Raw genomic sequence first — 55,264 nt, forward strand, 5'->3', positions numbered from 1 at the left:
TCGTCGATCAGGGCTTCCTGGGCGGCGAAGCCTGGGTAGATTTCCACGCCCAGGTTCTCGGCCTGCTGGGCCAGCCAGCGGCACAGGTTGCCCAGGGAGATGATGTAGTTGCCTTCGTTGTGCATGGTCTTGGGCACAAAGAAGTCGGGAACCTTGGTGGCGGCTTCGCCGTTGCGCAGGACATAGATGTCGTCGCGGGTGACCGGGGTGTTGAGCGGGGCGCCCAGTTCCTTCCAGTCAGGGAAGAGTTCGTTCAGGGCCCGTGGTTCGAACACGGCGCCGGAAAGGATGTGGGCGCCGACTTCGGAGCCTTTTTCAACGACGCAGACGCTGATTTCCTTGCCTGCTTCTGCAGCCTTCTGCTTCAGGCGGCAAGCGGCGGACAAGCCTGCGGGGCCGGCACCGACGATGACTACGTCGAATTCCATGTATTCGCGTTCCACTAGGCTATCTCCTACTCAAGGCTCAACGGTTTTTCTAATTGGAGGTTTGGCATTGTGTCCCGCTTTCTCCCATCGCCGATGGGGGAGAGGGGACGGACGACCGACCTTTCTCTTTGGGCGGCGCATTATATCTACACCACTCCTAGCGTCCAATACAAACGTTTGTTTGAAATTGCCGCAGGCCAGGTAAATCAAAGAAGCGCGGCTTATGAACGGCCATTTTGCCGTATTGACCGGAAAAGGTGTTCCGGTCAAGATACGGTCGGTTTTGCGCTCGCCGTAGGCTGACTGTTGGTCTCAAGAGCACCTCTAAAGACAGGGCAAAGGCAGTGAAGGTGATGCGCCGCGCAGCTTGGAAGTGCGCAGTTTACACGCCGCGATAATGAATGACTCGCCGGTCACCAATGACGAGCGGTCATCGCCCCCCGCGAGCAAGGTCAACCTTGGTGTGCCGGCGTTTTTGGAGGTGCCCTTGTGCCGATGAGCATCAACCGCCAGGTTCTCGCCTAGGCGACTTTCTTTTCACCGGAGAGTAACGAGGAATCCATGAAGGTTCTTGTAGCTGTCAAACGAGTGGTCGACTATAACGTCAAGGTTCGCGTCAAGGCGGACAACTCCGGCGTCGACCTCGCCAACGTCAAGATGTCGATGAACCCTTTCTGCGAAATCGCAGTGGAAGAAGCCGTACGCCTGAAAGAGAAAGGCGTGGCGACTGAAATCGTCGTCGTCTCCATCGGTCCCGCTACTGCCCAAGAGCAACTGCGTACCGCCCTGGCACTGGGTGCCGATCGCGCGATCCTCGTCGAGTCCGCTGAAGAGTTGAACTCCCTGGCCGTGGCCAAGCTGCTCAAGGCCGTGGTCGACAAGGAACAGCCACAGCTGGTGATCCTGGGTAAACAGGCCATCGACAGCGACAACAACCAGACCGGCCAGATGCTGGCGGCCCTGAGCGGCTACGCCCAAGGCACCTTCGCCTCCAAGGTCGAAGTGGCTGGCGACAAGGTCAACGTCACCCGTGAAATCGATGGCGGCCTGCAGACCGTTGCGCTGAACCTGCCCGCGATCGTCACCACCGACCTGCGCCTGAACGAGCCACGCTACGCGTCGCTGCCGAACATCATGAAAGCCAAGAAGAAGCCGCTCGAGACCCTGACTCCTGATGCTTTGGGCGTTTCCACCGCCTCCACCAACAAGACCCTGAAAGTCGAAGCGCCGGCTGCACGCAGCGCGGGCATCAAGGTCAAGTCGGTGGCTGAACTGGTCGAGAAACTGAAAAACGAAGCGAAGGTAATCTGATCATGACTATCTTGGTAATCGCCGAACACGATAACAAGGCGCTGGTCCAGGCCACCCTGAACACCGTCGCCGCTGCTGCCAAAATCGGTGGCGACATTCACGTGCTGGTGGCCGGTCAAGGCGTTGGCGCCGTGGCCGAGGCTGCTGCCAAAGTCGCTGGCGTGGCCAAGGTGCTGGTAGCCGACAACGCTGCCTATGCGCACCAACTGCCGGAAAACGTCGCACCGTTGGTCGCCGAGCTGGGTGCTGGCTACAGCCACATCCTGGCTGCCGCCACTTCCAACGGCAAGAACATCCTGCCGCGGGTCGCTGCCCAGCTGGATGTCGACCAGATCTCCGAGATCATCTCGGTAGAAAGCGCCGACACCTTCAAGCGTCCGATCTACGCCGGTAACGCCATTGCCACCGTGCAGTCCACTGCTGCGGTCAAGGTCATCACCGTGCGCGCCACCGGTTTCGATGCCGTTGCCGCCGAAGGCGGTTCGGCTGCGGTGGAAGCCGTCGGCGCGGCCCACGATGCCGGCAAGTCGAGCTTCGTCGGCGAAGAGCTGGCCAAGTCCGATCGTCCTGAACTGACCGCGGCCAAGATCGTCGTTTCCGGCGGCCGTGGCATGCAGAACGGTGATAACTTCAAGCACCTGTACGCCCTGGCCGACAAGCTGGGCGCTGCGGTCGGCGCTTCCCGAGCGGCCGTGGACGCAGGCTTCGTGCCCAACGACATGCAGGTCGGCCAGACCGGCAAGATCGTCGCGCCACAGCTGTACATCGCCGTCGGTATCTCCGGCGCGATCCAGCACCTGGCGGGCATGAAGGATTCCAAGGTGATCGTCGCGATCAACAAGGACGAAGAGGCGCCGATCTTCCAGGTGGCTGACTACGGCCTGGTGGCTGACCTGTTCGAGGCCGTACCTGAGCTGGAGAAGCTGGTCTAATCCAGCCGCTTCACTTATAAAGAGCCCGGCCTTTTGGCCGGGTTTTTTTTGTCTGTCGTTTATCGAGGGAGTGATGTCATGGATTTGCGCCGCATGAGTGGCTGGCCCGTGTTGCTGGGGCTGGCGCTGTTGCCCTCGCTGGCGATGGCAGTGGGCAAGTGCGAGCGGCTGGTGGTGACCGGCAGCCCCGATGCGCCACCCTACCTGTGGCGTGATCCACAGGATCCCAGGCACCTGATCGGTGCCAGCGCCGACTTGCTGCAGCAGGTGGCCGGGGAACTGGGGCTCAAGGTCGAGCTGCTGTATGCCGGCAAGCGCTCCGAGGCGCTCGAGGAGGTGCGTACCGGGCGCATGGACATGCTCGCCGATGCCCCGTTGACCCTCGACGAGCTGGAGTCCCTGGACTATATCCACCCGGCCCTGGTGCAGAACGACTATCTGGTCTGGACGCGCAAGGAAACGACCCTGGATTACCGCCAGTTGTCTGACTTGCAGGGCCACTCCGGCGCCGTTTCGGAAAAGGCCCGCCTGACCCAGCCATTCCAGGCCCTGGCCAAGGAGCAATTGCAGCTCAAGCGCCTGCCGAACCTGACCCAGGTTTTCCAGAAGCTGCTGCTGGGGGAGTTCGACTATGTGCTGGCGCCTCGCTACGCCGGCATGGTCATGGCCCAGTCCCTGGGAATGGCAGGCGACCTGGCGGCGTTTCCCCAGCCCATCGACAAGCCCGGATTGTTCCTGGCGCTGTCCCACAACTCGGCTTGCAATGATCCATGGTTGCGCGGACAGCTGGCAAAAAAGATGACAGAATTGCCCGCGTCCGGTCTGACGCAGGCCCTGTTGCAGCGCAATCTGGAGCGCTGGAAAGTCCAGTTGCAGCAACCCGTCAGCAGCCCCAAACCGTAGGAATCTTGTGTGACTATTCGACCTCTTTTTGCTGCCTTGGCCTTTCTGTCCATGGCCGGTTGTGCAACCGATCCGGCCCCCAACGAGCAGATGCGTCTGACTGCCCGGGCCCTGGAGCAGGCCAAGGCCGTGGGGGCTACGGCCGAGCAGGTGCCGGAATTGAAACTGGCCGAAGAAAAGTTTTCCCGGGCCCAGGGCAATATGCAGGATGAGTCCTACAAGAAAGCCCGGGTTCGAGCCGAGCAGGCCGAGCTGGATGCGCGCCTGGCCGAAGCCAAGGTGCTGACCCAGAAGAGCCAGGAGCAGGTGAACCTACTCAATACCCGCATCACTCGCCTGCGCAAGCAACTGGGGGATGCCCAATGAAGATTTCCAAACCGGTAGTTGGCAGTGCCCTGCTGTGGGTCTGCGCCAGCCTGGTGGGTTGTGCCGGCCAGCAGAGCGAGGAAGCCCTGCAACAGGCCTACAATGACTTCCAGAAGGTCAAGGAGGACTCCAATGTCCTGCGCAGCGCGCCCAAGGATGTGATCCGCGCCGGTGAGTCACTGGCCCGTGCCGATCGTCTTTCAAGCTATTGGGGCAGTGGTAGCGACGTGGAGCATTACGCCTATCTCAGCCGCCGCTACAGTGAGATTGCCCGGGAACACACCGAGCAGATGCTCAACCAGGAGCGCGCAGCCAAGCTCGAGCTGGAGCGCCAGCGCCTGCAACTGGCGTTGCGCGAGGCCAAGCTGAGCAGCGTGCAGCAGCAAGGCAAGTGGCTGGAGGAGCAGATCCTCAGCATGGCCACTACCCATACCGACCGTGGGCTGGTGATGACATTGGGCGACGTGTTGTTCGATACCGGCGAGGCGGAGCTCAATAACTCGGCCAACCGCATCGTGCTCAAGGTGGCCCAGTTCCTCCAGCTCAATCCCAAGCGCGTGGTGCGGATCGAGGGGTACACCGACAATACCGGGGAGCATCAGGGCAACCTGCAGCTGTCCCGCGACCGGGCCCAGGCAGTGGCGGATGTGCTGGTGGACCTGGGCGTCGACGAAAAGCGCATCCAGGTCGAGGGTTATGGCGACGACTATCCGGTGGAGGCCAACGCTTCCGAGCGCGGCCGGGCGCAGAACCGTCGGGTAGAGATCGTTTTCTCCGACGAGAAGGGCCAGCTCGGCGCCGCTCGCTGAGGTTCTGCCAGCTTTCATGAAAAACCCGATGCCTGACCGCATCGGGTTTTTTTATGCCTGCCCAACGGCTGGAAAAAAATTGCCGTGGTGCTTTTCACTGCCTGGTGTCCTCGACTATTGTGGAAACTGTCCCAGTACACTTCTAAACTGTGCCGGTATTGTTTCATACAAGAATAAAACACCGTGAAATCGGGTGCTGCGCCATGACCAATCTCTTGCTCTATCAACGTATCGCTCAGCAGTTGGCTGAGGATATTCGCCGTGGTGTCTACCAGCCGGGGGAGCGCGTGCCGTCGGTGCGCAAGATGAGCTCGCAGCTCAATGTCAGCCACGCCACGGTGCTGCAGGCCTACGCCAACCTGGAAGACCAGGGGCTGATCCGCGCGCGACCGCAGTCGGGCTACTACGTGCACCAGACGCCCGCGCTGACCGCGCCGACGCCGGATATCGCCCGGGTCGAGCGTCCGGGGCTGGTCACCCGCAGCAGCATCATCCAGCAGGTGCTGGTGGAGTCGCGCCGGGAAGGGGTGTTTCCCCTGGGGGCCGCGGTGCCCAGCGTCGACTACCTGCCCGTGCGCGCACTGCACCAGCAATTGGCCAAGGTCACGCGCTTCCATAGCCCTCGCGCCTTCAGCTACATGTTCAGCCCGGGATTCGAGCCGCTGCGGCGCCAAGTGGCAATCCGCATGCGCGATGCCGGCGTGGTGGTCGACCCGTCCGAAGTGGTGATCACCCACGGTTGCGTCGACGCGCTGCAGATGTCGCTGCGGGTCCTGACGCGACCCGGTGACCTGATCGCCGCCGAATCGCCGACCTATTACGGGTTGCTGCAACTGGCCGACCTGCTGGGGCTCAAGGTCATCGAGATCCCCAGCGATCCCTCCACTGGCATGAGCCTGGAGGCCTTGCAACTGGCGGCTAACCAGTGGTCGATCAAGGCCCTGGTGTTGACCACGCGCCTGAGCAATCCCTTGGGCGGCACCATGCCCGAAGAGCGGCAGAAGCAGCTGTTGCGCCTGGCGTCGGACTTCGATATCCAGGTGGTCGAGGACGATATCTACGGCGAGCTGATGTTCGAGGTCGGCCGGACCAAGTCCCTGAAGGCCTATGACCGCCTGGACCGGGTGATCTACTGTTCCAGCTTCTCCAAGACCTTGTCGCCCGGCGTACGCATCGGTTGGATGATCGCCGGCAAGTACCAGCAGGAAATCCAGCGCCTGCAGACCTTCAGCACCCATTCGGCCTGCAGCGTGACCCAGATGGCCGTCGCGGCTTACCTCGAGAACGGCGGCTACGATCGGCACCTGCGCTACATCCGCCAGGAGTATCGCAAGAACCTCAGCGCCTTCCAGCTGGCGGTCCAGCAGTACTTCCCGGAGGGCACGCAGATCACCCGGCCCACTGGCGGCTTTATCCTCTGGGTCAGCTTGCCGGGGCGGGTCAACACCCAGGAATTGCATGTCCGGGCCCTGCAACAGGGCATCAGCATCGCCCCCGGATTGATCTTCAGCAATACCGAGCAGTTCAACCACTGCGTACGCCTCAACTGCGGTACCCCGTGGAATCGCGAGGCCGAACGGGCGCTGATGACCTTAGGGATGCTCGCCAGCCAGCTGTGCCAGGAAGCGGCAGGCGGATTCTAAGCCCCATGCTTGTCATGGGGCGTGCAACGAGCGAGCATAGAGGCACCTTGTTCTCGATCTGCCTGTTTTTATGAAAGCCTTTCTTCCTACCATCTGGTTATGCACCTGCCTGTTGGGAGCGGCTGTTGCCATGCCCGTCCAGGCCGCTGCGCCTGTGGACAAGCCCGCTGCCGGTAGTGCTCGTTCGAGCCAGCCAATGGCCTCTGGCAAAGATCCGGCAAAGAAGGCTCCGGCCAGCAAAACCAAGTCCGGGGCCAATGCCGGCAAGACCCAGCCGGCGAGCAAGAAATCTGCTCCCGTCAAACAGTCCAAGTGGGCTTACCAGGACATCAAGACCCCGTTGGTCAGCCCCAAGCTGGACTTGAACCTGCCAACCGAAATGGTCAAGCACCTGCAACCCCTGGGTGCCGCGCCATTGCCCAAGCGCGCGCCGTTGCTGCCGCCGATGTTTGGCGAGAAGCCCAAGGAAAGTACGCCGTTCCAGCTCAATGGCCGTCTACTCACCAACGAGATGCAGCTGCAATTGCGCCGGGAAGAGCGCCGGGACATCGAGGGCGCCGCCCTGGATTTCGAGTTCAAGCAGTAAATTCTTTACCGCCCTTGTGACTGTCGTGGCCGACACTTTGTCGGAGACTGATCGGTCACGCACGGTTGTGCGTCAAATCCGTTCTTCGAGTAATTTTAAACGGCTGTTTTAGCGGTTACTCTTGGGCGGCGTCATCCCACTCTTTGCTTGTCGCGAGGAAATCTTCGTCATGAACTGCCGTGAAGGTTGTGGCGCTTGCTGCATCGCCCCTTCCATCAGCACCCCGATTCCCGGAATGCCCCAGGGCAAGCCGGCTGGAGAACGTTGCGTGCATCTTTCGGTCGAACACCTGTGTGGGCTGTTCGGCCTGCCTGAGCGGCCGGCGGTGTGTGGGGCCTTCCAGGCGGATGCCGAGATCTGTGGCGAGAGTCGTGAAGAAGCCATCCGCCTGATCGGTTGGTGGGAGCAAGTGACGGCGGCTTAGGGTGTTCTCAATGAACGGAACTTCAACAATAAGGAATAAGACAATGGGTTCGCTGCATCGAATTGCTGTGCTCTGTGGTTTAACCGTGCTGTTGTCGGCAACGGCCCAGGCCGAAGACTGGCAGACGGCCAAGGACGAAGACGGCATCAAGGTCTCCTTGAGCGAAGTGGCCGGTTCCAAGTACAAGGCCTATCGTGGTGTCACCACCATGAAGACCTCCATCGCCAAGCTCCGCGCGCTGCAAGAGGATGTAACCGGGGCTTGCGCCTGGATCCACGAATGCAAGGCCCAGAAGCTGCTCAAGCATGAGGGTGACCAGAGCTGGACCTACACCCAGTTCAACACTCCGTGGCCGGTCACCGCCCGTGACTCGGTCCTGCACATCACCACCAGCCAGGGCGCCGACGGCAGCCTGACCCGCAAGCTGGAGGGCGTGCCGACCTATATCCCCGAGGAAAAAGGCTTCGTGCGCGTGGCCCAGGTCGAGGGCTATTGGAAATTCGTGCCCAAGGGCGCCGACCAGGTGGAAGTGACCTATCAGGTCCATACCGAGCCAGGTGGCAGTGTCCCTTCCTGGCTGGCCAACAAGTTTGTGGTCGATGCTCCGTTCAACACCCTGAAGGCACTCAAGGCTCGTGCCGAGAAGCCTTGAGCGCAGTGCTCCATCCGTCATGCCAAAGGCCGCCTTCGGGCGGCTTTTTTCATGGCTTCGGGCCATGACACAGCGGAACGTTTGCCAGGGCCTCAAGGTCCAGATTATATAGGCCCATACAGGGGCCATCGAGGAGGTATTGATGCAAAAGTGGCAAGTCACTTTCGTTGATGATCATGGTGTCCAGGCCGTCGAGCATTTCGCTTGCGAACAGCCTCCGACCCTGGAGCGCGCCGCGCAGCTGGTGCGGGCCAGGCTACTGCCGGTGAGTGCCGAGCTGGATCTCAACGACCTGGAGGGGCGCACCGACATGCCCACTCTCAAGAGCCTGAAAGAGCAGAACAGCATTCAGATTCTGAGCATCACGCCGATTCAGTAAGTAACAGAGATGGTATCGGCCATGATTTCTGGCAGCGTCCAGAGGCAGGCGCTAATCTGCAAGCAAGGTCAGCGAATTCTTCACCAAGGCCTGATCTTGCCAGCTCCATGCTTGTTTCCTGGCGACCTCCCCCGGGTCGTGACACGGGCCTTTTGGGCCTCATTCGGGAAGCACGGAAAGTCTATCCATCGGTTTGAGGAGGACGTTTCATGAGCACAGCCTTTCAAGAAGACATCAGCAGCAGCGTGCTGCGCCGCATGAAAGAGGGCGGCTTCGATTTTTCACGTTTTCATCCCATCGAGTTCTACGCCATTTTTCCGGATGAGGAGCGGGCGCGCAGGGCGGCGGGACACTTTCGCGGCGAATCCCTGAATGCCCAGGTCAGCCCGCGTGACGATGGTGCCTGGTATTTGGAGCTGAGCAAGGTGATGTATGCCACCCATGGCGGCATCGGTGACTTCGAACAGGACTTCGAAGCGGTGGTCGAGCCCTTGGGGGGCATCATCGAGGGCTGGGGAGTGAAGCATGAGATTCGTGGGCGGCTGATATAGCCGGATAAGCGCATCGAGAATGACGATTGGCCAACCCACGGGTTGGCCAATTGCATTCCAGGGCCCGCAAAGACAAAAAAAGCCACCCGGGAGGGTGGCTAAAAGGGAAGACCGGTCTTGAGCGGGAGCCGGTCAGGAGAGTCCGGATCCGTTGGTCGTCGGCGTCATCAGGTTTGCAGCAGCGGTTTCATCAGGCAGGTGAAGTGCTGCTCGATAGGGGCGATTATCCGCCGGCATGCGCAGTGGGTGAAATCGACTCTGGCTATGCCAGTGATAGCCAGGGTCTTTACTCGATCCGGGCAGGGACTCAGGGCTGCTTGCGCCCGGCCATGTGGCGCAGGTAACCCAGTAGCAGCTCCAGTTCGGTATCGGGCAGGACGCTGTTGCTGAAGCCCGGCATCTTCGCCTGTGGCCAGCGTCGCAGGCTCTGTGGGTCGCGGATGTAGCGCTTGAGGAAGTCGCCGCCGAAGTACTCGGTGGGATTGTAGGGGACGTTCAGGTCGGGACCGAATTGCGAATCCCCGGCGCCGTTGAGCCGATGGCAAGCCAGGCAGTTTTTCTGGAACAGGGCAAAACCCTGGTTCACCGGATCATCGGCGGCTAGCGCGGGGTCCGGCCGCAGGGCCGGGAAACGTTCGGCCACCGGCGCCAGGCGCTGGATCCGTGCCACCTGGAACGGCCACTGCTCGGGGCTGATATGCCCGGCCACAGGGTTGCTCCATACCAGGTAGAAAGGGCCGGCGCTGGGTTTGCCGGCTGCCAGTGCAGGCCAGGGTCGACGTGGATCCTCGATGGCCAGCCAAGCCCGGGCCCCCTGGCGCTCAAGCAGTGGTGCCGCGCTCAGTTCGGCGGCGAAGCCGTCCAGGGCCACGGCTTGCAAGTGGTCCTCGGGCTGGAGGCCCGGGAGCAGGTCGGCCAGGGGGACCGCGCGGTAGTGCATTTCACGCTTGTAGGAGACATCGTCCCGGATGCTGATATCCCGGGCCTCGGGGTGGCGCAGCAGCTCTTCGGTCTGCCAGGCTCGGCGGTCGGAGCCCAGGTCGATCAGCAGTTGTGCGGCGTGCAGGGGCATGCTCAGCAACAGGGCGGTGTACAGGAACAGGGTTTTCAATTGATGGCCGTCGGATCGTCGTCAGTGGGTTCGTTGCCGGGCAGCACGTCGTCCGGTCGCGACACGTGATCGAACAAGGCGTCCCGGAGTTCTTCGTAGTTGCCGCCGTTCACGATACCGAAATAACCGCGCTGGATCAGCGTTTCCTCGGCTTCCAGGGCGTGCTGGTTGGTGTCGCTGTAGATCACCACCGTGGCGTTGGGGTCCAGCACCACCTTGCGCAACTGGTAGGCCAGGCCCTCGGCGCTGATGCCGGTGCCGTCCTCCAGTTCGAGGTTGACCTGCAGCGAGTTGTGCAGGTTGCCGGCGGCGAAGTCGCTGTCGTTGCGCAGATCCAGGATCAGGGCACCGTCGTTGATTTCATCCACGGCGCGATTGACGTCGATGATTCCGGCGTGGGCGTTGAAGGCGCTCAAGAGCGCGGCAAGTGCAATCCAATGGCGCATGAATCTTCCCCGTGATGTTCCCCAGGAAGACTGGCACACAAGTGCGTGCCCCGGTAGGAACCGGGGACAATTTTATGACTCGTTGATCGAGCCGCCATGAATCAACCGATCACCTTGGTGAGGTTCGGCAAGATCAATAGCAAGGTGGTTGCGAAGAGGATGAGTCCTGCCTGGCGAACTTTCGAGTGTTTGAACATGGCTGAATGCCTTTTGTTGTTATTCCTGAGCATCAATGCAAGCCGGTTCCTGTTCTTCACTATGGGCCGGCCATGTTTCCATTTTCTTACCTGTCCCGGTGCAAAGACCCTCCGGGACTTCCTACAGTTTCTACCTTAGGGGCCTTGAATCCCTTGGCTTAGATCCAATTCGTATGAACTTATCGCGGGATTCGATAAAAACCTTATAAGTTCCTCCCGGTCCCCCATGGCCGCCCTTTGGCTAGACAGCTCGCGACCCTTTGTCGGGCTATCCATTAGCTGCCTACCGTTCGTCTGAGCATCACCGTCAAGGCGGCTGAGCGCATCGGTCATTGAATCCGATGCTGGCGCGCCTAAGGTGGGAACTCGACATTTTCTCCCTGCACAAACGGTTCGAGGACGTCATGACCCAAGCTTTGATATTCGATGCGTTACGCACGCCCCGTGGCAAAGGCAAGGCCGATGGCGCCTTGCACAGTGTGAAGCCGGTGAACCTGGTGGCGGGGCTGATGCGGGCCCTGCGCCAGCGTTGCGAGCTGGACACCAGCCAGGTGGACGATGTGGTCCTGGGCTGCGTGACGCCCATCGGCGACCAGGGCGCCGACATCGCCAAGACCGCGGTGCAGGTCGCGGACTGGGATGTCAGCGTGGCCGGGGTGCAGATCAACCGCTTCTGCGCCTCGGGCCTCGAGGCGGTGAACCTGGGGGCGATGAAGGTGCGCTCCGGCTTCGAGGAACTGGTGGTGGTCGGTGGCGTGGAGTCCATGTCGCGGGTGCCCATGGGCAGCGACGGTGGCGCCTGGGTGCTGGACCCCGAGACCAATCTGCACAGCCACTTCACGCCCCAGGGCATAGGGGCCGACCTGATCGCCACCCTCGAAGGCTTCTCCCGCCAGGATGTCGACCGGTTCGCCCTGCAATCCCAGCACAAGGCGGCTCGCGCCCGGGCTGGCGGTGCCTTCGCCAAGTCCCTGGTGCCGGTGCGCGACCAGAACGGCCTCCTGCTGCTGGACCATGACGAATTCATCCGTGCCGACTCGACCCTCGAGGGCCTGGGCAATCTCAAGCCGAGCTTCGAGATGATGGGGCAGATGGGGTTCGACGCCACGGCCTTGCGGGTCTACAGCCACGTCGAGCGGATCGATCATGTGCACACCCCGGGCAACAGTTCCGGGATCGTCGACGGCGCGGCGCTGATGCTCATCGGCTCCGAGGCCAAGGGGCGTGAACTGGGCCTCAAGCCCCGGGCGCGGATCGTCGCCACTGCGGTCACCAGCACCGACCCGACCATCATGCTCACCGGCCCGGCACCGGCCACCCGCAAGGCCCTGGCCAAGGCCGGGCTGCGGGTCGAGGACATCGACCTGTTCGAGGTCAACGAAGCCTTCGCCTCGGTGGTGCTCAAGTTCATCAAGGACATGGCCATCGACCCCGACAGGGTCAACGTCAACGGTGGTTCCATCGCCATGGGCCACCCCCTGGGCGCCACGGGCTGCGCGATCCTCGGCACCCTGCTCGACGAACTGGAAGCCCGCGGCCAGCGCTATGGCCTGGCCACCCTGTGTGTCGGCGGCGGCATGGGCATCGCCACCATCATCGAACGCCTCTGAGCCCCGCTATCAAGGAATCCTTTCATGACCGATGCCATCCGTTACGAAAAAGGGCAGGACCAGATCGTGGTCCTGACCATCGACATGCCGGGCCAGAGCGCCAACACCATGAATGCGGCCTACCGCGACGCCATGGCCGCCACCCTGGCCCGGCTGCAGGCCGAGCAAGCCGACATCGCCGGGGTGATCGTCACGTCGGCGAAGAAAACCTTCTTCGCCGGCGGCGATCTCAACGAGCTGATCAAGGTCGGAAAACCCCAGGCCCAGGCCTTCTATGACATGGTTCTGGCCCTCAAGGCCCAACTGCGGGCGCTGGAGACCCTGGGCAAGCCGGTGGTGGCGGCAATCAACGGCGCGGCCCTGGGCGGCGGTTGGGAAATCTGCCTGGCTTGCCATTACCGCGTGGCCCTGGACGACAAGTCGCTGCAGGTCGGCCTGCCGGAAGTCACCCTGGGCCTGTTGCCCGGTGGCGGCGGGATCGTGCGCATGGTGCGCATGCTGGGCCTGGAGAAGGCCTTGCCGTACCTGCTCGAGGGCAAGAAGGTCCGGGCGCGGCAGGCGCTGCAGGCGGGCCTGGTGAATGAGCTGGCTGGCGACCGCGACGAGCTGCTGGCCAAGGCCCGGGCCTGGATCGCCAGCAACCCGACGGCCAGGCAGCCCTGGGATGTGAAGGGCTACCAGATTCCCGGCGGCACCCCTTCGAACCCGAAAGTGGCGCAGATGCTGGCCATCGCTCCTTCGATCCTGCGTACCAAGACCCAGGGCTGCTTCCCGGCGCCGGAGAAGATCCTCTGTGCCGCGGTGGAGGGCGCCCAGGTGGACTTCGAGACCGCGCAGTTGATCGAGGCTCGCTACTTCACCGAGCTGACCACCGGCCAGGTGGCGAAGAACATGATCGGCACCTTCTGGTTCCAGCTCAATGAAATCAACGCCGGCGGCTCGCGGCCCCAGGGCGTGGCGCCCCAGGCGACCCGCAAGGTCGGGGTGCTGGGCGCCGGGATGATGGGCGCGGGCATCGCCTATGTCAGTGCCGTGGCGGGCATCGAGGTGGTGCTCAAGGACGTCAGCCGCGATGCGGCGGAGAAGGGCAAGGCCCATTCCGCGGCCCTGCTGGAGAAGAAGGTCGGCCGTGGGCAACTCAGTGCCGAACAGCGCGACGCGACCCTGGCACGCATCCTCACCACCGCCGAAGATGCCGACCTGGCCGGTTGCGACCTGATCATCGAGGCGGTCTACGAGGATCGCGAGCTCAAGGCCAAGGTCTCCAAGGCGGCGCAGCAGGTGGTCGGCGCGCAGGCGGTGATCGCCTCCAATACCTCGACCCTGCCCATTACCGGGCTGGCCAGCGCGGTGCCCAATCCGGAAAAGTTCATCGGCCTGCATTTCTTCAGCCCCGTGGAAAAGATGCCGCTGGTGGAAATCATCAAGGGCGCCAAGACCAGCGACGAGACCCTGGCCCGGGGGTTCGATTTCGTCCAGCAGATCAAGAAGACCCCGATCGTGGTCAACGATAGCCGCGGCTTTTTCACCTCCCGGGTATTCGGCACCTTCACCAACGAAGGCATCGCCATGCTCGGCGAAGGCATCGCCGCGCCGATGATCGAGACCGAGGCCCGCAAGGCCGGGATGCCCGTGGGCCCGCTGGCGATCTCCGACGAAGTCTCCCTGAGCCTGATGAGCCACATTCGCCTGCAGACCACCAAGGACCTGCAAGCCGAAGGCAAGCCTGCCATCGAACACCCGGCATTCGCCGTGATCGACCTGCTGCTCAACGAGTACAAGCGTGCGGGCAAGGCGGCCGGTGGCGGTTTCTACGACTACCCGGCCGGTGGCCAGAAACATCTGTGGCCGCAGTTGCGTACGCGCTTCTACAAGGCCGACGGGCAGATCTCGCCCCAGGACGTGCGCGACCGGCTGTTGTTCATCCAGGCCATCGAGACCGTGCGCTGCGTGGAAGAGGGTGTGTTGCAGTCCACGGCCGACGCCAACGTCGGTTCGATCTTCGGCATCGGTTTCGCGGCCTGGAGCGGGGGCGCGCTGCAGTTCATCAACCAGTACGGGGTAGAGGATTTCATCGCCCGCGCCCAGTACCTGGCACGCCAATACGGCGAGCGCTTCAACCCGCCGAATCTGCTCCTGGAGAAGGCGCGCCAGGGCCAGTTATTCTGAGCCTGGCGGGCGGGAAATGACGGGTCCCGGGGCTTGCCTTGCCGTGGTATTTCAAGGCAGGCTCTGGGGTGTTCGTTATTGCCATCGCCTTGTCAGGAATATTTTATGTCGCTACGCATCTGCATTCTTGAAACCGATATCCTGCGTCCCGAACTGATCGACCAGTACCAGGGCTACGGGCAGATGTTCCAGCGCCTGTTTTCCCAACAGCCCATCGCCGCGCAGTTCAGTGTCTACAACGTGGTGCAGGGCCAGTATCCGGCTGACGACCTGAAGTTCGATGCCTACCTGGTGACGGGCAGCAAGGCCGATTCCTTCGGTACCGATCCGTGGATCCAGACCCTCAAGACCTACCTGCTGGAGCGCTACGAGCGTGGCGACAAGCTGCTGGGCATCTGCTTCGGCCATCAGTTGCTGGCGCTATTGCTGGGGGGCAAGAGCGAGCGGGCGAACCAGGGCTGGGGCGTGGGCATCCACAACTACAAGCTTGCGGCCAAGGCGCCGTGGATGAGCCCGGTGGTGGAGGAGCTGACCCTGCTGATCAGCCACCAGGACCAGGTCACCGCCTTGCCGGAGAACGCCACGGTGATCGCCTCCAGTGATTTCTGCCCGTACGCGGCTTACCACATCAATGACCAGGTGCTGTGCTTCCAGGGGCACCCGGAGTTCATCCACGACTACTCCCGCGCCTTGCTCGACCTGCGCCAGGAGTTCCTCGGCGAGCAGGTCTACCAGAAGGGCGTGGCCAGTCTCGAGCACGATCATCACGGCACTACCGTGGCCGAATGGATGATGCGCTTCGTCGCCCACAAGCCCGCGGCGGCCTGAGGCAAGCCGTGGCTCCGCCTGGCGTGGGGCCACGTCGTTTCACAGCCAGCCTGAACGCTTGAAGCTGGCCCACAGGGCCACGCAGCCCACGCCGATGCAACCCAGTACGCCAAAGTAGCCGTAGTGCCAGCTCAGCTCCGGCATGTTCTGGAAGTTCATCCCGTAGATCCCCGCCACCGCCGTGGGAAACGCCAGGATCGCCGCCCAGGCGGCGAATTTGCGCTGCACGATGCTTTGCCGCGAGGCCTCCAGCAGCACCCCGATCTCGATGGTCTGGCTGGCGATGTCGCGTAGCGTCGAAAGGTCTTCCATCTGCCGTGTGACATGGATCTGCACATCGCGGAAATACGGCCGCATGTTCTTGTCGATGAAGGGGAAGCTGAGCTTCTGCAGGTCCTCGCTGATCTCCACCATCGGCGCCACGTGGCGGCGCAGGCGCAGCACATCGCGACGCAGGCTGTGCAGGCTGAGGATGTCGCGCTCGTTCATCGACTGGCACAACACGTTGCTCTCCAGTTCCTCGATCTCGGCGTGGATGGCTTCGCTGACGGGCTGGTAGTTCTCGGTGACGAAATCCAGCAGGGCATAGAGCACGAAGTCCTCGCCATGGTCGAGCAGCAGCGGGCGCGCCTCGCAACGCTGGCGCACATGGCCGTAGGAGGCCGAGTGGCCATTGCGGGCGGTAATGATGTAGCCATTGCCGGCGAAGATATGGGTTTCGATGAACTCCAGCTTGCCCTCGGTGCGCACCGGCGAGTAGGTGACGATGAACAGGGCGTCGCCGAAGGTTTCCAGCTTGGGCCGGCTGTGCTTCTCCAGGGCGTCCTCGATGGCCAGTTCATGCAGGTTGAATTGGCGTTGCAGGTTGGCCAGTTCGTGGGCGTTGGGTTCTTCCAGGCCGATCCAGACGAAATGCCCGGGCTTGGCCGCCCAGGCCGCGCCCTCGTCGAGGCTGATGTCCGTGACTTTCTTTCCGCCGCTGTAGACGGCGGCAGCAACAACTCTACCCATGGTTCAGGTTCACTTCTTCTTATCAAGGGAGCGGTGGCAAATCAGCAGCTTAGCCTGCATTGCAGCATCAGAGTCCCGGATAGAAGCCGAGTTCGCGCAAATAAAAGCCCGCACGGGGCGGGCTGGCGTGGAGGCAGGCGGTTCAGGCCGATTGCAGTTGACGATCCATGCTGGCGATGCACTCGAGCATCTGCTGGCGACACTGGGCCATCAGGTGCGGGATATCGTCCATGCCCAGGCCGGCGGTGGGGATCGCCGGCAGCGAGCGGATCAGGATCTGGCCGCTGTTCCAGCGGTTCAGGCGCATGTGCCGGGTGTAAGTGCTGGCGCACACCGGCACTATCGGTACCCCGGCGGCGATGGCCATCTGGAACGCACCGCGCTTGAAAGGCAGCAACTCCTTGCCGCTATTGCGCGTGCCCTCGGGAAACACCCAGATCGAGGTGTCCTTGTGCTGCAGGGTATGGGTGGTGGTGACGATGGAGCGCCGGGCCTTGTGCGGGTTGCCGCGATCGATCAGCACATTGCCGGCCAGCCAGAACAGCTGGCCGAAAAACGGGACCCATTTCAGGCTCTTCTTGCCGATGCACACGGTGCGTCGTGGCACCACATTGCCGAACACGAACAGGTCGTAGTTGGACTGGTGATTGGCGATGATCACGCAGCTTTGCGGTTTATCCATCAGCGGGCCGGTCTCGGACTTGAGCTTCAGGCCCAGGATGCGCATCGCTGGCCAGGCATAGAGGCGGGCGCATAGGCGGCTGTTGTCCGGGTTCAGGGGACGACACAGCGCCAGCAGCAGGCCTAGTGTGCCAGCGGCAATAAAGTGCAGTCCCATCAATGACATACGTAATAGATACAGCATCTAAACGACCCACCGCGCTGGGGACAAAGAGTCGCGCAGTGTACGAGTGTGCACTGTTTTCGGCAATTGCCATGCTGGATGGAAGGCGCTCTATATTGGAGCGTATATGCCGATGGGCGCGGGACCATGCGCGGTCGACGCCCATGAAAAAGCCCGGCGCGAGGCCGGGCCATGGGACAACGGGCCTGGTGTATCAGCCCAGGTGCTGCTGGTCTTCGCGGATGGCGTTGTCCAGGCTTTCCAGCAGGGCCTTGCGTACCTTCAGCTTGGTATTCTTGTGGGCCACCATGTTGATCTTCTTCAACTGGCGCGCAGCGGCCAGGGCGGCGCTCTGGAGCTCTTCGGCGCTGACTACCTTGTCGAGGAAGCCGGCATCCACCGCGCTGTGCGGGTCGAACATCTCGCCGTTGATCACCGAGCGGTGGAAGGCCGAGCGCCGCAGGCGGTCACGGGCCAACTCGATGCCGGCGTGGTGCATGGTCATGCCGATCTGCACTTCGTTGAGGCCGATGCTGAAGGGCCCCTCGACACCGATACGGTAATCGGCCGACAGCAACAGGAAGGCGCCCTTGGCTACTGCGTGCCCAGGGCATGCGACGATCACCGGGAACGGATGGGACAGCAAGCGCCGGGCCAGGGTCGAGCCCAGGGTCACCAGGGCCACGGCCTCCTTGGGACCTGCGGTCATGACCTTGAGGTCATAGCCGCCGGAGAGGATCCCTGGCTGGCCAGTGATGATCACCACCGCGCGATCGGCGGTGGCCTGGTCCAGTGCGGCATTAAACGCGGCAATCACGTCCGGGGAGATGGCATTGACCTTGCCATTGCTCAAGGTCAGGGTCGCGATACCGTCTTCGAGATGGTAGGAAATCAACTCACTCATGACGCAATTCCTTGTATTAGAAGTGCAGCAGAAGTTACCCAGCATGACCGGCCCGGTAAAGCGCCGTGACTGACTGATGAGTCAGGCTTTGCTCCGGACGGTAGGTCGCGCGGCCCGCTGGGCTGCACCCCTGTAGGTGCACGGCAGCCTGGAGCGAGCCGAAGATTGGCCGGTTTGCCGTGTGCCGCAGGGGCGTGCAGGCCCTGAAAACCAGAAAAGTGCTTAAGCGCATGAAAATTCTGAAAAAAACCTTTGCCATCTGAAAAGCTTTCGACTACATTAGCGCGCCTCGACAGACTGAATCGGTTTGAAGAGAAACGGTGAGGTGTCCGAGTGGCTTAAGGAGCACGCCTGGAAAGTGTGTATACAGGAAACTGTATCGAGGGTTCGAATCCCTCCTTCACCGCCATATTAGATACAAGAAACCCCTGAAGGCCCATGGCTTTCAGGGGTTTTTTGTTGCCTGCAGAAATAGCCTCCCGCCGAGAACTTCATCGTTCTCGGTTGTACTGGCGCGCTCAGGCGGGGTGCCTGTCGCTGGGCAATTTCCCGCTTGCCCTTTCCAGCATCGCCTCCACCTGTGCCAGGAAGTGTCGGGGCAGCGTCGAGTCCTGGCCATACATATCCGCCAGGCCGACCTCCACGACATGGCAGACCAATGTATGCAGTTGTTCGGCCTGTTGTGTGTCGAACATCGCGCGAAGCGTTGTTGGCATGTCGTCGCCCCGACCGTTCAGGGCCAGCTCGGCACCGGCCTGTTCCCACAAGGCCAGGTTCGGGTAGCTGGCCAGGGATCGCAGATGCTCCAGCCGTTCGTCGATGCACGGATGGGCGATGTCTTGCGCCTGACAATAGGCATCCAGGCAATGGGCGGCGTACTCCTGTAAGGCCGGTAGGGATGCACCTGAGGGACTGGCGTTCATTGGTCGTATCCGGGGGAGTGTCGGCGCTGTCGCCGGTCGTGATTTACGGGGCGTGTGCGGCGGCCTGCTCGTTATTCACCAGCACTAGGTCCACGTGCCGCCCGGGATCGAAGCCGGCCCAGGCATCCTGCAGGTGCAGGTGTTCCATACCGTCTTCCTGCATGCGTTGTGCGGCCCGCAGCAGGAAACTCCCCAGCACCCTGAGGGCGACGGGCGAGGCGAGCAGGGTTATTTCGTCCAGTGGCATTTGCGCAGGCGAACCGGTGTGGGTGCCGTATGCCTTGAAGGCGTCGATCGTTATCATTGCGCGATTTTCGTGGAGTAGGGCGCTTGGCGTGCTACAGGCCCCGTGCAGGCCGCATTGAAGCAAACAACGGCTACAGCGGATACGCCGGCGATAGCCACCGGGGAGGGCACTGGACGATGCATCGAATGGAGATGAGCGGGTGAAACATCAGCAGTTACTGGAGAAACTGGCCGCCAGGCACTTGGTCCAGGCCTTGGACGAGGACCTCGCGCGGCTGACCTGGAAGGCGATGGTCGCGCAGCAGCAAGGGCACCAGGGCTCGCGGATCGATGCGGTGTTGCCAAGCCTGCTGGCTCGCTGGAATTGCGTGCTGCTGGCGGATGAGTCCCAGGTCGCGCCGCTCTACCGGCACAAGGCCTGGCTCGCGCTGGCCACGCTGCTACATAAATATGGACTGGCCGAGCCGGGCATTACCGCCCGGGCCGTTGAGGCGATCGAGGAACTGAATCGAGCGGTGGCCCTGGGGGACAAGTTTTATCAGCGCTCGCAGGAATTCAGTGCTGGCCTGCAAGCGCCTCCCGTGTCCCTGGCGCGCAAGCCGGCGCTCCCGGACTCCGTGACGTTCTACCGTGCTGGCGACGTATTGGCCATTCACCTGGAAAACCGGTTCTACGCCGCTTATGTGCACCGTCTGGGCAGCATCAACGAGAGCCCGATCATCGAGTTCTACGCCCAGGCATTCGACCAGGTGCCGACGCTGGACCAGTTGCAGCAAGCACCGGCCCAGGGCGAGCTCTATGACGATGGCATTCGGCGCAAGAGCCTGTATTGCGTGAGCGGCATCAAGTTCCAGCCCGATCCTGCCAACCAGCTGACACTGATTGCCGCCTGTGTCGCCAATCCCCCGGATAGCCGCCACCTGGCCCCTTCGGTGGGGCTGTATGCGCTTTCGGACATCCTGCGTATCCAGGGCACCATTCGCAGTCTGTTTGAGCTGTCCGCCCCGGCGGCCTGAATACCGCCAGGCAAGCTGGCGTCCCGGGTGTCAGCCGACTGGCAGGGCAAGGGCGGCGACGCCGACAGTTTGCCGGCCCGACCCAGGGGGCTGGGATTTGATGGTCCTGGTCAGTCCGTATGTCATTGAGGCTGCGCCTGGGCAAGCCGGATGCTAAGTTGCGCGCCTGCCTTGGCCCAGGAGGGCGATCCACCGATGAAGAGTTGCAATCAGGCGTTATTGATCTGTGCGTTGTGCGTCGCCCCGCTCGTGGTGATGGCGGGAGAGGAGAGGAACCCCGTGGACCGGGCCTCGATGATGGTCACCGGCGTGACCGGCCTGACCACGTTCGGCACCTTGGGCACCACATCCAATCCTGGCGAGATCTTTCATTCGGCCAAGGGCGATGCCCTGGCCTTCGTCGGTTCCGGGGGCCAGATTCGCGGCGCCCAGCTGGAGCAGGCGCTGCGTTGCTACCGGACACTGCATCCTGCCAGTGATGCCGACGACATGCGCCTGGCCCGGGCCCTGGCGGCGTACGACAGCTGAACGGCGAGGGAAAATTTGCCCTGGATCAGTTTTTCTTCCACTGGCTGGCCGCTCGTCGGCGCCTGCGGTGCTTTGGCCGGCAGGTCGGCGAATGACTGTCTAGTCTCAAGCGCCGTGACGATCAGTACTTTCCAGGCAATCAGGAGCTTGCCGGTGCTGGTCGGTTGTTGGAGGGAGCTGGGAGATGAGGAGTCTTGCTTATATCGAAGACAACGGGGATGAGTTCCCAATCAACAACTTGGTGCGTTGCGGGCAGGCGGCATTCGAGGCGAAGGTTCAGACCTCTGCGAATGTCGTCAGGAAAAAATCCGCGGTGACATCGGTCGCCAGCAATACGATGTTTTTTCCTCGGGCCCTGCCCAAGAACAAGCGATCTTGAGTAACGACTGCCCCGCACTTGCGGGGCTTTTTGTATGGGGGCGACGAGGCGCGGGTGACGGGCGGCAGAAAATTTTTCACTCGCGCCGCCACGCCCGCAGGCCGGGGGCGACAGAGGCCGCGTTGGAGGGACGTCTGGCCTGGTGGTGAAATTTTTCACGCTTTCTTCACATCTGCCTGCGTAGGCTCGAACCATCCGTTAAACGCAACACCCTAGCCCGTTCCCCAGCGGGCTTTTTTTTGCGTGGTGATAAAACTCTTCTGGAATTGGTTGTCCAATCCGGCGCCAAATCCCGGGTGGTTTCGCGGTGACCTGCGTCGAGTCATGCGGCGCCGGGTTCTTACATGTCAGTTCGACAGTCTTTTTTCGAGGTTCAAGTCATGCGTTTAACTCTCCCTACCCTGGTTGTGGGACTTTTGCTGGCCCAAGGCGCGATGGCCGGTGACGGTACGGCAGCCATTGGCGGTGGCCTCGGTGGCGCGCTGGGCAATGTGGTGGGGCAGAAGCTTGGCGGCAGCACCGGAGCGGCCATCGGCGCGGGTGTCGCCGGGGCAGCCGGCAGCGCGGCTGGTGCGCGCAAGGGCAGCCGGACCAAGGCGGCGATCGGTGGCGGCCTGGGTTCGGCCGGTGGCTCGCTGATCGGCAACCACCTGGGCGGCAGCACCGGCGCCACTGTCGGCGCTGGCATCGGTGGTGCGGCGGGTGGTGCCCTGGGCAGCAGCATGGGGCACAAGAAGCGTCATTGATCCAAGGCGCAAGCAACCCGAGAACCCGGCCATGCGCCGGGTTTTTTGTGCACGCTTTCCAGGCGTCGTCATACTTGCCAGGATGGTCTGGCGATCGAGGAGGCGATCATGGCCCGTGAAGGTCCAGGCAGTGTCCAATCCCTGTCCGAGGAGTCCGGGGGGATCAACGATCCGGGGAACGAGGATCCCGGCTCCTTGCTGGACGATGCCCGCGTCCCCCTGCAAGAAGCCCCCGGCTCGGAGGCTCCTGGGGCCGATCCGAGCGATTGAGGCCTGCGTGCCCATCGCATCTGTTCCGGGTTGCCCCTGGCACAGGCCCGCCGCTATGCTGCTGAACCCTTTCATCGAAAGGCTGGCCAACGAACGGGCCGTACCTGAGCCGCTCCCTGGAATGTACTTTTGCTAACGGATCAGATGCGATGAATGCACAGTTGAATGATTTTGGGCCGATCAAGGCGGTCATTTTCGACATGGACGGTCTGCTGCTGGATACCGAGGGCATCTACACCGAGATCACCCAGTTGATCGCCGAGCGTTATGGCCGTTCCTACGACTGGACCATCAAGCAGAACATCATCGGTCGCGGCGCCACCGACCTCGCGCGTTATGTGGTGCAGGCCCTGGACCTGCCGATCACCGCCGAGGAGTTCCTGGTGATGCGCGAGCCGCTGATGCGCGAGCGCTTTCCCCGGGCCGAGGCGATGCCCGGTGCGCAGCAGCTGGTGCGCCATCTCAAGGAGCACCGGATTCCGATCGCCGTGGGTACCAGCTCCTCGCAGATGTCCTTCGTCGAGAAAACCACCCGCCATGGTGACTGGTTCGCCCTGTTCGACACCATCGTCACCGCCGACGACCCGGAAGTGACCGCCGCCAAGCCGGCGCCGGACATCTTCCTGACCGCGGCGCGGCGCCTGGGGGTCGATCCGGCCGAATGCCTGGTGTTCGAGGATTCGCCGTTCGGCGTGACTGCCGCCAAGGCCGCCGGCATGACCGCGATCGCGGTGCCCGACCCGGCCATGGCCGATCATAAGTTCGCCCATGCCGATGGGATCCTGCGTTCGCTGCGAAGCTTCCAGCCCGCCGCCTGCGGCTTGCCGCACCTGGCGTGGCGCTGACGCCGCACGGCCAGGCCATCGCAGCAAGCAAGACGCCGGGCCCCGGCAAGGGTAGCCTGGTGTTTTTTTGCCCGGGGCTTCAGGCGCCGAAACCACCGTCGATGCTCAAGCTGGCACCGGTAATATAGGCCGCTTCGGGGCTGGCCAGGTAGGCCACGAATCCCGCCACTTCCTCGGCGCGCCCATAGCGGCCCACCGCCATGAGATCCATCAGGCTGGCGGCAAAATCGCTGTCGGCCGGGTTCATGTCGGTGTCCACCGGGCCGGGTTGCACGTTGTTGATGGTGATACCGCGCGGGCCCAGGTCCCGGGCCAGGCCCTTGGTCAGGCCCACCAGCGCGGCCTTGCTCATGGCATAGGGGCCGCCACCGGCGAAAGGCATGCGGTCGGCGTTGGTACTGCCGATGTTGATGATGCGGCCGCCTTCGCCCATGTGCCGGGCGGCTTCCTGGGTGGCGATGAAGACGCTGCGGACGTTGATCGCCAGGGTCCGGTCGAAGTCTTCCAACTGGAACTCATCCAGCGGTGCCACCGCCAGCACCCCGGCATTGTTGACCAGGATATCCAGGCGGCCGAACGCCTCCACCGTGCGGCCTACGGCCTGGCGAATGGCTGCGGCGTCGGCGCTGTCGGCCTGGATGGCCAAGGCCTGGCCGCCCTGGGCGATGATGTGTTCTTGCAGGGCCCGGGCTTTATCCGCCGAGCTGACGTAGGTGAAGGCCACGGCAGCGCCTTCGGCCGCCAGGCGCTCGACGATGGCGGCGCCAATGCCGCGGGAACCGCCCTGGATCAAGGCCACTTTGCCGCTGAGGTCGAACTTGCTCATGTAGGTCTCCTGGATTGAAAGGCGAATGCCTTGGGTGGAGCCCAGTATCGAGCGCTGATTGAGTCCTGGGTAGCGGGTAATCCCTATACTCTGTGTAAACCAAAAGTTTGGAATTCCGGTGTATGGAAGGCTTTAGCAGCATCGAGTGTTTCGTTCGCAGCGCCGAAGTCGGCAGTTTTGCCGAAGCGGCACGGCGCCTGGGGCTGACCCCGGCGGCGGTGGGCAAGAGCGTGGCCAAGCTGGAGGCGCGGGTGGGGGTCAGGCTGTTCCAGCGCAGTACCCGGCGCCTCACCCTGACCGAGGCCGGCCGCCTGTTCCTGGCGGAAGTCAGCGACAGCCTGCACACCATCCAGCATGCCGTGAGCAGCCTGGCCAACGCCCAGGGGCGGCCCGCCGGTACCCTCAAGGTCAGCGTGGGCACAGTGTTCGGTTGCCTGTACATCGTGCCGCTGCTGGGCGCGTTCCTGGCCCGTTATCCGGATATCCAGCCGGACTGGCATTTCGATAACCGCCAGGTAGACCTGATCGGCCAGGGCTTCGATGCCGCCATCGGCGGTGGCTTCGAGCTGCCGCCCGGCGTGGTGGCCCGGCGCCTGACCCCGGCCCATCGGGTGCTGGTGGCCAGCGCAGCCTACCTGCATGGGCGAGGGCCGATCAGCGAGCCTGCGGACCTGCGCGATTGCCGCGGCATCCTGATCCGCTCCCCGCAGACCGGGCGTATCCGCACCTGGCAGCTGACAGGGCGAGCAGGGGGACAGCAACCCCTGGAGCTCAAGGCGGCCATGACCATGAGTGATTCCGAGGCGGCCTGCATTGCTGCCGCCCAGGGGCTGGGCGTGGCCCTGGTGAGCATGCCGTTCGCGGTCAATCACCTGCGCTCCGGCGCCCTGCGGCGGGTACTGCCGGACTGGTACGTGGATGATGGCTTCACCTCGATCTACTACGCCGAGCACAAGATGTTGCCGGGCAAGACCCGGGCCTTCGTCGACTTCGTGATCCAGCAGTTCGCCGAACAGGGACTGGCCCAGGCCTTCAGCGCGGTCTAGCGGCCCGCTCGGCTCAGCGGCCCTGGCGCATCGGCCAGCCGCTGACCCGCTTGGGACGTGGCGTGGCATAGGTGCGCACCTTGGAGGTCGACAGGCCCTGGCGCACCAGGGCCTCGGCGATGGTCACTGCTGCCGTCACCCCGTCCACCACCGGCACGCCGGTACGCTGGCGGATCTGCTCATCCAGACCGGCCATGCCGCCGCAGCCCAGGCAGATGACCTCGGCCTTGTCCTGGGTCACCGCGAGTTCCGCCTGGCGGACAATGGCCTCCACCGCCCGCGCCGGATCTTCCTCCAGCTCCAGCACCGCCAGGCCGCTGGCGCGCACCGAGGCGCAGCGTTGGTCCAGGCCCGAGAGCCTGAGGCGGTCTTCGATCAACGGCACGGTGCGGTCCAGGGTGGTCACCACCGAATAGGCGTGGCCGAGGAACATCGCGGTGCTGGCGGCGGCGTCGGTGATGTCCACCACCGGTACATTCAGCAGCTCCTGCAGGCCCTCGCGGCCGTGCTCGCCGTAGCCGGCCTGGATCACCGCGTCATAGGGCTGGTCATAGGCCAGTACCCGATCCATCACGGCGATGGCCGCCAGGTAGCTTTCGAAGTTGCCTTCCACCGATTCGGCGCCGAAGTAGGGCGTCAGGCCGATGATCTCGGTGCCCGGGGCGGCAACGCTGCGGGCCTGTTGGGCGATCGCCTGGGTGATGCTGTCGGTGGTATTGACGTTGACCACGAGAATTCGCATGGGGGTTCCTTGCAGGTTGGATAGGTCCAGGCCCGGCGGAGCGGGCCATGCATGGGGGCTCAATGACCGGCATCGTCCACGGCGATCGATTCGCCGCTGACGTCCGCATAGTGCGGCTGGCGCTTGGCGATGATCAGGTACAGCAGGCCGGCGATGGCGGCACCCACCAGCCAGGAGAACGGCGAGATGCTGGCCAATCCCGGGGCCAGGGCCAGGACGATGGCGATCAGCGCCGCGGGAAGGAACGCCGCCACCGCCCGCAGGTTGACCCCGCGGCTGTAGAAATAGATGCCCCGGGGATCTTCGCTGTACAGCTGCGGCACGTCGACCCGGCCTTTGCGCAGGATCCAGTAGTCCACCATGATCACCCCGTACAGCGGGCCCAGCAGCGCGCCGAGGCCGGCCAGGAAGTACTGGATCACCAGCGGGCTGTTGTAGAGATTCCACGGCAGGATCAGCACCGCGAGGGTGGCGCTGATCAGCCCGGCCCGGCGGAAGGTCAGGTGCCGGGGCGCCAGGTTGCTGAGGACGAAGGCCGGGGCGACGAAGTTGGCCATGATGTTCACTGCCACGGTGACGATCAGGAATGCCAGGCAGCCCAGGATCAGGAATAGGGTGCTGGGGATCGCGGCGATGAGGTCGGTGGGGCTTTCGATGATCTTGCCGTCGATCTGGAACTGCGCGCCGCACAGCAGCACGGTGATGATGGCGAACACCAGGATGTTCACCGGCAACCCCCAGAAATTGCCCACGGTGATGGTCTTGCGGCATGGCGCGGAGCGGGCGAAGTCGCAGAAGTTGAGCACCATCGTGCCGTAGATCGCCAGCCACAGCGTGCCGCCGGCGAAGATCTGCCGCCACATTTCACCACCGCTCAGGGGCTCGCGGATCGACCAGGCAATGCGCCCATCGGCCTGGGTGTACATCCAGGCGGAGAGGCAGGCCACGGTCAGCAGGATGATCGGACCGGCGAGGGCTTCGTAGCGCCGGATGGTCTCCATGCCGTAGGCCAGGATCGCCAGCTGCGCCAGCCAGATCGTCACGAAACAGGCCCAGCCCAGGCTCGACAGGCCGAGGATCGCGTCATGGTCGTAGGCCGCGAAGCCTGGATGGACGGCGCTGAGCAACACGCGCAACACCACCGAGGCCAGGTAGGTCTGGATGCCGAACCAGGCGATGGCGATCACGGCGCGGATCAAGGCCGGGATCTGCGCGCCATGGATGCCGAAGGCGATGCGGCTGATCACCGGGAACGGTACGCCGGTCTTCTGCCCCATGTAACCGGAGAGGTTCATGAAGCCATAGACCAGCAGTGCGCCGATACCCAGGCTCAGCAGGATCTGCCAGCCAGCCAGGCCCAAGGCATACAGACCGATGGCGAAGGAGTAGTTGGCGATGTTGTGCACATCGTTGGTCCACAGCGCGAAGAGGCTGTAGCGGCCCCAGCGCCGGCCCGCGATCCTGGTGGGCGCCAGGTCATGGTTGTACAGGCGTGGGCTGAGGGCGACGGACCCTTGATCGCTGTCGATCATGGGCTGTGACGAGGTGTACGAGTGCAGGGCGGAGGCGGTGTCCAGTGCGATGTCGTGGGAAGGGCGGGTCTGCATTCCGGCGTACTCCGATTCCGCCCCTGGATGACTGTGCCCGAGCCTGGGCTCGACAATCTTCCGCGTAGGGTGGAATCACCTGGCTTCGGGGCATCCGCAGCCTGGGGCGTGCGGATGGTGAGTGTATGTATGTTTTGATAGTTTTTGTATACAAAACATGTTTCGACTCAAGCCACTTTTATGCCAAGTTTGCTTCTATGGGTTTTGTCGCTGATTTCGTTTGGTTATTGATTTGCACTAACTGCCTGAAATGGTGTGGTTAAAAATTGACCGTTCGAACAGGTATTTATTTTCAGGCGGCAGGAGGGGGCAACTGGCGGGGAGGGGAAGTGTAACTTTCTGGGGCGAGCGAAGAATCTAGTGCACACAAAAATGGCACTTTGAGTGACATTTTTGTGTACAGATTTTGTGCTGGTGGAGTGGGCACCCCAACGGATGCCCGGGAGGATCAGGCCTTGCCGATGAGGTTGCCGGCGTGCAGGCCGCATTCCTTCTGGGTGGCTTCTTCCCACCACCAGCGACCTTCGCGTTCGTGCTGGTTGGGCAGGACCGGGCGGGTGCAGGGCTCGCAGCCGATGCTGATGAAGCCGCGCTCATGCAGGCTGTTGTACGGCAGTTCGAGCATGCGGATGTAGCCCCAGATCTCCTCGCTGCTCATCTGTGCCAGCGGGTTGAACTTGTACAGCGTGCGCTCCGGGGTGGAGAAGGCGCTGTCGATCTCCAGGACCGCCACTTGGCTACGGGTGCCCGGGCTCTGGTCGCGGCGTTGGCCGGTGGCCCAGGCACTGACGGTGGACAGCTTGCGCCGCAGGGGCTCGATCTTGCGGATGCCGCAGCATTCGCCATGGCCATCCTTGTAGAAACTGAACAGGCCCTTTTCCTTGACGAAGGGTTCGAGCTTGCTGTGGTCCGGCGAGATCAGCTCGATGTCGATCTTGTAGTGTTCGCGCACCTGGTCGATGAAGCGGTAGGTCTCCGGGTGCAGGCGCCCGGTGTCGAGACTGAAGACCTTGACGTTCTTGTTCAGCTTCCAGGCCATGTCCACCAGCACCACATCCTCGGCGCCGCTGAAGGAGATCCACAGGTCATCGCCGAACTGGGAAAAGGCCAGCTTGAGGATGTCCTGGGCGGATTTGTTGGCATAGGTCGCGGCGAGTTCAGCGACGTCGAACGATGGGGTCATCAGGGCGGTTTCCTACAGGTCGGTGGCGCTATGCGCTCTATAGGAGGGCGATCTTAGCAAAATCCCCCGGGGCCTGGCGCGTTCGTCTGCGTTGCGCCCATGGGGTCGAGTCGCTAGGGTCTGTTGCCATTTCGCCGCGACCGCGCCGGAGCCAGTTTTAGCGCGGAGCTAGGCACGAGACGCGAGGTTTGGCATTCCAAATGAGCCGTCGAGTAACGACGCGCCGCGCTAAAACCGGCCCGTCCCTTCGGGTTGCGCGTCAAATGGCGCCATGCGTCGTTGCAGGACTTGGCAAGGGAGCGACCATTGCCTGCGTCCTACGCCTAGTCTGGCGCCATTTGACGCGGCAACGCGGTTTGCGCCGAAACGGCAACAGACCCTATAGTTCGGCCGTCCTTTTGCTCGCTCAATACCAATAATCAGAACCAATGGGAGTGTCTCGTGGAAATCGCCTGTCTCGATCTGGAAGGTGTGCTGGTCCCGGAAATCTGGATCGCCTTCGCCGAAAAAACCGGGATTGAATCCCTCAAGGCCACCACCCGGGATATTCCCGACTACGACGTGCTGATGAAGCAGCGCCTGCGCATTCTCGATGAGCACGGCCTGAAGCTTTCGGACATCCAGGAAGTGATCGCCACCCTCAAGCCGCTGGACGGCGCGGTGGAGTTCGTCAACTGGCTGCGCGAGCGCTTCCAGGTGGTGATCCTCTCCGACACTTTCTATGAGTTCTCCCAGCCGCTGATGCGCCAGTTGGGCTTCCCGACCCTGTTGTGCCACCGCCTGGTCACCGATGACAGCGGCCGCGTCACCGGCTACCAGCTACGCCAGAAAGACCCCAAGCGCCAGTCGGTGCTGGCCTTCAAGAGCCTGTACTACCGGGTGATCGCCGCCGGCGACTCCTACAACGACACCACCATGCTCGGCGAGGCGGATGCCGGCATCCTGTTCCACGCGCCGGACAACGTGATCCGCGAGTTCCCGCAGTTCCCGGCGGTGCACAGCTTCGCCGAGCTCAAGCAGGAGTTCCTCAAGGCTTCCAAGCGTAGCCTGAGCCTGTAACGACCAGGCTGCGTGCGGTGGCAATCGCGCTGGCTGGAGCGTACGGGATCAGGCTTCGTGTAGCCGCTGCCGCAGGCTGCGCACGGGCGCGCAGCGGCCGCGAGATCGGGTAGCCGCCATCGTTGGAAGGCCCTGCGGGCCTTGGCGCAGCTTCGCAAGCTCAGCAGCGGCTACAGATGCTGTATGTAGCCGCGACTGTCGTCAGAGCTGTTGCAAGGTGTCCAGCAGCACCCGCACCTTGGTGATCGACTCCTGGTATTCGGCCTGCCAGTCCGAGTCGGCCACGATTCCGCCGCCGCCCCAGCAACTGATCTGCCCATCCTTGGCCAGCAGGCTGCGGATGGCGATGGAGCTGTCCATCTCCCCGCGCACGTCCAGGTACAGCAGCGAGCCGCAATACAGCGCCCGGCGCGTAGGTTCGAGCTCGTCGATGATCTGCATCGCGCGGATCTTCGGCGCGCCGGTGATCGAGCCGCCGGGGAAGCTGCCGGCGATCAGGTCCAGGGCATCCTTGTCGTCCGCCAGTTCGCCGGTGACGCTGCTCACCAGGTGGTGGACGTTGGGGTAGCTCTCCAGGCTGAACAGCTCCGGTACCTGCACTGAGCCGATGCGGCAGCTGCGGCCCAGGTCGTTGCGCAGCAGGTCGACGATCATCAGGTTTTCCGCCCGGTCCTTGGCGCTGGCCAGCAGCTCGGCGGCGCTGGCCGCGTCCTCGGCGGCATCCCGGCCGCGGGGGCGGGTGCCCTTGATCGGCCGGGTTTCCACCCGGCCCTGGCTGATGTGGATGAAGCGCTCGGGCGACAGGCTGAGTACCGCTGCGCCGTCGGCCAGGCGCTGGAAACCGGAGAATGGAGTCGGGCAGGCGGCGCGCAGGGCCCGGTAGGCCACCCATGGATCGCCCTGGTACTGGCCGCGAAAGCGCTGGGCGAAGTTCACCTGGTAGCAGTCGCCGGCCTGGATGTAATGCTGGATGCGCTGGAATGCCTGGCGATAGTCATCGGCGCCAAGGTCGGCCTGCATCGGCCCCTCCAGCTTGAACCAGCCGCTTGGCGCCGGCAGTGGCTGTTCGAACAGGTGCACCAGGCGCTGGCGTTCGTCTTGCTCCAGGGCCGGATGGAACACCAGCTGGCTGGTGCCGGCCTGGTGATCGTTGACCAGCGCCCAGGCATACAGGCCCAGGCGCGCGTCGGGCAGTTGCAGGTCGTCCCGGGCCTGGCTGGGCAGGCGTTCCAGGTGCCGGCCGAAGTCATAGCTCAGGTAGCCGATCAGTCCGCCGGCGAACGGCAGGTCGTAGGGGGCGGGAATCCGTGCCGGGCCCAGTTGCGCGAGGTTGTCCCGCAGGCGTTGCAGGAATGCGCCGCCGCTTTCCTCGGCGGCCACCGTCAGTTGCGCCAGGGGCCAGGCGCTGAGCAGGTCGTAGCGGCCGCGATCGGCGCTGGGGCGGCCGCTATCGAGCAGCACGGCGCCGGGGGCGTGTTCGATTGCCGCGAAATAATCGGCGGGATTGTCGCGATAGGGGAGCGGGTGTACGGAACAGGTCAACATGCGGGGCAGATCAGCCATCGGGGCGCGGCTGGCGATTGTAGTCCCCCCGGGGATTTGCTCCTAGGGGGGAGGTCGGCAATGGCGTGGTTTGCGACGTACCGCTTGCATTGGCCATGGCCACCGGCTGCGCCAGGACCTTCTGGCAGCCGTGGCGATCAGCTTTCCACGGTGGGGATATGGCCGAACAACTGCTGGGCGAAGCGCACCCGTTCCTCGACGCTTTCCTCGATGCCCTGGGCCTTGAGCTGTTCCAGGTGGGCTTCGATGGCGTGGGTGCGCTGGGTCAGGCCACAGTCGTTGGCGATCTGGATGTTCAGGCCCGGGCGGGCGTTGAGCTCGAGGATCAACGGACCCTTGTCCTGGTCCAGCACCATGTCCACGCCGATGTAGCCCAGGCCGCACAGTTCGTAGCAACCGGCCGCCAGCTTCATGAAGCCGTCCCAGTAGGGCAGCTGCACGCCGTCCACCGCGTTGGTGGTGTCCGGGTGCTTGGTGATGATGTTGTTCAGCCAGGTGCCGCGCAGGGTCAGGCCGGTAGCCAGGTCGACCCCGACGCCGATGGCGCCCTGGTGCAGGTTGGCCTTGCCGCCGGACTGGCGGGTCGGCAAGCGCAGCATGGCCATCACCGGGTAGCCCATGAGCACGATGATGCGGATGTCCGGCACGCCTTCGTAGCTGATGCTCTTGAAGATCTGGTCCGGGGTCACCCGGTACTCGATCAGCGCACGGTCGCGGTGGCCGCCCAGGGAGTACAGGCCGGTGAGGATGCTGGAGATCTGATGCTCGATTTCCTCATGGCTGATGATCTTCCCGGAGACCGTGCGATAGCGACCCTCGAAGCGATCGGCGATCACCAGGATGCCATCGCCGCCGGCGCCCTGGGCCGGCTTGATGACGAAGTCGTTGCGCCCTTTGAGGATCTCGTCGAGCTTGTCGATTTCCTTCTCGGTGGAGATCACCCCGTACAGCTCCGGCACGTGGATGCCGGCCTTGAGCGCCCGCTCCTTGGTGATGATCTTGTCATCGACGATGGGGTACAGGCTGCGCTTGTTGTACTTGAGCACGTAGTCGGCGTTACGCCGGTTGATGCCCATGATCCCGCGCGCTTCCAGGGCCTTCCAGGTCTTCCACAGGCCGAACATCAGGAGTCAGCCTTGACGAAGGCTTTGAACCGCACCAGCTCCGTCAGCCGGTAGCCGCGGTAGCGACCCATGGCCAGCATGAAGCCCACCAGGATCAGCAGCATCGCCGGGAAGGTGAAGACGAAGTACGTCAGCTCCGGCACGCTCATGAGCAGGTGCGCCAGGGAGGCGGCGAACAGGGTGCCGATCGCGACTTTCATCGCATGGCCGCCGCCACGCTCTTCCCAGGTGATGGACAGGCGCTCGATGGTCATGGTCAGGATCACCATCGGGAACAGCGCCACCGACAAGCCACGCTCCAGGCCCAGCTTGTGGCTGAACAGGCTGATGGCGGCGATCAGCACCACGACGAAGGTCAGCACCACCGACAGCCGCGGCAGCATTTGCAGCTTCAGGTGCTCCAGGTAGGAGCGCAGCGACAGGCCCAGGGCGGTGATCACGGTGAACAGCGCGATGCCGAAGCCCAGCTGGGTCTCGCGAAAGGCCAGGGCGATCAGCACCGGGGTGAAGGTGCCCAGGGTCTGCAGGCCGATCAGGTTGCGCAGCACCAGGATCACCAGCACGCCGATGGGGATCATCACCATGATCATGAAGGTCTGCTGGGTCTGCAGCGGCAGGCCGTAGAGCGAATATTCGAGGAAGTTGGCGTCGGTGTTCTCGTCGGTCAGCTTGGCCAGGCGGATGGCGTTCATCTCGCTGTTGTTCATGCTGAAGGTGACGTTGGCCTTCTTGCCGCCATCGACGGTGATCAGGTTGTCGTCGCCGGTCCACCACAGCAGGCGATCGCTGGGCAGGCCCTGCTCGCCGGTCTCGGGGTTGAAGTACAGCCAGTCGGTGCCGTTGAAGCTGCGTAGCCACAGCTCCGGGGTCTGCGGCTGGTCGGCCACCAGGCGGATGGTGTGGACCTTCTCGGCCGGCACGTGGGCGATGGACAGCAGCAGCTCGACGATCTTGGCCTTGTTGGCACTGGATGGATCGCCGGCCAGCAGCAGCTTGGCGTTGTCGTCGTTGGCGTTGTTGACCCGCTTGATGGCTTCGCTGATGAAGGTCTCGACGTCCGCCGAGTGCTGGCGGATCGGTGCCAGCAAGGCGTCGGCGGCGATCTTCTCCGGCCCTTCGATGGCCATGCTGTCGCGGAAGGTCGGACCCTTGACCTTGGCTTTCTCGGCGCTGTAGCGCTTGGTCAGGACCAGGCGGTAGTACAGGGTCTGGTTGCCCTTGGCCCGACGTGCCGACCAGGTGACCTTGCGGTTGCCGTCGACGCGGTTCACCGCCACCCCATAGTTGTTGGAGATGAAGCTCTCGTTGAGGCTCACATAGTCACGGCTCAGGGGCGGCACGAACATCTGGATCTTGATCGGGTCCTTGCCGTTGGCGACGAACTCGACCTTGGCGTCGATGTTCCACAAGTCGTCGGTGGCGTCTTCGGTCACCGGAATGCCGAGCACGAAGATCTGGTAGGCCGTGATCGAAATGCCCAGCACCACCAGCACGGCGATCAGGACTTTCAGATGAAGGGTAAGAGAGCGCATTGGAATTACTCTGCGGTAAGAGCGGCGGTGGCGCAGGCAGGTTTGCCAGCAGCGTATTTAAGACTGGGGTCGACCAGCGCATCGAAACGCTTGAGGGCTTCGGAACCGATCAAAAGCGGGTATTGGAATGCACTACGGTCGGTCAAGTTCACTTCGATGCTGCGCAAGGCGCTGCCCATGCAGACTTGCAGGGCGATCACCGGGCGCGCGGTGTAGTTCTTGTCCTCATCGGGGTCGTAGTCGCCAGCGCGGCGCTTGATCTTGCTGACCCGGGCCAGGGGGCGTTCGATGGGGTGGGAGTGGGCGGTGTCGATGGCCAGGTAGAAGCGTACCCAGGACTCGCCATTGCGCTTGAAGCGCTTGATGTCGCGGGCGCTCAGCGAAGCGGTCTTGGCCCCGGTGTCGAGCTTGGCGGCGACCTCCAGGTCGATGCCCGCCAGTTGGGCATATTCATTCAAGCCGTAGACGGTCTTGCCGGCGGCGATGCCGGTGCCAGGCAGGAAGAATAGGCAGAGCAGGGGGAGAAGGGCCTTGAGAGTCATAGATCCTGGTGGTCGTGGGTTCTTCAGTTCAAGGCGACCGGCATTGCTGCGCAAGCTCCCTCGTGTGCGTGGCATAAAAAGCTGACAGGCCAATGCGGGCGGCATTCTAGCATGCTGGTTTGTTGGCGCCAGCGTCCGGGGCGGGCCATTTGTCTCGTTTGGAAAGTCATGAGTTCTTAGACGATTGTCGACAATATCTATTTTTCCTTTGACTGCGATGGGGCTATTGGCTAATTTTTGCCTCATTGATTTTAAAGGTGTCGACAATATGCTGGATCAACTGGAACCTTCGACGCCGGCCCAGGACGACTCCGAGACCCTCTCCGAAAACGTCTTCCGGCGTATCCAGGCGGCCATCGTCAAGGGCGAGATCGCCCCGGGCAGCAAGATCTCCGAGCCCGAGCTGGCCCGCACCTACGGCATCAGCCGTGGCCCGCTGCGCGAGGCCATCCATCGCCTGGAGGGCCAGCGCCTGCTGGTGCGCGTGCCCCATGTCGGCGCCCGGGTGGTTTCCCTGAGCCATGCCGAGCTGATCGAACTCTACGAAATCCGCGAGTCCCTGGAAGGCATGGCCTGCCGCCTGGCGGCCGAGCGCATGAGCGTGGCCGAGATCGACGAACTGCGCCGGGTGCTGGAGACCCACGAGCGCGATGCGGCGTTCCAGGCCGGGGTCGGCTACTACCAGCAGGAAGGGGACTTCGACTTCCACTACCGGATCATCCAGGGTGCGGGCAACCAGACCCTGACCAAGATGCTTTGCGGCGAGCTCTACCAACTGGTGCGCATGTATCGCCTGCAGTTCTCCAGCGTGCCGAACCGGCCGCGCCAGGCTTTCGCCGAACACCACCGAATTCTCGATGCCATCGCCGACCGAGACGGCGAACTGGCCGAGTTGCTGATGCGCCGTCATATCGGTGCCTCCAAGCGCAATATCGAGCGCCATTACCAGGAAGCGCTCGTCAACCCGTCCAAGACACGAGGTGAGTCATGAGTCAGAAAACCGCCGGCCAGCGCTTCCGCGACGCCATTGCCGAAGAACATCCGCTGCAGGTCATCGGCGCGATCAATGCCAACCATGCACTGCTGGCCAAGCGCGCCGGCTTCAAGGCCATCTACCTCTCCGGTGGCGGTGTCGCCGCCGGCTCCCTGGGCCTGCCGGACCTGGGCATCAACACCCTGGACGACGTGCTCACCGACGTGCGCCGCATCACCGACGTCTGCGACCTGCCGTTGCTGGTGGACATCGACACCGGTTTCGGCCCCAGTGCCTTCAACATCGAGCGTACCGTCAAGAACCTGATCAAGGCCGGCGCCGCCGCCGCCCACATCGAGGACCAGGTAGGCGCCAAGCGGTGCGGCCACCGTCCGGGCAAGGAAATCGTCTCCACCGAGGAAATGGCTGACCGCGTGCGTGCCGCCGCCGATGCCAAGACCGACCCGAGCTTCTTCCTGATCGCCCGGACCGACGCCATCCAGGCCGAGGGCGTGGACGCCGCCATCGAGCGCTGCCAGCGCTATGTGGAGGCGGGTGCCGACGGCATCTTCGCCGAGGCCGCCTACGACTTGCCGACCTACAAGCGCTTCGTCGATGCCCTCGATGTGCCCGTGCTGGCCAACATCACCGAGTTCGGCGCCACCCCGCTGTTCTCCCGCGATGAGCTGGCGTCGGTGGGCGTCGCCATCCAGCTCTACCCGCTGTCGGCCTTCCGTGCCGCCAACAAGGCGGCCGAGGCGGTCTACACCGCTATTCGCCGCGATGGCCATCAAAAAGAAGTCGTCGACCTGATGCAGACCCGTGCCGAACTGTACGACCGCATCGGCTACCACGCCTTCGAGCAGAAGCTCGACGCCCTGTTCGCTGCCAAGAAATGACCGGACCCGGGCCGCTCCCCGGGAGCGGCCTGCGGATATAACAAGACGCAAGCAACCGGATAAAAATGAGGAGATTCACGCGATGAGCCCCAGCGAAACCACCACCGCCTTCAAACCGAAGAAATCCGTGGCCCTGAGCGGTACCGCCGCCGGCAACACGGCCCTGTGCACCGTCGGCCGTACCGGCAACGACCTGCACTACCGCGGCTATGACATCCTCGACTTCGCCACCTCCTGCGAGTTCGAGGAAATCGCCCACCTGCTGGTCCATGGCAAGCTGCCGAACGTCGCCGAGCTGACGGGCTACAAGGCCAAGCTCAAGGCCCTGCGCGGCCTGCCGGCCGGGGTCAAGCTGGCACTGGAGCAACTGCCGCCGTCCGCCCACCCGATGGACGTGATGCGCACCGCCGTTTCCGTGCTGGGTTGCCTGTCGCCGGAGAAGGACGACCACAACCATCCGGGCGCCCGGGACATCGCCGACAAGCTGATGGCGAGCCTCGGTTCCGCGTTGCTCTACTGGTACCACTTCAGCCACAACGGCAAGCGCATCGACGTGGAGACCGACGACGATTCCATCGGCGGCCACTTCCTGCACCTGCTGCACGGCGAGAAGCCGCGCGAGTCGTGGGTGCGCGCCATGCACACCTCGCTGATCCTCTATGCCGAGCACGAATTCAACGCTTCTACCTTCACCTCGCGAGTGATCGCCGGTACCGGTTCCGACATGTTCTCCTGCATCGCCGGGGCCATCGGTGCGCTGCGCGGTCCCAAGCATGGTGGTGCCAACGAGGTGGCCTTCGAGATCCAGAAGCGCTACGACAACCCGGACGAAGCAGAAGCCGACATCCGCGCCCGCGTCGAGAAAAAGGAAGTGGTGATCGGCTTCGGCCATCCGGTCTACACCGTGTCCGACCCGCGCAACAAGGTAATCAAGGAAGTGGCCCGCGAGCTGTCCGCCGAGCAGAGCAACAGCAAGATGTTCGATATCGCCGAGCGCCTGGAATCGACCATGTGGGAAATCAAGAAGATGTTCCCCAACCTCGATTGGTTCAGCGCCGTCAGCTACCACATGATGGGCGTGCCCACCGCCATGTTCACCCCGCTGTTCGTGATCGCCCGCACTTCCGGCTGGTCTTCCCACGTCATCGAGCAACGCATCGACGGCAAGATCATCCGCCCGAGCGCCAACTACGTTGGCCCGGAAGACCTGAAGTTCGTGCCCCTGAAGGACCGCAAGTAATCATGAACAGCCAATACCGCAAGAACCTGCCGGGTACGGCGCTGGACTACTTCGACACCCGCGAGGCGGTGGATGCCATCGCTCCGGGTGCCTACGCCGGCCTGCCGTACACCTCCCGGGTGCTGGCCGAACAACTGGTGCGCCGATGCGACCCGGCGCAGCTCACCGACTCGCTGAAGCAACTGATCGAGCGCAAGCGCGACCTCGACTTCCCCTGGTACCCGGCCCGCGTGGTCTGCCACGACATCCTCGGCCAGACCGCGCTGGTGGACCTGGCCGGCCTGCGCGATGCGATCGCCGACCAGGGGGGCGACCCGGCCCTGGTCAACCCGGTGGTGCCGACCCAACTGATCGTCGACCACTCCCTGGCCGTGGAGTTCGGCGGCTTCGACCCGGACGCCTTCGAGAAGAACCGCGCCGTCGAGGAGCGCCGCAACGAGGACCGCTTCCACTTCATCGAGTGGACCAAGACCGCGTTCAAGAACGTCGATGTGATCCCCGCCGGCAACGGCATCATGCACCAGATCAACCTGGAGAAAATGAGCCCGGTGATCCAGGCGCGCGGCGGCGTGGCCTTCCCCGACACCTGCGTCGGCACCGACAGCCATACCCCCCACGTCGATGCGCTGGGCGTCATCGCCATCGGTGTCGGCGGCCTGGAGGCGGAGACCGTGATGCTCGGCCGCGCGTCGATGATGCGCCTGCCCGACATCGTCGGCGTCAAGCTCACCGGCAAGCGCCAGCCCGGCATCACCGCCACCGACATCGTCCTGGCCCTGACCGAGTTCCTGCGCAAGGAAAAGGTGGTGGGTGCCTACGTCGAGTTCTTCGGCGAAGGGGCCGACAGCCTGTCCATCGGCGACCGCGCGACCATCTCCAACATGTGCCCGGAGTACGGCGCCACCGCGGCGATGTTCTACATCGACCAGCAGACTATCGACTACCTCAAGCTCACCGGTCGCGAGCCGGAGCAGGTGGCCCTGGTGGAGAACTACGCCAAGACCACCGGCCTGTGGGCCGATGCCCTGGTCACTGCGGAATACGAGCGGGTGCTGACGTTCGACCTGTCCACCGTGGTGCGCAACATGGCCGGTCCGTCCAACCCGCACCGGCGCTTGCCGACCTCGGCCCTGGCCGAGCGGGGTATCGCCGACGAAACCAAGCTGGCCGCCGGCAAGGTCGAGCAAGCCGAGGGCCTGATGCCCGATGGCGCGGTGATCATCGCGGCGATCACCAGCTGCACCAACACCTCCAACCCGCGCAACGTGGTGGCTGCCGGCCTGGTGGCGAAGAAGGCCAACGCCCTGGGCCTGGTGCGCCAGCCTTGGGTCAAGACGTCCTTCGCGCCGGGTTCGAAGGTCGCCAAGTTGTACCTGGAAGAGGCCGGCCTGCTGCCGGAGCTGGAGAAGCTCGGCTTCGGCATCGTCGCTTACGCCTGCACCACCTGCAACGGCATGTCCGGCGCCCTGGACCCGGTCATCCAGCAGGAAATCATCGATCGCGACCTGTATGCCACCGCGGTGCTGTCGGGCAACCGCAACTTCGACGGCCGTATCCACCCCTACGCCAAGCAGGCGTTCCTCGCCTCGCCGCCGCTGGTGGTGGCCTATGCGATCGCCGGTACCGTGCGCTTCGACATCGAGCAGGACGTGCTGGGCCATGACCAGGCCGGCAACCCGGTGACCCTGAAGGACCTGTGGCCGAGCGACGAGGAGATCGACGCCATCGTCGCCGCCTCGGTGAAGCCCGAGCAGTTCCGCCAGATCTACATCCCGATGTTCGACCTCGGCACCGTCAAGGAGGCCGAGAGCCCGCTGTACGACTGGCGCCCGATGAGCACCTACATCCGTCGTCCGCCGTACTGGGAAGGCGCGCTGGCCGGGGAGCGCACGCTCAAGGGCATGCGCCCGCTGGCGGTGTTGCCGGACAACATCACCACCGACCACCTGTCGCCGTCCAACGCCATCCTGGCGGACTCCGCGGCCGGCGAGTACCTGGCGAAGATGGGCCTGCCGGAGGAGGACTTCAACTCCTACGCCACCCACCGTGGCGACCACCTGACCGCCCAGCGCGCGACCTTCGCCAACCCGCAATTGGTGAACGAGATGGCGGTGGTCGATGGCCAGGTGAAGAAGGGGTCTTTGGCCCGTGTCGAGCCCGAAGGCAAGGTCACGCGGATGTGGGAAGCCATCGAGACCTACATGGAGCGCAAGCAGCCGCTGATCATCATCGCCGGTGCCGACTACGGCCAGGGTTCGTCCCGCGACTGGGCGGCCAAGGGCGTGCGCCTGGCAGGCGTCGAGGCGATCGTCGCCGAGGGCTTCGAGCGCATCCACCGCACCAACCTGGTGGGCATGGGCGTGCTGCCGCTGCAGTTCCTGCCGGGCACCGACCGCAAGACCCTGGGCATCGACGGCACCGAGACCTATGACGTGATCGGCCAGCGCACTCCCCGGGCGCAGTTGACCCTGGTGATCCACCGCCGCAATGGCGAGCGGCTCGAGGTGCCGGTGACCTGCCGCCTCGACACCGCCGAGGAGGTGTCGATCTACGAGGCCGGCGGTGTGCTGCAGCGTTTTGCCCAGGACTTCCTGGAATCGGCCACAGCCAGTTAAGCGACGTACCGGGGGCGGGCCGCAAGGCGCCGCCCCCGGTCTTTATCAGGACCTGAAATCCATGGCATTTGTAGCGCAAATCAAGATTCCGGCCACCTACATGCGTGGCGGCACCAGCAAGGGTGTGTTCTTCAATCTGCAAGACCTGCCCGAGGCTGCGCAGCTACCCGGCGCGGCCCGCGATGCCTTGCTGCTGCGGGTGATCGGCAGCCCCGATCCCTACGACAAGCAGATCGACGGCATGGGCGGCGCCACCTCCAGCACCAGCAAGACGGTGATCCTGTCCAAGAGCATCAAGCCTGATCACGACGTCGACTACCTGTTCGGCCAGGTCGCCATCGACAAGCCTTTCGTCGACTGGAGCGGCAACTGCGGCAACCTGTCGGCGGCGGTGGGCTCCTTCGCCATCAGCAGCGGCCTGGTGGACCCGGCGCGCATTCCCTACAACGGTGTGGCGGTGGTGCGCATCTGGCAGGCCAACATCGGCAAGACCATCATCGCCCATGTGCCGATCACCGATGGCGCGGTCCAGGAGACCGGCGACTTCGAGCTGGACGGCGTGACCTTCCCGGCGGCGGAAGTGCAGTTGGAGTTCCTCGATCCGGCGGCCGAGGAGGAGGGCGCCGGCGGTTCGATGTTCCCCACCGGCAACCTGGTGGACGACCTGGAAGTGCCCGGGGTCGGCACCCTCAAGGCGACCCTGATCAATGCCGGGATCCCCACCATCTTCGTCAATGCGGCGGACATCGGTTATCGCGGTACCGAGCTGCAGGGCGTGATCAACGGCGACCCCAAGGCCCTGGCGATGTTCGAGACCATCCGTGCCCACGGCGCCTTGCGCATGGGCCTGATCAAGCACCTGGACGAAGCCGCGCAGCGCCAGCACACGCCGAAAGTGGCCTTCGTCGCTCCACCGGCTGACTACCAGGCCTCCAGTGGCAAGGCGATCAAGGCGGCGGATGTCGACCTGCTGGTGCGCGCCATGTCCATGGGCAAGCTGCACCACGCGATGATGGGCACCGCGGCGGTGGCCATCGGCACGGCGGCGGCGATCCCCGGGACCCTGGTCAACCTCGCGGCCGGTGGCGGCGAGCGTAGCGCCGTGCGTTTCGGCCATCCTTCGGGCACCTTGCGCGTAGGCGCCGAGGCAACCCTCGAGGCCGGCGAGTGGAGCGTGGTCAAGGCGATCATGAGCCGCAGTGCGCGAGTACTGATGGAAGGCTGGGTGAGAGTGCCTGGCGACACCTTCTAACAGGCCGTTGAAAAACTAGCTGCGTTGCCATCGCTGCGTTAAAAACAGGCTGGTGCGCCAGCCCGGTCAAAATGCTCATTTACCACTCGTAAACTGCGCTTTTTCGCCTGTTTTTGCCTTGCGCTGGCTGCCTCGCCTACATTTTTCAACGGTCTGTTAAGGACCGGCGGTGGCGAGGGAGCCCGCTCCCTTGCCACCGATGCCGTTATCGAATCATCGAGCAGACGCAGACCTGCGATGCCGTCATTGACCTGAACCTGCAGCCTGAGGAATCGACCTACCCATAACCCCGTCATTGGAGTGCACGATCCATGAGCGCCAACGTTGATCTGAACGACCGTCCCGATTACGACCCGGTTTTGCAGGACATCGCCGATTATGTCCTGGAGTATCGCGTCGACTCCCCCCTAGCCCTCGATACCGCCCGCCATTGCCTGATGGATACCCTGGGCTGCGGCCTGCTGGCATTGCGTTTTCCTGAATGCACCAAGCACCTGGGGCCGCTCGTCGAGGGCACCGTGGTGCCCCATGGCGCCCGCGTGCCGGGTACCAGCTATCGCCTGGACCCGGTGAAGGCCGCCTGGGATATCGGCTGCATCGTGCGCTGGCTCGATTACAACGACACCTGGCTGGCGGCAGAGTGGGGGCACCCGTCGGACAACCTCGGCGGCATCCTGGCCGTGGCCGATCATCTTTCGCAGAAGCGTGTGGCCAACGGCGAGGCGCCGCTGAGCATGGGCGATGTGCTGCGGGCGATGGTCATGGTCCACGAGATCCAGGGTGTGCTGGCCCTGGACAACTCCTTCAACCGTGTCGGGCTCGACCATGTGCTGCTGGTGAAGGTCGCCTCCACGGCCGTTTGCGCTCGCTTGATGGGGGCCAATCGCGAGCAACTGCTGGCCGCGCTGTCCCATGCCTTTGTCGACGGCCAGGCGCTGCGCACCTATCGCCATGCGCCCAATGCCGGGTCGCGCAAGTCCTGGGCGGCGGGGGATGCCTCGAGCCGCGGGGTGCGCCTGGCGGACATGGCCCTGCGCGGTGAAATGGGCATTCCCGGAGTGCTCAGCGCGCCGCAGTGGGGCTTCTACGATGTGCTGTTCAGCCATGCCAACAAGGACCTTTCGCTCAAGCCTGAGGACCAGCGGCGCTTCAGCCTGCCCCAGGGGTACGCCAGCTACGTGATGGAAAACATCCTGTTCAAGATCAGCTTCCCGGCCGAGTTCCATGCGCAAACCGCCTGCGAAGCGGCGGTGGCCCTGCACCCGCTGGTGCGCGATCGGTTGCAGGAGATCGAGCGGATCGTCATCACCACCCATGAGTCGGCGATCCGCATCATTTCCAAGGTCGGGCCGCTGGCCAATGCCGCCGATCGCGACCACTGCCTGCAGTACATGACCGCCGTACCCCTGGCGTTCGGCACCCTGGTGGCCGAGCACTACGAGGATGATTTCCACGCGGCGCACCCGATCATCGACCAGTTGCGCGACAAGATGCAGATCGTCGAGGACCCGCGCTACACCCGGGAATACCTGGAGGCCGACAAGCGCTCGATCGCCAACGCGGTGCAGGTGTTCTTCGCCGATGGCAGCTGCACCGAGCAGGTGGCGGTGGAATACCCCATTGGCCACCGCCGGCGGCGGGCCGAGGGCATCCCGTTGCTGGAGGACAAGTTCAAGGCCAACCTGGCGACGCGCTTCAGCGCCCAGCGCTCGGCGCAGATCTTCGAGTTGTGCAAGGACCCGGCACGGTTGTCGGCCACGCCGGTGCAGCGCTTCGTCGATCTGCTGGTGATTTGAAACCGCGATGCAGGCAGCGCCGGGTGCGCTGCCTGCCGATGGACGCCGTGGCCGCAAAGGCCCTGGGAATGGGGGACGGCTTTACTTGAAACGGCGTTCGACGCCTTTTTCCACGAGGATCTTGGCCGAGATTTCCTCGACGGAGAAGTGCGTGGAGTTGATGTGCGGGATGTTTTCCCGGCGCAGCAGGTTCTCGACTTCCCGCACCTCGAATTCGCACTGGGCGAAGCTGGAATAGCGGCTGTTGGGCTTGCGCTCGTTGCGGATCGCGGTGAGGCGGTCGGGGTCGATGGTCAGGCCGAACAGCTTGTGCTTGTGCGGGCGCAGCGCGTTGGGCAGTTGCAGGCGCTCCATGTCTTCTTCGGTGAGCGGGTAGTTGGCCGCGCGGATGCCGAACTGCATGGCCATGTACAGGCAGGTCGGGGTCTTGCCGCAGCGTGACACGCCCACCAGGATCAGGTCGGCCTTGTCGTAGTAGTGGGTGCGGGCGCCGTCGTCGTTGTCCAGGGCGAAGTTCACCGCCTCGATCCGCTCCATGTAGTTGGAGTTGTGGCCGATGGAGTGGGATTTGCCCACGGAGTAGGAGGAATGCTCGCTCAGCTCCTGTTCCAGGGGGGCGAGGAAGGTGGAGAAGATATCGATCATGAAACCATTGGACGTGGCGAGGATCTCACGGATGTCCTGGTTGACGATAGTGTCGAAAATGATCGGTCGATACCCGTCTTTTTCGGCGGCTATATTGATTTGCTGTACCATGGCCCGCGCTTTTTCCATGCTGTCGATATACGGCCGCGTGAATTTGCTGAACGTAATGTTCTCGAACTGCGCCAGAAGGCTCTGGCCGAGGGTTTCCGCTGTGATACCGGTACCGTCGGAGATGAAGAAGGCAGATCGTTTCATTTGCGGCTTGGGCCTTAAGCTAGTGACGATTCTTGGATATGATAGGCGCGATTTGTCGGCCGGGAATGGCCCGCATTCTCACTTATTTTCCAGGTCCAGGCCATATGACGGGCAGATGCACCCCTGAAGCAGCCCGTTTCTGAGCTTTTCCAACACAGTTAGTGGAGAGATCACCTTGGTAGAGTACGTAGTTTCCCTCGATAAGCTCGGCAAACACGATGTTGAGCATGTGGGGGGCAAGAACGCATCCCTGGGCGAGATGATCAGTAACCTCGCGGGTGCCGGCGTCTCGGTCCCGGGTGGCTTCGCCACGACCGCCCAGGCATATCGGGACTTTCTCGAGCTGAGCGGTCTGAACGACCAGATCCATGCCGCGCTCGACGCGCTGGATGTCGATGACGTGAATGCCCTGGCCAAGACCGGCGCACAGATCCGCCAATGGATCATGGACGCCGAGTTCCCCGAGCGCCTCGACGCGGAAATCCGCAAGGCCTTCGCCGCGCTGTCGGCGGGCAACCCCGAGATGGCCGTGGCCGTGCGCTCCTCGGCTACCGCCGAAGACCTGCCGGATGCCTCCTTCGCCGGCCAGCAAGAGACCTTCCTCAACATCCGTGGCGTGGACAACGTGATCCGCGCCGCCAAGGAAGTGTTCGCCTCGTTGTTCAACGACCGCGCCATTTCCTATCGCGTGCACCAGGGCTTCGACCACAAGCTGGTGGCCCTGTCCGCCGGTGTGCAGCGCATGGTCCGTTCGGAAACCGGTACCGCCGGGGTGATGTTCACCCTGGACACCGAGTCGGGCTTCCGTGACGTGGTGTTCATCACCGGCGCCTACGGCCTGGGCGAAACCGTGGTGCAGGGCGCCGTCAACCCTGACGAGTTCTACGTCCACAAGAACACCCTGGCCGCCGGCCGTCCCGCGATCCTGCGTCGCAACCTGGGCAGCAAGGCGATCAAGATGATCTACGGCGACGAAGCCAAGGCCGGTCGCTCGGTGAAGACCGTGGACGTGGACAAGGCCGATCGCGCACGTTTCTGCCTGACCGACGCCGAGGTCAGCGAGCTGGCCAAGCAGGCGATGATCATCGAGAAGCACTACCAGTGCCCGATGGACATCGAATGGGCCAAGGACGGTGACGACGGCAAGCTGTACATCGTGCAGGCCCGCCCGGAAACCGTGAAGAGCCGTACCCAGGCCAACGTGATGGAGCGCTACCTGCTCAAGGAAAAAGGCACTGTCCTGGTGGAAGGCCGTGCCATCGGCCAGCGCATCGGCGCCGGCAAGGTGCGGATCATCAAGGACGTGTCGGAGATGGACAAGGTCCAGGCCGGCGACGTGCTGGTTTCCGACATGACCGACCCGGATTGGGAGCCGGTGATGAAGCGCGCCAGCGCCATCGTCACCAATCGCGGCGGCCGTACCTGCCATGCGGCGATCATCGCCCGTGAACTGGGCATTCCGGCGGTAGTGGGCTGCGGCAACGCTACCGAGCTGCTCAAGGATGGCCAGGGCGTGACCGTATCCTGCGCCGAAGGCGACACCGGCTTGATCTTCGAGGGCGAGCTGGGCTTCGACGTCAAGCAGAACTCCGTGGACGCCATGCCGGAGCTGCCGTTCAAGATCATGATGAACGTCGGCAACCCGGACCGCGCCTTCGACTTCGCCCAGCTGCCGAACGCCGGTGTGGGCCTGGCCCGCCTGGAATTCATCATCAACCGCATGATCGGCGTGCACCCCAAGGCGCTGCTGAACTACGCGGGCCTGCCACAGGACATCAAGGACAGCGTCGACAAGCGTGTCGCCGGCTACCACGATCCGGTGGACTTCTACGTCGACAAGCTGGTCGAGGGCATCAGCACCCTGGCCGCGGCATTCACCCCGAAGAAGGTCATCGTGCGCCTGTCGGACTTCAAGTCCAACGAATACGCCAACCTGATCGGCGGCAAGCTCTACGAGCCGGAAGAAGAAAACCCGATGCTGGGCTTCCGCGGGGCGTCGCGCTACATCAGCGAATCCTTCCGCGATTGCTTCGAGCTCGAGTGCCGTGCCCTCAAGCGCGTGCGCAACGAGATGGGCCTGACCAACGTCGAGATCATGGTGCCCTTCGTGCGGACCCTCGGCGAAGCCAGCCAAGTGGTTGATCTGCTCGCGGAAAACGGTCTCAAGCGGGGCGAGAATGGCCTGCGCGTGATCATGATGTGCGAACTGCCGTCCAACGCGATCCTGGCCGAGGAGTTCCTGGAGTACTTCGATGGCTTCTCCATCGGCTCCAACGACCTGACCCAGCTGACCCTGGGCCTGGACCGTGACTCCGGCATCATCGCCCACCTGTTCGACGAGCGTAATCCGGCGGTCAAGAAACTGCTGGCCAACGCCATTGCGGCCTGCAACAAGGCTGGCAAGTACATCGGTATCTGCGGCCAGGGCCCTTCGGACCACCCTGACCTGGCCAAGTGGCTGATGGAGCAGGGCATCGAAAGCGTTTCGCTGAACCCGGACTCGGTACTCGAGACCTGGTTCTTCCTGGCCGAGGGCCAGGGCGCCGCATAATCGGTGAGTGCAGGCCCGGCCAGCGACTGGCCGGGCCTTGCAGATTCAAGCAGGGCGCGCCTCTTCCGGATGCCGCCCTTTTTTGTGCAAGAAAGAATATGCAAAGCAGCAGCAACCTATTTCCTGTCGCCTTGATCAGCGCCGAGCGTCGAGGCGACCTCAGCGAAGATGTCTATCGCTTGAAACCTGGCAACAGCCCCGATCCTTCGGTGGAGCTGGCCGTGACGCGCCTGGGGCTGGCCGATGCACCTGGAGCCCAAGGCGTGCCCGTGGTCCTGTTGCACGGCAGCTTTTCCAACCGGCGCTTCTGGTACTCGCCCAAGGGCGTTGGCCTCGGGGCCTACCTGGCACGGGCCGGTTTCGATGTGTGGATCCCGGAAATGCGCGGCCATGGCCTGTCGCGCCGCAATGCCCAGTACCGCAACAACCGGGTGGCGGACTACGCGCGCTACGACCTGCCGGCCATCGCGGCCTTCGTTCGTGAACTCAGTGGGCAGGCTCCCCACTGGATCGGCCATTCCCTGGGTGGCACCACCTTGGCCGCGGCGCTGGGCGGCCAGTATTTGGGCGACGCGGGGGTGGCCTCGGCGGCGTTCTTCGGCACCCAGGTCAGCCGTATCTACTGGCCGTTGAAGATTCCCTTGGTGGAGTGGAGCGGGCGCCTGTTCATCAAGCGGTTTGCCCAATTGTCCGGTTCCCGGCTCAAGCGTGGCCCGGAGGACGAGCCCATTGGCCTGGCCCTGGAGAGCATGCGCTGGCATGGTCTGTTCGGGCGTTTCGGTGATGCCGACAAGGATTGGTGGGCCGGCCTGACGGAGGTCGGCGTGCCGGCCCTGGCGGTCAGCGCCGCTGGCGACCACCAGGATCCGACTTGGGCGTGCCGCAAGCTGTTCGATCAACTGGGCAGCGAGCACAAGCAATTCGTCTGCCTGGGGCGTGAACAGGGTTTCAGCGGTAATTTCGGCCATGTCGAGATGCTGGTGAGCAAGCCGGCGCAGGCCGAGGTCTGGCCGATGGTGGCTCGCTGGCTCAGGGATCAGCAGGCGCCGTTGCTGGTTTGCGCCACCGAGCAGATGGCGACGGCTTGATGCAGAGGCTCTGACAAGGTCATTTCGCTCGATGGCGCTTGCGGCTAAGATATGACGCGCTGAGCTGTTTTGGTCACATTCAGTTATTGAGTCGGCTTTCCGTTCTGCCGGCAGTCTTGCAAAAATGCCCCGCCAGATTGGTGGGCAGCCCGAGTGCAGTAGGCTAAACAGCTGCCGATTGGGCTCGTATTTTCATGGCTGGCCCCGGAACGGCCGACACCGTCGATCGTGTTCTTTCTGCTACAGGAGCTTCTCGATGAACCATTACCTAACTCCCGATCTGTGCGACGCCTACCCGGACCTGGTGCAGGTGGTCGAGCCCATGTTCAGCAACTTTGGCGGGCGCGATTCCTTCGGTGGTGAAATCGTCACCATCAAGTGTTTCGAAGACAACTCGCTGGTCAAGGAGCAAGTCGAGCTCAAGGGGCATGGCAAGGTGCTGGTGGTCGACGGTGGCGGTTCCTTGCGACGCGCCCTGTTGGGGGACATGCTGGCCGAGAAGGCAGCCAGGAATGGCTGGGAAGGCCTGGTGGTCTACGGTTGCATCCGCGACGTGGATGTCATCGCCCAGACTGACCTTGGCGTCCAGGCCCTGGCCAGCCATCCGATGAAGACCGACAAGCGCGGTATCGGCGACCTCAATGTGGCCGTGACCTTTGCCGGGGTGACCTTCCGTCCGGGTGAATATGTTTACGCCGACAACAATGGCGTGATCGTTTCGCCTAGCCCGCTGAAAATGCCTGAATGACCAAGCGTCCAGACAAGGGGTGAGGATGTTCGAGGAAGAAAACGCGCAGTGGGGGCTGGTGCATGCCCTGGTATTGGATGGTCAAGGCGGTGCGCGTTCGATTGCCCGGACTGAGCTCGACGACTTGCAACTGCAGGCCCATGAGAGCCTGTGGTTGCATTGGGATCGCAGCCATCCGCAGACCCAGACCTGGTTGCGTCGCTCCAGCGGCTTGAGCGAGTTCAGTTGCGACTTGCTGCTGGAAGAAAATACCCGGCCACGCCTGCTGGCGCTGCCTGATTCGGAGCTGCTGCTGTTCTTGCGTGGCATCAATCTCAATCCGGGAGCCGAGCCTGAAGACATGGTCTCGGTGCGGATCTTCGCCAGCGCGCAGCGGGTGATCTCGCTGCGTTTGCGTCCCTTACGAGCCACCGACGAGCTATTGGTGCAGTTGAGCGAGGGCAATGGCCCGAAAAGCGCCGCCGAATTGCTGCTCTACATGGCCGAATACTTGACCCATAAGGTGCAGAACCTGGTCAGCGATCTCGCTGAAGTGGTCGATGACGAAGAAGAAAAACTGGATGCCGACGAACGGTACACTCCCGAGCACGGCAGCATCCTGCAGATTCGTCGTCGGGCTGCCGGGTTGAAGCGCTTCCTGGCTCCGCAACGGGACATCTTCGCGCAGTTGAGCCGGATAAAATTGCCCTGGTTCGCGGCCGACGATGGTGACTATTGGAATGAATTGCACAACAGCCTGACCCGCTACCTGGAGGAACTGGAGCTGGCCAGGGAGCGCGTGGGGCTTGTGCTCGAGGCCGAGGATCGGCGTTTGAGCGTACGCATGAATCGCACCATGTACCGCTTCGGCATCATTACCGGGATCTTCCTGCCGATGAGCTTTCTCACCGGTCTCCTGGGGATCAACGTCGGAGGTATCCCATTTTCTGCCAGTCCTTATGGCTTCATCATCGCCTGCCTGTTGCTGGTAGCGGTGGCGTTGGGCCAATGGTGGTTATTCCGGCGTTTGCGTTGGGTATGAAGAGGCTTCGTGTGACCCGAATAGATCTGATCGCGTCTTTTTCAAACATCACCAGAGGTGCTTATGCACGATCCGTTTGAAGAGTCGCTGCGTGACATGCTCAAGGCCTCGCCATCCAGCCGCGATGACGACGCCTGCCTGGGCCGCGTATTGAAAACCGCCAACCGCCAAGTGGGGGCAGGTGACCTGTTCAGCCTGCTGGGCCGCTGGTTGCCGGCCTTGATGATCGCCCTGAATAACGGATCGGCCCATGTCGCGCCGGTTTCTCGTCTTAAATCTACTGCTCGCACTGCTGATAAGGCTGATTGAATATGGAACTTGATCTCTGGACGCAGAGCCTCGTCACAGCGATGACCGCCTTGTGGACCAAGGTGGCGAACTTCATTCCGAACCTGTTCGGCGCATTGGTGGTGCTGTTGCTGGGTTTCGTGGTGGCGAAGCTGCTCGATACCCTGCTCTCCAAATTGTTGGCCAAGCTGGGCCTGGATCGCCTCATGGGGGGCACCGGCTTGACCAAGTTGCTGTCTCGTGCGGGCTTGCAAGTCCCCATCTCGACCCTGATCGGCAAGATCGTCTACTGGTTCGTCCTGCTTATTTTTCTGGTTTCTGCTGCTGAATCCCTTGGCCTTGAGCGAGTTTCGGCTACGCTCGACATGCTTGCGTTGTATTTGCCGAAGGTTTTCGGCGCTGCGCTGGTGCTGTTGGTGGGGGTTCTGCTGGCGCAGCTGGCCAATGGGCTGGTGCGGGGCGCGGCGGAAGGCGTGGGGCTGGAATACGCCAGCGGCGTGGGGCGGATCGCTCAGGGATTGGTGATCATCATCAGTATTTCCGTGGCGATCAGCCAGTTGGAGGTCAAGACCGACCTGCTCAACCACGTGATCGTGATCGTTTTGATTACCGTTGGTCTGGCAGTTGCGCTGGCGATGGGATTGGGAAGCCGGGAAATTGCCGGTCAGATTCTTGCGGGAATCTATGTGCGTGAGTTGTACCAGGTGGGTCAACAAGTGCGTGTTGGCGAGGTTGAGGGCCAGATCGAGGAGATTGGCACGGTTAAAACTACATTGCTGACCGATGAGGGTGAGCTAGTCTCTCTCTCCAATCGGATCCTGCTGGAGCAGCATGTAAGTAGCCGCTAACCCGGCACCCTGCTAATGTATGCCGCCGCAAAATGCCCCTCACCGGGGCTGCGGTGGACACTGACCTGACTGTCGGCACGACTCGTTTTGAATAAAACTCAACCGCTATCCATGCGCTATGACCCCCGCGAGCTCTCTGATGAGGAGTTGGTTGCGCGGTCACATACGGAGCTGTTCCACGTAACACGCGCCTATGAAGAGTTGATGCGGCGTTACCAGCGAACCCTATTTAATGTTTGTGCGCGTTATCTGGGGAACGATCGGGATGCCGATGATGTCTGTCAGGAAGTGATGTTGAAGGTGCTGTATGGCCTTAAGAACTTTGAGGGCAAATCGAAGTTCAAGACCTGGCTATACAGCATCACGTACAACGAATGCATCACGCAGTATCGCAAGGAGCGACGCAAGCGGCGGTTGATGGATGCTTTGAGTCTTGATCCCCTCGAGGAAGCGTCTGAAGAGAAGGCGCCGAAACCTGAGGAGAAGGGCGGACTTGACCGCTGGTTGGTGCATGTGAACCCGATTGATCGGGAAATTCTGGTGCTGCGTTTTGTCGCAGAGCTGGAGTTCCAGGAGATCGCAGACATCATGCATATGGGTTTGAGTGCTACAAAAATGCGTTACAAACGTGCTCTTGATAAATTGCGTGAGAAATTTGCAGGCATTGCTGAAACTTAGTTCGGCGCAAATATCTCTTACGTCTAGGTGAGTTCTGATAGACTTACCGCCGAGTTGTCCCCCGGTATGTGGGACTGCTTTACAATCACCAGATGGGGATTTAACGGATGAAACTGAAAAACACCTTGGGCATTGCCATTGGTTCTATTGTTGCCGTGACTTCGTTCGGCGTTCTGGCGCAAGGCCAAGGCGCGGTCGAGGGTGAACTGTTTTACAAAAAACAGTACAACGACAGCGTTAAGCACATCGAAGATGGCTTCAACCCAGGCGCCCGTATTGGTTACTTCTTGACCGACGACCTGTCGTTGGACCTGAACTACGACAAGACCAACCACACCCGTTCCAACGACGGTACCGGCAACCAGAAGATCAAGGGTGACACCACCAGCCTGCTGGCCACCTACCACTTCGGCCAAGCTGGCGTGGACTCCCTGCGTCCATACGTTTCCGGTGGTTTCGGTCACCAGAGCCGTAGCAGCGTAGAAGCTGACGGTCACAGCGGTCGCGACAAGACTACCCAGGCCATCATCGGTACTGGTGTGAAGTACTACTTCACCGACAACCTGTTCGCCCGTGCTGGCGTTGAAGCCGACTACGGCATGGACAACGGCAAGTGGGACTACGCTGCCCTGGTTGGTCTGGGTGTGAACTTCGGCGGCAACGCCGGTAAAGTCGCTCCAGCTCCAGTGGCTCCAGCTCCGGCTCCAGAGCCAGCTCCAGAAGCTCCAGTTGCTGAAGTCGTACGTGTTGAGCTGGACGTGAAGTTCGACTTCGACAAGTCGGTCGTCAAGCCTAACAGCTACGCTGACATCAAGAACCTGGCTGACTTCATGAAGCAGTACCCACAGACCACCACCGTTGTTGAAGGTCACACTGACTCCGTCGGTCCTGACGCTTACAACCAGAAGCTGTCTGAGCGTCGTGCAAACGCTGTCAAGCAAGTACTGGTTAACCAGTACGGCGTTGGCGCTGAGCGCGTTCAGTCCGTTGGTTACGGTGAGTCCCGTCCAGTTGCCGACAACGCAACTGAAGCTGGTCGTGCTGTTAACCGTCGCGTAGAAGCCTCGGTAGAAGCTCAAGCTAAGTAATTAGCCTGTTAGCTTGGAAAAACCCGGCCTAGGCCGGGTTTTTCTTTGCCTGGATTTTTGTCCTGGGCCTCAGGCCTGGAACAGGTGGGTGGTGCTGGCGCCGGCAGTTGCCGCGATTTCGCCGATTGCCAGGATCGTCGAGCTCTTGAGCCCGGAACCCAGGACATCCTGCCGCATATTCCCCTGCACGCTGCGACATTCCCGCTGCTGTGGCGGCGAGGCGTTCTCGATCATGGCCACCGGCGTCCGGTCCGGCATGCCAGCGGCGCTCCACTGTTCGACGATCTCTGTCCGTTTCGCCATTCCCATGTAGGTCACCAGGGGCTTTCCGCCCTGGGCCAGCGCCTACCAGTCCAACGGGCTGTCCTCTTGGGTAGGAGCGGTGAATAACGTCACGCCGCGCAAGTTCAGGGAGATAGCGCAATTGGCGACACCGGCCAGGCCGGCGGTCATGCCGTTCACCAACCCCACCTCGATGCCGTGCTCCTGGGGCCGGCCAAGGTCGCTGAGAGTGATGTCCTCGAACTGCTGTTCGCCGGTCAGCACCAGCGACCGCGAGATACGGTTGTAGTCGGCATCGAAGGCGATGATGTCGAGCTTCTCGCTCCGCTTGAGCAGTTCCTCCAGAGAGCGGACCTCGGCCATGCCATTGTCGATCATCACCAGCTTGAGTTTTTCGTGGGCTTCTTCGGAGCATCGCTAACGTTGACCCAGGCCAGCGCTGGGCGGAGGTATTCAGTCATGGGGCTACCTTGCGTGAAGGACCTGGCCTTGGCCCGGGAGGATGGCGAAGCAGCAGGCGCAAGGCATATGCCAGCGCTGTCGGATTTGCCGATGCGCCTCGCCTGCGGGCCCCGGGCCCGGCTATAATCGCCGCCCCATTTCGCTGTCCACCGAGTCCATCGCGCCCATGTATACCCTGGCCCGCCAGCTGCTGTTCAAACTCTCTCCGGAAACCTCCCACGATCTGTCCCTGGACCTGATCGGCGCGGGCGGGCGTCTGGGTCTCAACGGCTTGCTGTGCAAGGCCCCGGCATCAAAGCCGGTGACGGTCATGGGCCTGGAGTTCGCCAACCCGGTGGGGCTGGCCGCCGGCCTGGACAAGAACGGCGCGGCCATCGATGGCTTCTCCCAGCTGGGTTTCGGTTTCGTCGAGATCGGCACCGTCACCCCACGTCCGCAGCCAGGCAACCCCAAGCCACGGATCTTCCGCCTGCCGGAGGCCGAGGGCATCATCAACCGCATGGGTTTCAACAACCTGGGGGTCGATAACCTGCTGGCGCGGGTCGCCGCCGCCAAGTACCGGGGCGTATTGGGGATCAATATCGGCAAGAACTTCGATACCCCGGTGGAGCGGGCGGTGGACGACTACCTGATCTGCCTGGACAAGGTCTATTCTCGGGCCAGCTACATCACGGTCAACGTCAGTTCGCCCAATACCCCGGGCCTGCGCAGCCTGCAGTTCGGCGAGTCCCTCAAGCAGCTGCTGGCCGCCCTGGGCCGGCGCCAGGAGGAATTGACCGCGATCCATGGCAAGCGCGTGCCGCTGGCGATCAAGGTCGCTCCGGACATGAGCGATGAAGAAACCGTGGAAGTGGCCCGAGCCCTGCTGGAGGCGGGCATGGATGCGGTGATCGCCACCAACACCACCCTCAGCCGGGAAGGCGTCGAAGGCCTGGAGCATGGCGACGAGGCCGGTGGCCTGTCCGGTGCGCCGGTGCGGGAGAAGAGCACCCATACGGTCAAGGTCCTGGCTTCCGAGCTGGCCGGTCGCCTGCCCATCATCGCGGTGGGCGGTATCACCGAAGGCAAGCATGCGGCCGAGAAGATCGCCGCCGGCGCGAGCCTGGTGCAGTTGTATTCGGGGTTCATCTACAGGGGGCCGGCGCTGATTCGCGAATCGGTGGATGCCATCGCGGCCATGGGCTGAGGCATCGGCGGACTAGTGCGGCGGCAATAAAAAGGGCTCCTCGAAGGAGCCCCTGGGCCGAAGCCCGCCGCCCGGATGGGGCGCGCGTGGTTAAATCGTTATCTATTCAAGTTTTAGGTGTCGGAATGTGCCCTGATCAGCCGACAGCGCGAAGTTCGTTGAGTCTGTGTATACCCGCAGTGCCTGTCATACCGTCCCAGTTGTCGCCGCGTCCTTCGCGCCAGCCGTTGATCCAGGCTTGGCGTACTGACGGTAGAGTAAATGGGCAAAGCTCACGGGACTTGCCATTAACGCCATACTGATATCCGCGTAAAAACGCTCTTTCCAACGGATCACGCTTTAGTCTTCTCATAGGGTGTTTCCCTCACTTGTTGACTGTATATGTCCCGTCGACCTTCATTGAGGTCGGGCAGATCGGTTCTGCCGTTGGTGCTCGCTGCCGGCGTCGCGAGCCTTGCTGTCGACGCCGTTGCGGCGCCAAACCTGTGTTGAGTTCTAACCAATAGGTCACAGCAAGTGAATGATCGTTTTGTCATAAGAACGTAACCATAATGCTGTCCAGGCCATAAGCCAGAGCGGTTTTTGCACGGTCTCCCGGGAGCAAAGCCTGCTGTGATCAGGCCTCTACTAGATGATGAGGTTAATGCTTTAGTGAGAATGTCGAACGGTTGTACTCAACTACTATTCGACGAAGGGTAGACTTATGTCATTTTGTTGCCCTGACTTTTCATCTGCCCCGGTCTCTAAGCTCTTTTGTCCTGCAAGAAAGCCTGCTCGCCGGGGTGGGACGGCACGTTGCGTGCCACACGAGCGCTCTTGAAGAAAAGCGCTTGATTAAAAACCGAGCGGGCGATGCGTTGTCCGTTCACTTATTTGCCTAAGGCCCTGGTATCTCCATGTCGGATCGCTACGAACTCTTCCTCACCTGTCCCAAAGGCCTAGAAGGCCTGCTGATCGAGGAAGCCACCGGGCTTGGCCTTGAACAAGCGCGCGAACACACCTCCGCCGTGCGCGGCATGGGCGACATAGAGACGGCCTATCGCCTGTGCCTGTGGTCGCGCCTGGCCA

55 protein-coding genes, 1 tRNA gene and 1 pseudogene (2 of these 57 running past the window's edge) are annotated in these 55,264 nt (G+C 62.8%); 38 read left to right on the plus strand and 19 right to left on the minus strand.

The genetic code is table 11. The features are described 5' to 3' along the window. Positions 1–443, minus strand: partial view of an electron transfer flavoprotein-ubiquinone oxidoreductase gene (locus H7A76_RS16755; protein WP_185699530.1) — the beginning only. 1,222 nt of this gene lie to the left of the window's left edge; the window shows 443 of its 1,665 coding nt (coding positions 1–443); its start codon is at positions 441–443; the stop codon falls past the left edge of the window. 546 nt (positions 444–989) lie between these two features. Here H7A76_RS16755 and H7A76_RS16760 point away from each other — a divergent pair. The 11 genes from H7A76_RS16760 (at position 990) to H7A76_RS16810 (ending at position 8,984) form a co-directional block, all read left to right on the plus strand. Continuing rightward, positions 990–1,739 (plus strand): electron transfer flavoprotein subunit beta/FixA family protein, encoded by a 750-nt coding sequence (locus tag H7A76_RS16760; protein WP_185699531.1) that lies wholly within the window; start codon positions 990–992, stop codon positions 1,737–1,739. A gap of 2 nt (positions 1,740–1,741) precedes the next feature. Further along, the gene (locus tag H7A76_RS16765) at positions 1,742–2,671 is read left to right on the plus strand and encodes an electron transfer flavoprotein subunit alpha/FixB family protein (protein WP_185699532.1); all 930 of its coding nucleotides are present in this window, start codon (positions 1,742–1,744) and stop codon (positions 2,669–2,671) included. A gap of 78 nt (positions 2,672–2,749) precedes the next feature. Continuing rightward, entirely contained in the window at positions 2,750–3,574 is an 825-nt protein-coding gene (locus tag H7A76_RS16770; protein ID WP_185699533.1) for an ABC transporter substrate-binding protein, read from the plus strand. A gap of 9 nt (positions 3,575–3,583) precedes the next feature. Continuing rightward, entirely contained in the window at positions 3,584–3,940 is a 357-nt protein-coding gene (locus H7A76_RS16775) for a DUF4398 domain-containing protein (protein WP_185699534.1), read from the plus strand. Continuing rightward, on the plus strand, positions 3,937–4,749 hold the full coding sequence (locus H7A76_RS16780) for an OmpA family protein (protein WP_185699535.1): 813 nt from the start codon (positions 3,937–3,939) through the stop codon (positions 4,747–4,749). Before H7A76_RS16775 ends, H7A76_RS16780 begins: the two co-directional genes overlap by 4 nt. A 203-nt stretch (positions 4,750–4,952) precedes the next feature. Beyond that, the gene (locus H7A76_RS16785) at positions 4,953–6,392 is read left to right on the plus strand and encodes a PLP-dependent aminotransferase family protein (protein WP_022643200.1); all 1,440 of its coding nucleotides are present in this window, start codon (positions 4,953–4,955) and stop codon (positions 6,390–6,392) included. A gap of 70 nt (positions 6,393–6,462) precedes the next feature. Further along, complete coding sequence (locus tag H7A76_RS16790) at positions 6,463–6,978, plus strand: translation initiation factor 2 (protein WP_409299740.1); 516 nt, start codon at positions 6,463–6,465, stop codon at positions 6,976–6,978. A gap of 169 nt (positions 6,979–7,147) precedes the next feature. After that, the gene (locus H7A76_RS16795) at positions 7,148–7,402 is read left to right on the plus strand and encodes a YkgJ family cysteine cluster protein (RefSeq protein WP_185699537.1); all 255 of its coding nucleotides are present in this window, start codon (positions 7,148–7,150) and stop codon (positions 7,400–7,402) included. A 43-nt stretch (positions 7,403–7,445) separates the two neighbouring features. Beyond that, complete coding sequence (locus H7A76_RS16800; protein WP_185699538.1) at positions 7,446–8,054, plus strand: START domain-containing protein; 609 nt, start codon at positions 7,446–7,448, stop codon at positions 8,052–8,054. Between the two features lie 142 nt (positions 8,055–8,196). Further along, positions 8,197–8,433 carry a hypothetical protein gene (locus H7A76_RS16805; RefSeq protein WP_185699539.1) on the plus strand — a complete coding sequence of 79 codons (237 nt, stop codon included), beginning with the start codon at positions 8,197–8,199 and terminating at the stop codon, positions 8,431–8,433. Positions 8,434–8,642: 209 nt separating this feature from the next. After that, a complete protein-coding gene (locus tag H7A76_RS16810) occupies positions 8,643–8,984 on the plus strand; it encodes a ribonuclease E inhibitor RraB (RefSeq protein WP_185699540.1) in 342 nt (113 codons plus the stop codon). A 307-nt stretch (positions 8,985–9,291) separates the two neighbouring features. On the opposite strand, the gene H7A76_RS16815 is transcribed toward H7A76_RS16810, so the two are convergent. Beyond that, positions 9,292–10,056, minus strand: a complete 765-nt coding sequence (locus H7A76_RS16815; RefSeq protein ID WP_185699657.1) for a cytochrome c — start codon at positions 10,054–10,056, stop codon at positions 9,292–9,294. 35 nt (positions 10,057–10,091) lie between these two features. After that, positions 10,092–10,541, minus strand: a complete 450-nt coding sequence (locus H7A76_RS16820; protein WP_185699541.1) for a rhodanese-like domain-containing protein — start codon at positions 10,539–10,541, stop codon at positions 10,092–10,094. Positions 10,542–11,142: 601 nt separating this feature from the next. Between H7A76_RS16820 and H7A76_RS16825 the strand changes: the two genes are divergently transcribed. From H7A76_RS16825 to H7A76_RS16835, 3 genes are all read left to right on the plus strand, one after another. Further along, on the plus strand, positions 11,143–12,348 hold the full coding sequence (locus H7A76_RS16825; RefSeq protein ID WP_185699542.1) for an acetyl-CoA C-acetyltransferase: 1,206 nt from the start codon (positions 11,143–11,145) through the stop codon (positions 12,346–12,348). Positions 12,349–12,372: 24 nt separating this feature from the next. Further along, positions 12,373–14,517 (plus strand): 3-hydroxyacyl-CoA dehydrogenase NAD-binding domain-containing protein, encoded by a 2,145-nt coding sequence (locus H7A76_RS16830; RefSeq protein WP_185699543.1) that lies wholly within the window; start codon positions 12,373–12,375, stop codon positions 14,515–14,517. Positions 14,518–14,622: 105 nt separating this feature from the next. Next, the gene (locus tag H7A76_RS16835) at positions 14,623–15,345 is read left to right on the plus strand and encodes an amidotransferase (protein ID WP_185699544.1); all 723 of its coding nucleotides are present in this window, start codon (positions 14,623–14,625) and stop codon (positions 15,343–15,345) included. Between the two features lie 39 nt (positions 15,346–15,384). On the opposite strand, the gene H7A76_RS16840 is transcribed toward H7A76_RS16835, so the two are convergent. The 3 genes from H7A76_RS16840 to H7A76_RS16850 all read right to left on the minus strand — a co-directional run bounded on the left by H7A76_RS16840 (position 15,385) and on the right by H7A76_RS16850 (position 18,104). Beyond that, positions 15,385–16,356, minus strand: a complete 972-nt coding sequence (locus H7A76_RS16840; RefSeq protein WP_185699545.1) for a magnesium and cobalt transport protein CorA — start codon at positions 16,354–16,356, stop codon at positions 15,385–15,387. Between the two features lie 142 nt (positions 16,357–16,498). After that, positions 16,499–17,221 (minus strand): lysophospholipid acyltransferase family protein, encoded by a 723-nt coding sequence (locus H7A76_RS16845; protein WP_185699546.1) that lies wholly within the window; start codon positions 17,219–17,221, stop codon positions 16,499–16,501. A gap of 193 nt (positions 17,222–17,414) precedes the next feature. After that, the gene (locus tag H7A76_RS16850) at positions 17,415–18,104 is read right to left on the minus strand and encodes a crotonase/enoyl-CoA hydratase family protein (RefSeq protein ID WP_185699547.1); all 690 of its coding nucleotides are present in this window, start codon (positions 18,102–18,104) and stop codon (positions 17,415–17,417) included. Between the two features lie 319 nt (positions 18,105–18,423). Here H7A76_RS16850 and H7A76_RS16855 point away from each other — a divergent pair. Further along, a tRNA-Ser gene (locus tag H7A76_RS16855) sits at positions 18,424–18,513 on the plus strand. A gap of 109 nt (positions 18,514–18,622) precedes the next feature. Here H7A76_RS16855 and H7A76_RS16860 read toward each other — a convergent pair. Together H7A76_RS16860 and H7A76_RS16865 are read right to left on the minus strand one after the other, a co-directional pair. After that, entirely contained in the window at positions 18,623–19,027 is a 405-nt protein-coding gene (locus tag H7A76_RS16860) for a hypothetical protein (RefSeq protein ID WP_185699548.1), read from the minus strand. A gap of 43 nt (positions 19,028–19,070) precedes the next feature. Beyond that, complete coding sequence (locus H7A76_RS16865) at positions 19,071–19,331, minus strand: hypothetical protein (protein ID WP_185699549.1); 261 nt, start codon at positions 19,329–19,331, stop codon at positions 19,071–19,073. 142 nt (positions 19,332–19,473) lie between these two features. Between H7A76_RS16865 and H7A76_RS16870 the strand changes: the two genes are divergently transcribed. The 5 genes from H7A76_RS16870 to H7A76_RS16890 all read left to right on the plus strand — a co-directional run bounded on the left by H7A76_RS16870 (position 19,474) and on the right by H7A76_RS16890 (position 23,057). Continuing rightward, a complete protein-coding gene (locus H7A76_RS16870; protein WP_185699550.1) occupies positions 19,474–20,289 on the plus strand; it encodes a hypothetical protein in 816 nt (271 codons plus the stop codon). A 195-nt stretch (positions 20,290–20,484) separates the two neighbouring features. After that, the gene (locus H7A76_RS16875) at positions 20,485–20,817 is read left to right on the plus strand and encodes a DUF2388 domain-containing protein (protein ID WP_185699551.1); all 333 of its coding nucleotides are present in this window, start codon (positions 20,485–20,487) and stop codon (positions 20,815–20,817) included. A gap of 759 nt (positions 20,818–21,576) precedes the next feature. Continuing rightward, positions 21,577–21,942, plus strand: coding sequence for a glycine zipper domain-containing protein (locus H7A76_RS16880; protein WP_185699552.1), 366 nt, complete (start codon positions 21,577–21,579; stop codon positions 21,940–21,942). A 108-nt stretch (positions 21,943–22,050) separates the two neighbouring features. Beyond that, on the plus strand, positions 22,051–22,212 hold the full coding sequence (locus tag H7A76_RS16885) for a hypothetical protein (protein WP_185699553.1): 162 nt from the start codon (positions 22,051–22,053) through the stop codon (positions 22,210–22,212). Between the two features lie 149 nt (positions 22,213–22,361). Further along, positions 22,362–23,057: an HAD-IA family hydrolase gene (locus H7A76_RS16890; protein WP_185699554.1), complete on the plus strand. Its 696-nt coding sequence runs from the start codon at positions 22,362–22,364 to the stop codon at positions 23,055–23,057. Positions 23,058–23,136: 79 nt separating this feature from the next. On the opposite strand, the gene H7A76_RS16895 is transcribed toward H7A76_RS16890, so the two are convergent. Further along, positions 23,137–23,883 carry a 3-oxoacyl-ACP reductase family protein gene (locus H7A76_RS16895; RefSeq protein ID WP_185699555.1) on the minus strand — a complete coding sequence of 249 codons (747 nt, stop codon included), beginning with the start codon at positions 23,881–23,883 and terminating at the stop codon, positions 23,137–23,139. Positions 23,884–24,005: 122 nt separating this feature from the next. Here H7A76_RS16895 and H7A76_RS16900 point away from each other — a divergent pair, with 122 nt between their 5' ends. Next, positions 24,006–24,929, plus strand: coding sequence for a LysR family transcriptional regulator (locus tag H7A76_RS16900; protein ID WP_053135872.1), 924 nt, complete (start codon positions 24,006–24,008; stop codon positions 24,927–24,929). A gap of 13 nt (positions 24,930–24,942) precedes the next feature. Here the strand turns inward: H7A76_RS16900 and H7A76_RS16905 are convergent, their stop codons facing one another. The 3 genes from H7A76_RS16905 to H7A76_RS16915 form a co-directional block, all read right to left on the minus strand. Further along, entirely contained in the window at positions 24,943–25,671 is a 729-nt protein-coding gene (locus tag H7A76_RS16905; RefSeq protein WP_185699556.1) for an aspartate/glutamate racemase family protein, read from the minus strand. 59 nt (positions 25,672–25,730) lie between these two features. After that, on the minus strand, positions 25,731–27,278 hold the full coding sequence (locus H7A76_RS16910) for an NCS1 family nucleobase:cation symporter-1 (RefSeq protein WP_185699557.1): 1,548 nt from the start codon (positions 27,276–27,278) through the stop codon (positions 25,731–25,733). Positions 27,279–27,726: 448 nt separating this feature from the next. Then, positions 27,727–28,461 (minus strand): phosphoadenylyl-sulfate reductase, encoded by a 735-nt coding sequence (locus H7A76_RS16915; protein ID WP_185699558.1) that lies wholly within the window; start codon positions 28,459–28,461, stop codon positions 27,727–27,729. 441 nt (positions 28,462–28,902) lie between these two features. Between H7A76_RS16915 and thrH the strand changes: the two genes are divergently transcribed. Then, complete coding sequence (thrH, locus tag H7A76_RS16920; RefSeq protein ID WP_185699559.1) at positions 28,903–29,520, plus strand: bifunctional phosphoserine phosphatase/homoserine phosphotransferase ThrH; 618 nt, start codon at positions 28,903–28,905, stop codon at positions 29,518–29,520. 201 nt (positions 29,521–29,721) lie between these two features. On the opposite strand, the gene pabB is transcribed toward thrH, so the two are convergent. From pabB to H7A76_RS16940, 4 genes are all read right to left on the minus strand, one after another. Next, entirely contained in the window at positions 29,722–31,065 is a 1,344-nt protein-coding gene (gene pabB, locus H7A76_RS16925; RefSeq protein WP_185699560.1) for an aminodeoxychorismate synthase component I, read from the minus strand. A gap of 155 nt (positions 31,066–31,220) precedes the next feature. Beyond that, the gene (locus tag H7A76_RS16930; protein ID WP_185699561.1) at positions 31,221–32,207 is read right to left on the minus strand and encodes an alpha-L-glutamate ligase-like protein; all 987 of its coding nucleotides are present in this window, start codon (positions 32,205–32,207) and stop codon (positions 31,221–31,223) included. Continuing rightward, entirely contained in the window at positions 32,207–33,739 is a 1,533-nt protein-coding gene (locus H7A76_RS16935) for an inactive transglutaminase family protein (protein WP_185699562.1), read from the minus strand. Before H7A76_RS16935 ends, H7A76_RS16930 begins: the two co-directional genes overlap by 1 nt. A 5-nt stretch (positions 33,740–33,744) precedes the next feature. Next, positions 33,745–34,281, minus strand: coding sequence for an ATP-dependent zinc protease (locus H7A76_RS16940; RefSeq protein ID WP_185699563.1), 537 nt, complete (start codon positions 34,279–34,281; stop codon positions 33,745–33,747). Between the two features lie 268 nt (positions 34,282–34,549). On the opposite strand from H7A76_RS16940, the gene H7A76_RS16945 reads away from it, so the two are divergent. From H7A76_RS16945 to prpD, 6 genes are all read left to right on the plus strand, one after another. Beyond that, positions 34,550–35,272 (plus strand): GntR family transcriptional regulator, encoded by a 723-nt coding sequence (locus H7A76_RS16945; protein ID WP_185699564.1) that lies wholly within the window; start codon positions 34,550–34,552, stop codon positions 35,270–35,272. Continuing rightward, a complete protein-coding gene (gene prpB, locus H7A76_RS16950; protein ID WP_185699565.1) occupies positions 35,269–36,153 on the plus strand; it encodes a methylisocitrate lyase in 885 nt (294 codons plus the stop codon). Before H7A76_RS16945 ends, prpB begins: the two co-directional genes overlap by 4 nt. 82 nt (positions 36,154–36,235) lie before the next feature. Next, entirely contained in the window at positions 36,236–37,393 is a 1,158-nt protein-coding gene (prpC, locus tag H7A76_RS16955) for a 2-methylcitrate synthase (RefSeq protein WP_185699566.1), read from the plus strand. A 2-nt stretch (positions 37,394–37,395) separates the two neighbouring features. Continuing rightward, positions 37,396–40,008, plus strand: a complete 2,613-nt coding sequence (gene acnD, locus H7A76_RS16960; RefSeq protein WP_185699567.1) for a Fe/S-dependent 2-methylisocitrate dehydratase AcnD — start codon at positions 37,396–37,398, stop codon at positions 40,006–40,008. A gap of 61 nt (positions 40,009–40,069) precedes the next feature. Next, complete coding sequence (gene prpF, locus H7A76_RS16965) at positions 40,070–41,260, plus strand: 2-methylaconitate cis-trans isomerase PrpF (protein WP_185699568.1); 1,191 nt, start codon at positions 40,070–40,072, stop codon at positions 41,258–41,260. Between the two features lie 311 nt (positions 41,261–41,571). Beyond that, positions 41,572–43,056: a 2-methylcitrate dehydratase gene (gene prpD, locus H7A76_RS16975; RefSeq protein WP_185699570.1), complete on the plus strand. Its 1,485-nt coding sequence runs from the start codon at positions 41,572–41,574 to the stop codon at positions 43,054–43,056. Between the two features lie 81 nt (positions 43,057–43,137). On the opposite strand, the gene H7A76_RS16980 is transcribed toward prpD, so the two are convergent. Next, positions 43,138–43,956, minus strand: coding sequence for a pyruvate, water dikinase regulatory protein (locus H7A76_RS16980; protein ID WP_022643241.1), 819 nt, complete (start codon positions 43,954–43,956; stop codon positions 43,138–43,140). A 175-nt stretch (positions 43,957–44,131) separates the two neighbouring features. Between H7A76_RS16980 and ppsA the strand changes: the two genes are divergently transcribed. From ppsA to H7A76_RS17020, 8 genes are all read left to right on the plus strand, one after another. After that, positions 44,132–46,507: a phosphoenolpyruvate synthase gene (gene ppsA / locus H7A76_RS16985; RefSeq protein ID WP_185699571.1), complete on the plus strand. Its 2,376-nt coding sequence runs from the start codon at positions 44,132–44,134 to the stop codon at positions 46,505–46,507. A 98-nt stretch (positions 46,508–46,605) separates the two neighbouring features. Beyond that, entirely contained in the window at positions 46,606–47,595 is a 990-nt protein-coding gene (locus H7A76_RS16990) for an alpha/beta fold hydrolase (RefSeq protein ID WP_185699572.1), read from the plus strand. A 256-nt stretch (positions 47,596–47,851) separates the two neighbouring features. Beyond that, positions 47,852–48,343: a ribonuclease E activity regulator RraA gene (gene rraA, locus H7A76_RS16995; RefSeq protein ID WP_185699573.1), complete on the plus strand. Its 492-nt coding sequence runs from the start codon at positions 47,852–47,854 to the stop codon at positions 48,341–48,343. Positions 48,344–48,368: 25 nt separating this feature from the next. Next, positions 48,369–49,364 carry a zinc transporter ZntB gene (locus tag H7A76_RS17000; protein WP_185699574.1) on the plus strand — a complete coding sequence of 332 codons (996 nt, stop codon included), beginning with the start codon at positions 48,369–48,371 and terminating at the stop codon, positions 49,362–49,364. Positions 49,365–49,427: 63 nt separating this feature from the next. Next, entirely contained in the window at positions 49,428–49,673 is a 246-nt protein-coding gene (locus H7A76_RS17005) for a CrfX protein (protein ID WP_185699575.1), read from the plus strand. A 2-nt stretch (positions 49,674–49,675) separates the two neighbouring features. After that, entirely contained in the window at positions 49,676–50,500 is an 825-nt protein-coding gene (locus tag H7A76_RS17010; RefSeq protein ID WP_022643246.1) for a mechanosensitive ion channel family protein, read from the plus strand. Between the two features lie 87 nt (positions 50,501–50,587). Then, positions 50,588–51,178: an RNA polymerase sigma factor SigX gene (gene sigX, locus H7A76_RS17015; protein ID WP_185699576.1), complete on the plus strand. Its 591-nt coding sequence runs from the start codon at positions 50,588–50,590 to the stop codon at positions 51,176–51,178. Positions 51,179–51,285: 107 nt separating this feature from the next. After that, entirely contained in the window at positions 51,286–52,266 is a 981-nt protein-coding gene (locus H7A76_RS17020) for an OmpA family protein (RefSeq protein ID WP_185699577.1), read from the plus strand. A 69-nt stretch (positions 52,267–52,335) separates the two neighbouring features. On the opposite strand, the pseudogene H7A76_RS32375 reads toward H7A76_RS17020, so the two are convergent. Beyond that, positions 52,336–52,755: pseudogene (locus H7A76_RS32375) on the minus strand (SAM-dependent methyltransferase); the annotation flags it as partial. 421 nt (positions 52,756–53,176) lie between these two features. Here H7A76_RS32375 and H7A76_RS17035 point away from each other — a divergent pair. Continuing rightward, a complete protein-coding gene (locus tag H7A76_RS17035; protein ID WP_185699580.1) occupies positions 53,177–54,196 on the plus strand; it encodes a quinone-dependent dihydroorotate dehydrogenase in 1,020 nt (339 codons plus the stop codon). 136 nt (positions 54,197–54,332) lie between these two features. Here the strand turns inward: H7A76_RS17035 and rmf are convergent, their stop codons facing one another. Further along, on the minus strand, positions 54,333–54,548 hold the full coding sequence (rmf, locus tag H7A76_RS17040) for a ribosome modulation factor (protein WP_016965693.1): 216 nt from the start codon (positions 54,546–54,548) through the stop codon (positions 54,333–54,335). A 544-nt stretch (positions 54,549–55,092) separates the two neighbouring features. On the opposite strand from rmf, the gene rlmKL reads away from it, so the two are divergent. Further along, on the plus strand, positions 55,093–55,264 hold the 5' end (the start) of the coding sequence (gene rlmKL / locus H7A76_RS17045) for a bifunctional 23S rRNA (guanine(2069)-N(7))-methyltransferase RlmK/23S rRNA (guanine(2445)-N(2))-methyltransferase RlmL (RefSeq protein ID WP_185699581.1). It continues 2,090 nt past the right edge of the window; only the first 172 of its 2,262 coding nucleotides appear in the window; its start codon is at positions 55,093–55,095; its stop codon lies off the right edge, out of view.

The organism is Pseudomonas sp. MSSRFD41, assembly GCF_014230245.1.
Taxonomy (GTDB): domain Bacteria; phylum Pseudomonadota; class Gammaproteobacteria; order Pseudomonadales; family Pseudomonadaceae; genus Aquipseudomonas; species Aquipseudomonas piscis.

Bases quoted from the DNA above. Each gene is read 5' to 3' on its own strand.
- H7A76_RS16760 (WP_185699531.1), top strand. From the start codon at position 990: ATGAAGGTTCTTGTAGCTGTCAAACGAGTGGTCGACTATAACGTCAAG.
- H7A76_RS16765 (WP_185699532.1), top strand. From the start codon at position 1,742: ATGACTATCTTGGTAATCGCCGAACACGATAACAAGGCGCTGGTCCAG.
- H7A76_RS16770 (WP_185699533.1), top strand. From the start codon at position 2,750: ATGGATTTGCGCCGCATGAGTGGCTGGCCCGTGTTGCTGGGGCTGGCG.
- H7A76_RS16780 (WP_185699535.1), top strand. From the start codon at position 3,937: ATGAAGATTTCCAAACCGGTAGTTGGCAGTGCCCTGCTGTGGGTCTGC.
- H7A76_RS16785 (WP_022643200.1), top strand. From the start codon at position 4,953: ATGACCAATCTCTTGCTCTATCAACGTATCGCTCAGCAGTTGGCTGAG.
- H7A76_RS16790 (WP_409299740.1), top strand. From the start codon at position 6,463: ATGAAAGCCTTTCTTCCTACCATCTGGTTATGCACCTGCCTGTTGGGA.
- H7A76_RS16795 (WP_185699537.1), top strand. From the start codon at position 7,148: ATGAACTGCCGTGAAGGTTGTGGCGCTTGCTGCATCGCCCCTTCCATC.
- H7A76_RS16800 (WP_185699538.1), top strand. From the start codon at position 7,446: ATGGGTTCGCTGCATCGAATTGCTGTGCTCTGTGGTTTAACCGTGCTG.
- H7A76_RS16805 (WP_185699539.1), top strand. From the start codon at position 8,197: ATGCAAAAGTGGCAAGTCACTTTCGTTGATGATCATGGTGTCCAGGCC.
- H7A76_RS16810 (WP_185699540.1), top strand. From the start codon at position 8,643: ATGAGCACAGCCTTTCAAGAAGACATCAGCAGCAGCGTGCTGCGCCGC.
- H7A76_RS16815 (WP_185699657.1), bottom strand. From the start codon at position 10,056: ATGCCCCTGCACGCCGCACAACTGCTGATCGACCTGGGCTCCGACCGC.
- H7A76_RS16820 (WP_185699541.1), bottom strand. From the start codon at position 10,541: ATGCGCCATTGGATTGCACTTGCCGCGCTCTTGAGCGCCTTCAACGCC.
- H7A76_RS16825 (WP_185699542.1), top strand. From the start codon at position 11,143: ATGACCCAAGCTTTGATATTCGATGCGTTACGCACGCCCCGTGGCAAA.
- H7A76_RS16830 (WP_185699543.1), top strand. From the start codon at position 12,373: ATGACCGATGCCATCCGTTACGAAAAAGGGCAGGACCAGATCGTGGTC.
- H7A76_RS16835 (WP_185699544.1), top strand. From the start codon at position 14,623: ATGTCGCTACGCATCTGCATTCTTGAAACCGATATCCTGCGTCCCGAA.
- H7A76_RS16840 (WP_185699545.1), bottom strand. From the start codon at position 16,356: ATGGGTAGAGTTGTTGCTGCCGCCGTCTACAGCGGCGGAAAGAAAGTC.
- H7A76_RS16845 (WP_185699546.1), bottom strand. From the start codon at position 17,221: ATGCTGTATCTATTACGTATGTCATTGATGGGACTGCACTTTATTGCC.
- H7A76_RS16850 (WP_185699547.1), bottom strand. From the start codon at position 18,104: ATGAGTGAGTTGATTTCCTACCATCTCGAAGACGGTATCGCGACCCTG.
- H7A76_RS16860 (WP_185699548.1), bottom strand. From the start codon at position 19,027: ATGAACGCCAGTCCCTCAGGTGCATCCCTACCGGCCTTACAGGAGTAC.
- H7A76_RS16865 (WP_185699549.1), bottom strand. From the start codon at position 19,331: ATGATAACGATCGACGCCTTCAAGGCATACGGCACCCACACCGGTTCG.
- H7A76_RS16875 (WP_185699551.1), top strand. From the start codon at position 20,485: ATGAAGAGTTGCAATCAGGCGTTATTGATCTGTGCGTTGTGCGTCGCC.
- H7A76_RS16880 (WP_185699552.1), top strand. From the start codon at position 21,577: ATGCGTTTAACTCTCCCTACCCTGGTTGTGGGACTTTTGCTGGCCCAA.
- H7A76_RS16885 (WP_185699553.1), top strand. From the start codon at position 22,051: ATGGCCCGTGAAGGTCCAGGCAGTGTCCAATCCCTGTCCGAGGAGTCC.
- H7A76_RS16890 (WP_185699554.1), top strand. From the start codon at position 22,362: ATGAATGCACAGTTGAATGATTTTGGGCCGATCAAGGCGGTCATTTTC.
- H7A76_RS16895 (WP_185699555.1), bottom strand. From the start codon at position 23,883: ATGAGCAAGTTCGACCTCAGCGGCAAAGTGGCCTTGATCCAGGGCGGT.
- H7A76_RS16900 (WP_053135872.1), top strand. From the start codon at position 24,006: ATGGAAGGCTTTAGCAGCATCGAGTGTTTCGTTCGCAGCGCCGAAGTC.
- H7A76_RS16905 (WP_185699556.1), bottom strand. From the start codon at position 25,671: ATGCGAATTCTCGTGGTCAACGTCAATACCACCGACAGCATCACCCAG.
- H7A76_RS16910 (WP_185699557.1), bottom strand. From the start codon at position 27,278: ATGCAGACCCGCCCTTCCCACGACATCGCACTGGACACCGCCTCCGCC.
- H7A76_RS16915 (WP_185699558.1), bottom strand. From the start codon at position 28,461: ATGACCCCATCGTTCGACGTCGCTGAACTCGCCGCGACCTATGCCAAC.
- pabB (WP_185699560.1), bottom strand. From the start codon at position 31,065: ATGTTGACCTGTTCCGTACACCCGCTCCCCTATCGCGACAATCCCGCC.
- H7A76_RS16930 (WP_185699561.1), bottom strand. From the start codon at position 32,207: ATGTTCGGCCTGTGGAAGACCTGGAAGGCCCTGGAAGCGCGCGGGATC.
- H7A76_RS16935 (WP_185699562.1), bottom strand. From the start codon at position 33,739: ATGCGCTCTCTTACCCTTCATCTGAAAGTCCTGATCGCCGTGCTGGTG.
- H7A76_RS16940 (WP_185699563.1), bottom strand. From the start codon at position 34,281: ATGACTCTCAAGGCCCTTCTCCCCCTGCTCTGCCTATTCTTCCTGCCT.
- H7A76_RS16945 (WP_185699564.1), top strand. From the start codon at position 34,550: ATGCTGGATCAACTGGAACCTTCGACGCCGGCCCAGGACGACTCCGAG.
- prpB (WP_185699565.1), top strand. From the start codon at position 35,269: ATGAGTCAGAAAACCGCCGGCCAGCGCTTCCGCGACGCCATTGCCGAA.
- prpC (WP_185699566.1), top strand. From the start codon at position 36,236: ATGAGCCCCAGCGAAACCACCACCGCCTTCAAACCGAAGAAATCCGTG.
- acnD (WP_185699567.1), top strand. From the start codon at position 37,396: ATGAACAGCCAATACCGCAAGAACCTGCCGGGTACGGCGCTGGACTAC.
- prpF (WP_185699568.1), top strand. From the start codon at position 40,070: ATGGCATTTGTAGCGCAAATCAAGATTCCGGCCACCTACATGCGTGGC.
- prpD (WP_185699570.1), top strand. From the start codon at position 41,572: ATGAGCGCCAACGTTGATCTGAACGACCGTCCCGATTACGACCCGGTT.
- H7A76_RS16980 (WP_022643241.1), bottom strand. From the start codon at position 43,956: ATGAAACGATCTGCCTTCTTCATCTCCGACGGTACCGGTATCACAGCG.
- H7A76_RS16990 (WP_185699572.1), top strand. From the start codon at position 46,606: ATGCAAAGCAGCAGCAACCTATTTCCTGTCGCCTTGATCAGCGCCGAG.
- rraA (WP_185699573.1), top strand. From the start codon at position 47,852: ATGAACCATTACCTAACTCCCGATCTGTGCGACGCCTACCCGGACCTG.
- H7A76_RS17000 (WP_185699574.1), top strand. From the start codon at position 48,369: ATGTTCGAGGAAGAAAACGCGCAGTGGGGGCTGGTGCATGCCCTGGTA.
- H7A76_RS17005 (WP_185699575.1), top strand. From the start codon at position 49,428: ATGCACGATCCGTTTGAAGAGTCGCTGCGTGACATGCTCAAGGCCTCG.
- H7A76_RS17010 (WP_022643246.1), top strand. From the start codon at position 49,676: ATGGAACTTGATCTCTGGACGCAGAGCCTCGTCACAGCGATGACCGCC.
- H7A76_RS17020 (WP_185699577.1), top strand. From the start codon at position 51,286: ATGAAACTGAAAAACACCTTGGGCATTGCCATTGGTTCTATTGTTGCC.
- H7A76_RS17035 (WP_185699580.1), top strand. From the start codon at position 53,177: ATGTATACCCTGGCCCGCCAGCTGCTGTTCAAACTCTCTCCGGAAACC.
- rmf (WP_016965693.1), bottom strand. From the start codon at position 54,548: ATGAGAAGACTAAAGCGTGATCCGTTGGAAAGAGCGTTTTTACGCGGA.